The sequence below is a fragment of the Hanamia caeni genome, from assembly GCF_003721595.1.
Taxonomy (GTDB): Bacteria; Bacteroidota; Bacteroidia; order Chitinophagales; family Chitinophagaceae; genus Ginsengibacter; species Ginsengibacter caeni.
In genome coordinates this window covers 346,030-403,700 of sequence record NZ_RJJR01000001.1, presented here as the reverse complement: position 1 = coordinate 403,700, position 57,671 = coordinate 346,030, and the positions used below count along the sequence as shown (strand labels likewise).

At 39.3% G+C, this 57,671-nt stretch carries 56 protein-coding genes (2 of these 56 only partly in view); 36 read left to right on the top strand and 20 right to left on the bottom strand.

The annotated features are described in order from the left end of the window. Positions 1-135, top strand: the final stretch of a protein-coding gene (locus EFY79_RS01870; protein WP_123118962.1) for an SIMPL domain-containing protein. It extends 561 nt beyond the left edge of the window; only the last 135 of its 696 coding nucleotides appear in the window; its start codon lies off the left edge, out of view; it ends in the stop codon at positions 133-135. A 200-nt stretch (positions 136-335) separates the two neighbouring features. Here the strand turns inward: EFY79_RS01870 and EFY79_RS01865 are convergent, their stop codons facing one another. The 8 genes from EFY79_RS01865 to EFY79_RS01830 all read right to left on the bottom strand — a co-directional run bounded on the left by EFY79_RS01865 (position 336) and on the right by EFY79_RS01830 (position 8,246). Next, positions 336-1,064 (bottom strand): LytR/AlgR family response regulator transcription factor, encoded by a 729-nt coding sequence (locus tag EFY79_RS01865; protein ID WP_123118961.1) that lies wholly within the window; start codon positions 1,062-1,064, stop codon positions 336-338. 33 nt (positions 1,065-1,097) lie between these two features. Then, positions 1,098-2,132: a sensor histidine kinase gene (locus EFY79_RS01860; RefSeq protein WP_199727410.1), complete on the bottom strand. Its 1,035-nt coding sequence runs from the start codon at positions 2,130-2,132 to the stop codon at positions 1,098-1,100. 10 nt (positions 2,133-2,142) lie between these two features. After that, positions 2,143-2,502, bottom strand: a complete 360-nt coding sequence (locus tag EFY79_RS01855) for a DUF4288 domain-containing protein (protein WP_123118960.1) — start codon at positions 2,500-2,502, stop codon at positions 2,143-2,145. Between the two features lie 33 nt (positions 2,503-2,535). Then, a complete protein-coding gene (locus EFY79_RS01850; protein WP_123118959.1) occupies positions 2,536-3,363 on the bottom strand; it encodes a LiaF transmembrane domain-containing protein in 828 nt (275 codons plus the stop codon). 368 nt (positions 3,364-3,731) lie between these two features. After that, a complete protein-coding gene (locus EFY79_RS01845; protein ID WP_123118958.1) occupies positions 3,732-4,886 on the bottom strand; it encodes a Gfo/Idh/MocA family protein in 1,155 nt (384 codons plus the stop codon). 65 nt (positions 4,887-4,951) lie between these two features. Next, positions 4,952-5,521 carry a four helix bundle suffix domain-containing protein gene (locus EFY79_RS01840; protein ID WP_123118957.1) on the bottom strand — a complete coding sequence of 190 codons (570 nt, stop codon included), beginning with the start codon at positions 5,519-5,521 and terminating at the stop codon, positions 4,952-4,954. Between the two features lie 364 nt (positions 5,522-5,885). Continuing rightward, positions 5,886-6,662 carry a hypothetical protein gene (locus tag EFY79_RS01835; protein WP_123118956.1) on the bottom strand — a complete coding sequence of 259 codons (777 nt, stop codon included), beginning with the start codon at positions 6,660-6,662 and terminating at the stop codon, positions 5,886-5,888. 627 nt (positions 6,663-7,289) lie between these two features. After that, the gene (locus tag EFY79_RS01830) at positions 7,290-8,246 is read right to left on the bottom strand and encodes an NADP-dependent oxidoreductase (protein WP_233577901.1); all 957 of its coding nucleotides are present in this window, start codon (positions 8,244-8,246) and stop codon (positions 7,290-7,292) included. Between the two features lie 137 nt (positions 8,247-8,383). On the opposite strand from EFY79_RS01830, the gene EFY79_RS01825 reads away from it, so the two are divergent. From EFY79_RS01825 to EFY79_RS21340, 6 genes are all read left to right on the top strand, one after another. Next, positions 8,384-9,793, top strand: a complete 1,410-nt coding sequence (locus EFY79_RS01825; RefSeq protein WP_233577900.1) for a S8 family peptidase — start codon at positions 8,384-8,386, stop codon at positions 9,791-9,793. Positions 9,794-9,891: 98 nt separating this feature from the next. Continuing rightward, positions 9,892-10,146, top strand: a complete 255-nt coding sequence (locus EFY79_RS01820) for a hypothetical protein (protein ID WP_123118955.1) — start codon at positions 9,892-9,894, stop codon at positions 10,144-10,146. Positions 10,147-10,177: 31 nt separating this feature from the next. Beyond that, complete coding sequence (locus tag EFY79_RS01815; RefSeq protein ID WP_123118954.1) at positions 10,178-10,360, top strand: hypothetical protein; 183 nt, start codon at positions 10,178-10,180, stop codon at positions 10,358-10,360. 537 nt (positions 10,361-10,897) lie between these two features. Continuing rightward, positions 10,898-12,259 (top strand): oxygen-independent coproporphyrinogen III oxidase, encoded by a 1,362-nt coding sequence (gene hemN / locus EFY79_RS01810; RefSeq protein ID WP_123119223.1) that lies wholly within the window; start codon positions 10,898-10,900, stop codon positions 12,257-12,259. Positions 12,260-12,364: 105 nt separating this feature from the next. Further along, the gene (locus tag EFY79_RS01805; RefSeq protein ID WP_123118953.1) at positions 12,365-13,117 is read left to right on the top strand and encodes a DUF72 domain-containing protein; all 753 of its coding nucleotides are present in this window, start codon (positions 12,365-12,367) and stop codon (positions 13,115-13,117) included. A 190-nt stretch (positions 13,118-13,307) separates the two neighbouring features. Continuing rightward, positions 13,308-13,448 carry a hypothetical protein gene (locus EFY79_RS21340; RefSeq protein WP_158605119.1) on the top strand — a complete coding sequence of 47 codons (141 nt, stop codon included), beginning with the start codon at positions 13,308-13,310 and terminating at the stop codon, positions 13,446-13,448. A 74-nt stretch (positions 13,449-13,522) separates the two neighbouring features. On the opposite strand, the gene EFY79_RS01800 is transcribed toward EFY79_RS21340, so the two are convergent. From EFY79_RS01800 to EFY79_RS01790, 3 genes are all read right to left on the bottom strand, one after another. Next, positions 13,523-14,899 carry an alpha-amylase family glycosyl hydrolase gene (locus tag EFY79_RS01800; RefSeq protein ID WP_158605118.1) on the bottom strand — a complete coding sequence of 459 codons (1,377 nt, stop codon included), beginning with the start codon at positions 14,897-14,899 and terminating at the stop codon, positions 13,523-13,525. A 134-nt stretch (positions 14,900-15,033) separates the two neighbouring features. Then, a complete protein-coding gene (locus tag EFY79_RS01795; protein WP_123118951.1) occupies positions 15,034-16,326 on the bottom strand; it encodes a hemolysin family protein in 1,293 nt (430 codons plus the stop codon). A gap of 10 nt (positions 16,327-16,336) precedes the next feature. Continuing rightward, entirely contained in the window at positions 16,337-16,945 is a 609-nt protein-coding gene (locus EFY79_RS01790) for a phosphatase PAP2 family protein (RefSeq protein ID WP_123118950.1), read from the bottom strand. Between the two features lie 105 nt (positions 16,946-17,050). Between EFY79_RS01790 and EFY79_RS01785 the strand changes: the two genes are divergently transcribed. Both EFY79_RS01785 and EFY79_RS01780 read left to right on the top strand, forming a co-directional pair. Further along, on the top strand, positions 17,051-19,225 hold the full coding sequence (locus EFY79_RS01785; RefSeq protein ID WP_123118949.1) for an LTA synthase family protein: 2,175 nt from the start codon (positions 17,051-17,053) through the stop codon (positions 19,223-19,225). Positions 19,226-19,265: 40 nt separating this feature from the next. Then, positions 19,266-21,251 carry an LTA synthase family protein gene (locus EFY79_RS01780; protein ID WP_123118948.1) on the top strand — a complete coding sequence of 662 codons (1,986 nt, stop codon included), beginning with the start codon at positions 19,266-19,268 and terminating at the stop codon, positions 21,249-21,251. Positions 21,252-21,381: 130 nt separating this feature from the next. Here the strand turns inward: EFY79_RS01780 and EFY79_RS01775 are convergent, their stop codons facing one another. Further along, positions 21,382-21,765, bottom strand: a complete 384-nt coding sequence (locus EFY79_RS01775) for an SET domain-containing protein (protein ID WP_123118947.1) — start codon at positions 21,763-21,765, stop codon at positions 21,382-21,384. 160 nt (positions 21,766-21,925) lie between these two features. On the opposite strand from EFY79_RS01775, the gene mgtE reads away from it, so the two are divergent. Both mgtE and EFY79_RS01765 read left to right on the top strand, forming a co-directional pair. Next, positions 21,926-23,329 carry a magnesium transporter gene (gene mgtE / locus EFY79_RS01770; RefSeq protein ID WP_123118946.1) on the top strand — a complete coding sequence of 468 codons (1,404 nt, stop codon included), beginning with the start codon at positions 21,926-21,928 and terminating at the stop codon, positions 23,327-23,329. A gap of 247 nt (positions 23,330-23,576) precedes the next feature. After that, the gene (locus EFY79_RS01765; protein ID WP_123118945.1) at positions 23,577-25,319 is read left to right on the top strand and encodes an ABC transporter ATP-binding protein; all 1,743 of its coding nucleotides are present in this window, start codon (positions 23,577-23,579) and stop codon (positions 25,317-25,319) included. A gap of 112 nt (positions 25,320-25,431) precedes the next feature. Here the strand turns inward: EFY79_RS01765 and EFY79_RS01760 are convergent, their stop codons facing one another. The 3 genes from EFY79_RS01760 to EFY79_RS01750 are packed head-to-tail and all read right to left on the bottom strand — an operon-like array spanning position 25,432 to position 26,999. Next, positions 25,432-26,481: an ABC transporter permease gene (locus EFY79_RS01760; protein WP_123118944.1), complete on the bottom strand. Its 1,050-nt coding sequence runs from the start codon at positions 26,479-26,481 to the stop codon at positions 25,432-25,434. Between the two features lie 3 nt (positions 26,482-26,484). Continuing rightward, complete coding sequence (locus tag EFY79_RS01755; RefSeq protein WP_123118943.1) at positions 26,485-26,778, bottom strand: type II toxin-antitoxin system RelE/ParE family toxin; 294 nt, start codon at positions 26,776-26,778, stop codon at positions 26,485-26,487. Further along, positions 26,763-26,999, bottom strand: coding sequence for a hypothetical protein (locus tag EFY79_RS01750; RefSeq protein ID WP_123118942.1), 237 nt, complete (start codon positions 26,997-26,999; stop codon positions 26,763-26,765). Before EFY79_RS01750 ends, EFY79_RS01755 begins: the two co-directional genes overlap by 16 nt. Positions 27,000-27,224: 225 nt before the next feature. On the opposite strand from EFY79_RS01750, the gene EFY79_RS01745 reads away from it, so the two are divergent. The 11 genes from EFY79_RS01745 (at position 27,225) to EFY79_RS01695 (ending at position 37,541) form a co-directional block, all read left to right on the top strand. Beyond that, positions 27,225-27,803, top strand: a complete 579-nt coding sequence (locus EFY79_RS01745) for a hypothetical protein (protein WP_123118941.1) — start codon at positions 27,225-27,227, stop codon at positions 27,801-27,803. A 165-nt stretch (positions 27,804-27,968) separates the two neighbouring features. Continuing rightward, entirely contained in the window at positions 27,969-29,660 is a 1,692-nt protein-coding gene (locus EFY79_RS01740; protein WP_123118940.1) for a PNGase F N-terminal domain-containing protein, read from the top strand. 121 nt (positions 29,661-29,781) lie between these two features. Continuing rightward, entirely contained in the window at positions 29,782-31,215 is a 1,434-nt protein-coding gene (miaB, locus tag EFY79_RS01735) for a tRNA (N6-isopentenyl adenosine(37)-C2)-methylthiotransferase MiaB (protein ID WP_123118939.1), read from the top strand. After that, a complete protein-coding gene (locus tag EFY79_RS01730; protein WP_123118938.1) occupies positions 31,209-31,523 on the top strand; it encodes a nucleotidyltransferase family protein in 315 nt (104 codons plus the stop codon). The genes miaB and EFY79_RS01730 overlap by 7 nt, the downstream gene beginning before the upstream one ends. Next, positions 31,513-31,848, top strand: a complete 336-nt coding sequence (locus tag EFY79_RS01725) for a HepT-like ribonuclease domain-containing protein (protein WP_123118937.1) — start codon at positions 31,513-31,515, stop codon at positions 31,846-31,848. Before EFY79_RS01730 ends, EFY79_RS01725 begins: the two co-directional genes overlap by 11 nt. Then, complete coding sequence (locus EFY79_RS01720; RefSeq protein ID WP_123118936.1) at positions 31,848-33,089, top strand: sigma-54 interaction domain-containing protein; 1,242 nt, start codon at positions 31,848-31,850, stop codon at positions 33,087-33,089. Before EFY79_RS01725 ends, EFY79_RS01720 begins: the two co-directional genes overlap by 1 nt. 144 nt (positions 33,090-33,233) lie before the next feature. Then, positions 33,234-33,728 (top strand): LPS assembly lipoprotein LptE, encoded by a 495-nt coding sequence (gene lptE, locus EFY79_RS01715; RefSeq protein WP_233577899.1) that lies wholly within the window; start codon positions 33,234-33,236, stop codon positions 33,726-33,728. 9 nt (positions 33,729-33,737) lie between these two features. Further along, positions 33,738-35,027, top strand: coding sequence for a hypothetical protein (locus EFY79_RS01710; RefSeq protein ID WP_123118935.1), 1,290 nt, complete (start codon positions 33,738-33,740; stop codon positions 35,025-35,027). A 1-nt stretch (position 35,028) separates the two neighbouring features. Then, entirely contained in the window at positions 35,029-35,394 is a 366-nt protein-coding gene (gene secG / locus EFY79_RS01705) for a preprotein translocase subunit SecG (RefSeq protein WP_123118934.1), read from the top strand. 107 nt (positions 35,395-35,501) lie between these two features. Continuing rightward, on the top strand, positions 35,502-36,533 hold the full coding sequence (mltG, locus tag EFY79_RS01700; RefSeq protein WP_123118933.1) for an endolytic transglycosylase MltG: 1,032 nt from the start codon (positions 35,502-35,504) through the stop codon (positions 36,531-36,533). A gap of 51 nt (positions 36,534-36,584) precedes the next feature. Continuing rightward, the gene (locus EFY79_RS01695) at positions 36,585-37,541 is read left to right on the top strand and encodes a YihY/virulence factor BrkB family protein (RefSeq protein WP_123118932.1); all 957 of its coding nucleotides are present in this window, start codon (positions 36,585-36,587) and stop codon (positions 37,539-37,541) included. 22 nt (positions 37,542-37,563) lie between these two features. Here EFY79_RS01695 and EFY79_RS01690 read toward each other — a convergent pair whose 3' ends face one another. Then, the gene (locus EFY79_RS01690) at positions 37,564-38,151 is read right to left on the bottom strand and encodes a C40 family peptidase (RefSeq protein WP_123118931.1); all 588 of its coding nucleotides are present in this window, start codon (positions 38,149-38,151) and stop codon (positions 37,564-37,566) included. A gap of 153 nt (positions 38,152-38,304) precedes the next feature. Between EFY79_RS01690 and lpdA the strand changes: the two genes are divergently transcribed. After that, on the top strand, positions 38,305-39,693 hold the full coding sequence (gene lpdA / locus EFY79_RS01685) for a dihydrolipoyl dehydrogenase (protein ID WP_123118930.1): 1,389 nt from the start codon (positions 38,305-38,307) through the stop codon (positions 39,691-39,693). A gap of 219 nt (positions 39,694-39,912) precedes the next feature. Here the strand turns inward: lpdA and EFY79_RS21335 are convergent, their stop codons facing one another. Next, positions 39,913-40,083, bottom strand: coding sequence for a DUF6922 domain-containing protein (locus EFY79_RS21335; protein ID WP_158605117.1), 171 nt, complete (start codon positions 40,081-40,083; stop codon positions 39,913-39,915). A 34-nt stretch (positions 40,084-40,117) separates the two neighbouring features. Beyond that, positions 40,118-42,094 (bottom strand): menaquinone biosynthesis decarboxylase, encoded by a 1,977-nt coding sequence (locus EFY79_RS01680; protein ID WP_123118929.1) that lies wholly within the window; start codon positions 42,092-42,094, stop codon positions 40,118-40,120. 517 nt (positions 42,095-42,611) lie between these two features. On the opposite strand from EFY79_RS01680, the gene EFY79_RS01675 reads away from it, so the two are divergent. The 12 genes from EFY79_RS01675 to EFY79_RS01620 all read left to right on the top strand — a co-directional run bounded on the left by EFY79_RS01675 (position 42,612) and on the right by EFY79_RS01620 (position 53,087). Further along, positions 42,612-43,307 (top strand): GNAT family N-acetyltransferase, encoded by a 696-nt coding sequence (locus tag EFY79_RS01675; RefSeq protein WP_123118928.1) that lies wholly within the window; start codon positions 42,612-42,614, stop codon positions 43,305-43,307. Positions 43,308-43,321: 14 nt separating this feature from the next. Continuing rightward, entirely contained in the window at positions 43,322-44,524 is a 1,203-nt protein-coding gene (gene argG, locus EFY79_RS01670; RefSeq protein WP_123118927.1) for an argininosuccinate synthase, read from the top strand. Further along, a complete protein-coding gene (gene argC / locus EFY79_RS01665) occupies positions 44,514-45,500 on the top strand; it encodes an N-acetyl-gamma-glutamyl-phosphate reductase (protein ID WP_123118926.1) in 987 nt (328 codons plus the stop codon). The genes argG and argC overlap by 11 nt, the downstream gene beginning before the upstream one ends. Before the next feature lie 95 nt (positions 45,501-45,595). Further along, entirely contained in the window at positions 45,596-45,952 is a 357-nt protein-coding gene (locus tag EFY79_RS01660) for a four helix bundle protein (protein ID WP_123118925.1), read from the top strand. 75 nt (positions 45,953-46,027) lie between these two features. Continuing rightward, on the top strand, positions 46,028-47,203 hold the full coding sequence (locus EFY79_RS01655) for an aspartate aminotransferase family protein (RefSeq protein WP_123118924.1): 1,176 nt from the start codon (positions 46,028-46,030) through the stop codon (positions 47,201-47,203). Positions 47,204-47,233: 30 nt separating this feature from the next. Next, positions 47,234-48,193: a Rossmann-fold NAD(P)-binding domain-containing protein gene (locus EFY79_RS01650; protein WP_123118923.1), complete on the top strand. Its 960-nt coding sequence runs from the start codon at positions 47,234-47,236 to the stop codon at positions 48,191-48,193. Between the two features lie 61 nt (positions 48,194-48,254). Continuing rightward, the gene (locus EFY79_RS01645; protein ID WP_123118922.1) at positions 48,255-48,470 is read left to right on the top strand and encodes a hypothetical protein; all 216 of its coding nucleotides are present in this window, start codon (positions 48,255-48,257) and stop codon (positions 48,468-48,470) included. Beyond that, on the top strand, positions 48,467-48,823 hold the full coding sequence (locus EFY79_RS01640) for a type II toxin-antitoxin system VapC family toxin (RefSeq protein ID WP_123118921.1): 357 nt from the start codon (positions 48,467-48,469) through the stop codon (positions 48,821-48,823). The genes EFY79_RS01645 and EFY79_RS01640 overlap by 4 nt, the downstream gene beginning before the upstream one ends. Before the next feature lie 45 nt (positions 48,824-48,868). Further along, positions 48,869-49,663 (top strand): acetylglutamate kinase, encoded by a 795-nt coding sequence (argB, locus tag EFY79_RS01635; RefSeq protein WP_123118920.1) that lies wholly within the window; start codon positions 48,869-48,871, stop codon positions 49,661-49,663. After that, complete coding sequence (locus EFY79_RS01630) at positions 49,656-50,738, top strand: M20 family metallo-hydrolase (protein ID WP_123118919.1); 1,083 nt, start codon at positions 49,656-49,658, stop codon at positions 50,736-50,738. Before argB ends, EFY79_RS01630 begins: the two co-directional genes overlap by 8 nt. Before the next feature lie 126 nt (positions 50,739-50,864). Beyond that, entirely contained in the window at positions 50,865-52,466 is a 1,602-nt protein-coding gene (locus EFY79_RS01625; RefSeq protein ID WP_123118918.1) for a peptide chain release factor 3, read from the top strand. A gap of 51 nt (positions 52,467-52,517) precedes the next feature. Beyond that, complete coding sequence (locus EFY79_RS01620) at positions 52,518-53,087, top strand: hypothetical protein (RefSeq protein ID WP_123118917.1); 570 nt, start codon at positions 52,518-52,520, stop codon at positions 53,085-53,087. A gap of 62 nt (positions 53,088-53,149) precedes the next feature. On the opposite strand, the gene EFY79_RS01615 is transcribed toward EFY79_RS01620, so the two are convergent. Next, positions 53,150-54,625: a sugar porter family MFS transporter gene (locus EFY79_RS01615; RefSeq protein WP_123118916.1), complete on the bottom strand. Its 1,476-nt coding sequence runs from the start codon at positions 54,623-54,625 to the stop codon at positions 53,150-53,152. Between the two features lie 125 nt (positions 54,626-54,750). After that, positions 54,751-57,174, bottom strand: coding sequence for a glycoside hydrolase family 2 TIM barrel-domain containing protein (locus EFY79_RS01610; RefSeq protein ID WP_123118915.1), 2,424 nt, complete (start codon positions 57,172-57,174; stop codon positions 54,751-54,753). A 251-nt stretch (positions 57,175-57,425) separates the two neighbouring features. On the opposite strand from EFY79_RS01610, the gene EFY79_RS01605 reads away from it, so the two are divergent. Then, positions 57,426-57,671: the 5' portion of a glycosyltransferase family 39 protein gene (locus EFY79_RS01605; protein WP_123118914.1), read on the top strand. The gene runs 1,287 nt beyond the window's last position; 246 of the gene's 1,533 nt are visible here — the first part of the coding sequence; the start codon lies at positions 57,426-57,428; its stop codon lies off the right edge, out of view.

Sequence of the window (57,671 nt, the reverse complement as noted above, 5' to 3'; positions counted from 1 at the left end):
ATTCGTCCATTGGCAAGAGAAGCAAAATTGAATTTGTATCAAGCCAGCGATTCAGCCGAGGCACTTCCACAAATTGATTTTGAAAAAATAGAAGTTTCTTCTAACGTGAACGCTAAATTTATTTTGAAACCTTAGTTGTAATAGTTTTAATAAACATAGTTTTAATAAACAAATCTGTCTATATTTCGACAAGCTCAATATGACAGATTTGTTTATCCGGCGATTGCCACATTGAGCTTGTCATATTGAGCCCGTCGAAATATTGAGCCTTGTCACATTGAGCTTGTCGAAATGCCAGTAAAGCAACAAATTCCCTTAATTTATTTTTTGAATAATCAGATGCCCAGCATTTCTTTCAGCCGGGAATAACCTGCTTTGCTTACCGGAATTTTTTCTCCTGTTGACAATAACACCAGATGACTGTCTTTTTCATACGCATCAATGCGCGTGATTAATTGCGTATTTACAATATAGGAGCGATGTACGCGCGCAAAACGATGCTGGCTGAGCGATTTTTCAAAGAAGGCCATGGTGCGCTTCTTTAAGAAGTTGCCATCCTTGCTCACAATCTTTACATAATCATCAGCAGCCTCCAAAAAATGAATCTGGTGAACCGGGATGATTTTAATTTTACTACCATCTTTCACCACCACGCGGTCTTGCTGAATGGGCGATTCCGCGGCTGTTTCTATAGCCTTTTCCACGGCAGCATTATTCTGTTGCGATTCAAATTTCTGAACTGCTTTTTCAAACCGTTCTTTGCTGAAGGGTTTTAATAAATAATCAATGGCATTAGATTCAAACGCTTTGATTGCATATTCATCAAATGCAGTCGTGAAGATAACAGAGGGCGGATTTTCGATAAGCTCCAGCATTTCAAAACCATTAATTTTCGGCATCTGGATATCAAGAAAAATTAAATCGGGTTGGTATTGCTGGATCGCTTTTATTCCTTCAAAACCGTCCTTGCATTCTGAAACCAATTCAAGCCCGGTAAACTTTTGAAGATATTCCTTTACTATATTTCTTGCCAGTGGCTCGTCATCTATAATAATTGTTTTCATCGTTTTTATTTTCTATTCTCCCTGGCTAACGGATTACAGTTGGGGAATTATAATAGTGGTGGTAAAAGTATTTTGCTGAGTAGTTGCTTTTAAAAGATCATTTCTTGCAAATAATAAAAACAATCGCCGCTGAATGGAGCGGAGCCCAAATCCTGTGCCCTTTGCGGGGTCTGTAGTTTCGGGGTCAAAAGGATTTTCAACAATCACTTTTAAATTGGACTCGTTCTTTTCTGCTTCAATTTTAATTAGCACTTCGCCTGTGGTGTCGTACAATCCAAATTTAATCGCATTTTCCACCACCGGCTGCAATATCAATGCGGGCAATTGTAAATTTAATGCATCTTCATTTATTTTGGTTTCGGTTTGCAACCTGTGTCCAAAACGCACTTTTTCAATTTCCAGGTATAAGCGCAAATATTGCATTTCCAACTCCAGCGGAATCCATTGATGCTCTTCCTGCCTCAGCGTGCCCCGCAAAAAATCGCTGAGCTGGTAAATCATATTCCTTGCTTTTCCGGGATCTGAACCGATAAGTGCGCTTATAGAATTAAGGCTGTTAAAAAGAAAGTGAGGCTGAAACTGGCTCCTGAGCTTATATAACTCCGCTTCTTTAGATAACTTTTCAGTTTCTGTTTTCCTGTTAATCATTTCCGTGTATTCCTGCTGCCCGTACCACATGAGGCTAAACATGCTGATAGTGCTCAATAACAAAAACCCGGCACCAAATCGTATAAGGCCTGTATCGCGGATAAAGTCATTGTAGGGATCATCGCTCTGCAATACCAGGTATAAAATTCCGCGCTGGGCGAGATACCATAAAAGCCCCACCGTAACACTAATCACAATGATGTACCAATATTTTTCTTTTCTTGGCAAATAGTATTTCAAATTATTGCTGATAAAAATGCTTCCGGCGGCCAGCAAAATAATACACACAATGGTGTCGGTAGCTGCGTGCTTATCGTCTATGTTCAATTGTTTCAATACAAAATATTGGATCACCAGGCAGAGCGACCACCATGCAGCAAAAAATACCCGTAAATTTTTTTCAGATAATATTGACTTCAAGCCTAAAACTTTATATCATTTCAAAAGTATTTTCCAGGCATTTTTCATGAAGATATTTTGCCCGTTTTTTTGTGATTTTCACGTATTCATCTGCGTCCTCATCTTCATTGATGCGTGAATAAATTTCGGCGCCATCTATCAGTTCATTCAGCGGATGTAATTCAGAAACATCAATAAATTTCCAGTGAACAGGCTTTTGTTCATTATTTAAAAAATTATCTTCTTCTGAATCGCCAAGTATTCGTGCCTTTTGAAAAGCGTGCATCTCATTTTCGGCAAAAAGAAGCCGGAGTTGTTCATCAAATTGCGGCGTATGATTTCCTTCGCCGCAGATAATTCTGAAAACGAGTTTTGCAAGGTACCATTTCATAAAATCAGGGTTTAAGGTTGAGAATTGATTGTATTAGTAATTGTTGATTTCCACTCCGCCAAACAGGCAGGAGCCTTTCAGAATAATTTTCTTGTTGCTGTCGGGATTCTGGTTTTGAAAATTGCGTTTGTCTTCCACGCCGCCAAATACCGCAGCTACTTCTGTTTGCACTTCCCAATTTCCCGGAATGATTAATTTGGTACCTCCAAAAACGGTGTTTACTTCCAGAACCACCGGTTGCTGAATATCAGCCTGCATAAAGCTGATTTCCGCGCCTCCCATAAAACATACAATTTCGCCTCCTTTAAAATTTTTTGACTGCACATTTTTCTTGACGCCACCCAATATCGCATTTACATCAAGATATTGCTCGTTGTATTCTGCACCAATATTTTGCGATTCAAAAGGTTTTCCGGGCGCATCAAAAGAAGGAGGCGTATCAAAATTATTTCTTTGCCATTGATTTTTCAGGCGCATTTTTCGCTGGCGCATGCAGGGATGGTGTTTTTGCGGCCTCACGATAAACAACACGCCCAGGCAGATTAAAATTATAGGCGCAATATAATTTTGCAGGTTGATTCCCGGAACGGATTGGTCAATAAAAAAAATGCTGCCTATCAAAATCATGATAAAAGAGCCGGGGTTGTGAAACTTGCTTTTGATGCCTATAAATAAGCCAATGGCTATCAGAAGCACAGGCCATGTAAACACCCAGCCGGGGATGGGCGCACCCATCTTATAAGCGAGTAATAAAACACCTATTAATAATAAGAAAACGCCCCCGCTGATTCTTGATTGATTTATCTTTCTGTCAATTTCTGTATTTCGCTGGTTCTCCGGATTCATCTCATTCTGGTCCATATTTCTTTTTTTAATTGATTAGCAAAATTAATGGTGTGGCGCTTTGCTGTAAAGTGTATTTAGGTTTACCTGAACGTATTATCGGTAAAAGATAAGTTTATGTCGGCAAATGAAAGAGCAATTTTTACCATTGACAGTAAACGGATAAATAAGGAGGATTTTTATTCTGCTGCTGACGTTAGTGTCCTGTTGCTGATGTTAGCGTTCACGCGAACATTTTAAAATATCTTTGTACTGAGTTTAAGGATTTACGGTAGTTGGCGGAGATGCCAGCTACAGCAGGAGTGAAGCAATAAATAAGACTAATTTGTATTCTGCTGGCATGTAAAAATAAGCTGTTCACGGACTGCTGCAATCCTTTACAAAGCCTATTTCTTCAATGCCATCACCCGCGCATTTTTTTGTGCTTTCAATGCTAATTCGGTGGCAAGAAAACAATGTGCCTGCGTCATCGCTGTTTCAGTTCTGTTAACCACATCATCCACAAACAAAGGGCCGAATGGCAATACCACATCGTTACAATCTATGTGTAGCATTTCTTTATTGTTTGCCAGGTACAATTGATTGCCGCCTTTATTTCCGGAAAGGATATCCGTGTTTTTTCTTACCTCGATATAGCCATCCGTTCCCAATATGGTTAACCTTCCGTCACCCCAGGTATCTAAGGCATCCGGTGTAAACCAGTCAACCCGTATATAACCGGTGCCGCCATTTCCGCTTAGCATCACATCGCCAAAATCTTCAAATAAAGGTTTGTCTGGGTGATGAACATTTCCTACCTGCGATAGTAAAACCTGTGCTTCGGTAGTGCCGGTAAAGTGCAGGTACTGATCGAATTGATGAGAACCAATGTCTGTAAGAATGCCACCATATCTTTTTTTATCCCAAAACCAATCGGGCCTCACCTTACCGATTCTATGCGGTGCCAGGTTCACCGTTTGAATTACCGGCCCAATGACGCCCGCCTTTACCAACTGGCTTGCTTTTTCTGTGGCCTTATTTTCAAACCGCTCGCTATACATGATGGAGTAAATTCGCTTGGTTTCTTTTTGAACTTTTTTTACTTCGGCCATTTGTTCTAAAGAGGTGATACCTGGCTTATCGCTTAAATAATCTTTGCCATGCTGCATTACGCGAATGCCTAAGGGCGCTCTTTCGTCCGGTATGCCTGAGCTTAACACCAATTGAATGGCAGGGTCTTCTAAAATTTCATTTTCGCTCTTTGCCAGTTTCGCCTCGGGAAAGGCTTTCAGAAACGCAGCCGTTAGATCGGGTTCTTTGGCATACAACGCTACTAATTCGCCACCGCCTCTTTTAATGGCATTGGCCATTCCATAAATATGCGAATGGTTTATGTTGATTACTGCAAATTTTATGCGGTTGGGCGCAGTAATTATTTGCTTTTGTTTTCCGACGGTTGCCGCGGATGTTATTTTAGGAATCAAAGGCGACATGATCATTAAGCCGGAGGCTTTCACTGAATCTTTTAAAAATTGCCTCCTGGGTTTGTTTTGATTATTCATAGAAATTGAAATTGTATTGGCTAAAGATAATTAAAAGTGACATTTATTGATGACCCGTTCATTCCTTACTTTTTATTTCTTTGCTGAATTCTTGCCTTCGTCATCTTTTCTCTTAATCCGCCTTCTTTGACAAAGATTGTTTCCAGAGCTTTTATTTGCTGCCCCAGCAGGTACATGGTTACATTGATTAGACATCTTAGAAAATTCGCACTAATTTCAGGATTGCTATGTTCAATGGCTTTTTTAAAAGTTTCGTAGGTGGCGTTGGGTGTTTTATTTAATTCATCAAATCTTAAAGAAAGAATGTCATTTCTTTTCCATTGTTTTAATTTTTTGGTTCTTAAATAATCTTCATAATCAATTAGCAGTTCTCCTAAACTTGCACGTGCAACATTGGTGAGTTTGATTTCTGTTTCCTTCGAAGTGCCGGAAGCCAGGCTTGCTTCAGCGATATTTTGCTTACCGGAACGTGCAGCTTGGACCATTTGCCCAATCGTTCTATCATATTTCTGAAAAAAGTGTTCGCAGAAGTAAACAGTACCATCGTATATTATTTCTGATTTCTGATAAGTTATCAAATTACGATAGCCGCCATGAAGCGGGATAAAGCCTTCTTTGTGGTAGTCGGTTGCCATATTGTTTTGTCTTTTGCTTTTGCCGGGTGACTTGGTGACTTTGTGACTTCATTCCGCGATAAAGTCCCCAAGTCCCACAGTCTCCTGAATAATTTTTCTAAGATACTTTTTACTTGCATTCCTTCCAACACTATATCTCTTGCTGTTCTTAGTAAACTTAAAATTTAAAAGCTGTCTTGAGTTTGTACTCCCTGATTTAGTTTAGATTGGTTGGCTATAGCATAACTGGAAGAGAATAGAAACGGAGCGGATTTGTTTGTTTACTGCAATGATAATTTTTAAGTAAGATACGACACAAGCTTATTTAACACTCATTGTTAAACTACAAAGCTTGCGCTAGTGAAGGGCTTGGACGAATATGAAGTCAATGAAAGTTCATCATTGTCTGTCTGCTTATACTCGAGGCATACTTGGAAAGTCCTAAGGTGTATTTTTCAATTCTGTCAGAGTCTAAATTAATTTGGTCGCCAACTTTGTATTTTGAACTTGTATTATTGTCAACAAAAAGTTTATTTACGATTCCTTGATTATGAATAATTATATTTCTAATCGAAAAAATCTCCGTCAATTCAATTAAATTAATATTTGAGGAAAAAAAGATATCAGGTTGTTGTATTTCTGTAAAATCAAGTTCTAGATTAAACATTGAATTCATTTGCCTAATTCTTTCTGAAATGCTTTTGTAAGAAAGTTCATGTATAAACCGTTCTATTGTTGATTGTATCAACTCTTCCTTTGAGTACTTGACCAATTCATGATATTGAATAGTTCTCTTTTCGTTAGAAAGAAGTTGAGGATTGTTGGAGAGAATAAGAAATAGCGTTTGGTTTAGAAAGTAATCAAATACGGAACACGCATGAATAATAAGAGACTTGTTAATCCTATAAATAAATTGTTCTTTTTTTCCTTCCAAATTATGAAGTCCATCTTGAGTTACAGAAAGCTTAATTCTTATCAAGTCCAAAAAAGTACGTTTGCCTGAATTAGACAAGTTGTCTAAAAGGGCTTGATATCGTTCCTTATACTTTTTCTCCATTAACTCATACCCGGCCTCGGTGCTCGTTTTAAAAGAAGAAAGCTCTGTCAATTCTAGAACGGTGTCTAAAAATAGCTCGTCCAGATTTTGTGAAAGTGTCCGCATATACTCAATGCATTACAACTATGGTTATGCTTTAAACTGTTAGAATTAGAATTCTTTCGTAATTGCCCTTTGTCAAATATAGAAATTAAAGATCATTGCCCAATTAAATCGCGATATAATTTCGTCCGTTGGCCCCATGACATCCCGGGAAATTAATAATTCCCAATTGTGCATTGCATCTATCAATTGACGAAAAGTGGAGTAACGCGAATGCACATCTTAGGAGACCTTTCGAAAGGTTAGTAACCCTAAAGATAATTCCTCTCAATCCCGGTTTTATCTTAAAATTGGAATGATTTAAATCGTTTTTTGCCACGGGTTTATCATTCAATTTTGTAACGCCCAATTTATTTTCCTTTCAAAAATTTACAGCTCCTGGCTGGCCCTCGTTTGTAACGATGGTGGCACCAAATAACTTATAATAGGTGCCAGGGATTAGCAGAAGGCACGGAATGGTGAATATCGAATTTGTCAATTAATTGAAGAAAGTCCTCGTACAGTAAACAAACAAATTTTTGCTTTTTATAGTATTATCGCCACCATTTGCTATAGTTAAAAAACCAGCTGAATAAAAATCCAGGTATCGGCTTTTTGTTTCCGTTAATACTGCCCGTTACCCCTTAGTTCTCACAAACGAATGCGGATGATTGGCTTCCCCTTACGTCGCCCGGTCGGATTCAGGGCGGCAATGGCATCATCGAGGGACGAGATATCTCCGATGTTTGTCCGCAGTCGTCCATCACGCACCCGCTGAACGATTTCATTCAGTTGGGCACGGTCGGACTCTACAACAAAATCGATTGCCAGGATGTTAGCGGCCAGCGTTTCTACCGGTCCAACTATAGAGACCAGTGTTCCTCCGGTCCTAACCAGGCCGGCTGATCGCTTACCGGTTTCGCCGCCAATCACATCAAAAACCAGGTCCACGTTGCCAACGTCTTCAAGGGTATCACTCTCCAGGTCGACAAACTCCTGCGCACCGAATTCAAGTACAGCCTGGCGGTCTGCAGCTCGTCCTGTGCCGATCACGTAGGCGCCCGCCTCACGTGCGAGTTGCACCACCATTGAACCAACGGCACCTGCTGCGCCGTGCGCGAGCACAGTCTGTCCCCCCTGGAGGCGGCCGTGTTGGAAGAGTCCCTGCCAGGCGGTCAGGCCGGAGATCGGCAAACTTGCACCAACGACGAAGTCGACGTCACCGGGTAGCGGGGCAAGATTACGTGACTCGAGGGCCACATATTCTGCCAGCGTGCCATCGCGATACCAGTCTGTGAGGCCGAACACCCGCTGTCCTATCGACAATCCCGTTGTTCCATAGCCGAGGGCGATAACCACTCCAGCAAGCTCGTGTCCGGGGATCGAGGGTGTCCGGTCACGACCGAGGCGATCGGTCCAGGTGGAGGGCCACTCCAACTCAGTGGGCACAAATCCCGACGCATGAACCTGAACAACCACGTCATTGATTGCTGCCTGGGACCTGGGCCGCTCCACCAGTGTCATACCAGCCGTTCCCGCAGACTTATCGGTCACAACGATGGCCTTCATCGCCCCGCCGCCGGTTTTGTTGTCTGTTACTGATTCCATATGTTTAGTTTTTAAGCTGTATGATTTAGGCGCAATTTACTCATCCTTCTCAAAAAGAAAATTCCAAAACGATTAACTAATTCAATGAATTTATTCCAAAAGAAATTACATTTAATATAAAATCTAAAACTTAAATTATGAAAAATACCTCACGTGATATTGTAATGTCTTTAGCTATTGTAGCTACTTACTCAATTATCGCAGCCAGTTGCACAAAAGAATTAAAAGAGAATCCTGCATTGAGCCAGAGTGCTCCGCAATTGCCTGGCAGCGCCACTTTAGGCCAGCTAACTGCCGATAAGTACGTGCCAAATGAAATTTTGGTAAAATTCAAAAAAGGTGTTTCGGAGAATAGCCGGGGAAAGGCTTTTGGAAGAATCTCCGGAAAGGTTTCCGAAAAGATCTTAACCAAAACAATGCAACGCTTTGGGGATGACGAAGGATTTTTTGTGGTGCACACACCCCTTGCTGTACTGGATGCGCTTAACAAAATCAAAGGCGTAGACGTTTCTTATGCCGAGCCTAATTTTATTTATCAGCATGAAGTAACTTCCAACGACAACTACTTTACGAATGGTTCGCTGTGGGGAATGTATGGCGATGCGTCCAATCCTTCCAACCAATATGGAAGCCAGGCTGCTGAAGCGTGGGCTGCAGGCCACACAGGCTCTTCAACCGTTTATGTGGGTGTAATTGACGAAGGCGCGATGTACAATCATGAAGATCTCGCAGGAAATTTTGGAAATCCAAAAGAAATTGCCGGAAACGGTGTTGACGATGATCACAACGGTTATGTTGATGATCATTATGGTTGGGATTTTGATAAAAATGACAACACCACTTTCGACGGAACAGACGATGATCATGGAACTCATGTTTCCGGAACCATTGGCGCAAGAGGAGGTAACGCAAAAGGTGTGGCGGGCGTAAACTGGAATGTTACGATCATCTCTGCAAAATTTTTAGGCAGAAGAGGCGGCACCACAGCCAATGCAGTGAAAGCTGTTGATTACCTTACAGATTTGAGAACAAGAGACGGACTAAACCTGGTAGCTACTAACAATTCGTGGGGCGGCGGCGGATATTCGCAAGCGTTGTACGACGCCATAGAAAGAGCCAACACCGCAAATATTTTATTCATAGCTGCAGCAGGGAACGATGGAAGTAATATCGATGCTTCGGCAAGTTATCCGGCAGCTTACACCAACGCCAATATTATTTCTGTAGCCGCAATTGATAAAAATGGCAGCCTGGCCAGCTTCTCAAATTATGGTGCTAAATCAGTGGATTTGGGCGCTCCCGGCGTTGGCATTTATTCCACATTGCCCGGCAAAAGCGGTAGAAATATAGTCTCTTCTTATGGCTCGTATAGCGGAACATCTATGGCAACTCCGCACGTGACAGGTGCTGCAGCTTTATACGCCTCCACACATTCTGGCGCTACTGCAGCGCAAATCAAGTCTGCAATTTTAAGCAGTGTAGTACCAACAAATTCATTAAATAATAAAACCGTTACCGGGGGAAGACTTAATGTAAGCGGATTTTAAAAGCTCTTTTTAGAATACATCCGTAAAGGCCCAACTGCCCTTGCTTGTAACGAGGGAGACACGAAATAATTTGTATATACAATACATGGGTGGAGACCGTGGGAATATGTTTGTATGGAACGATAGCAGACGAACAAATAAGCAACTTTTTTATTCACGGCTATTTCGGCGGTAGCCGTTATACTTTTGCTGGCAGGGATTGTATTGATGATAAAAATGTGAGCAATGCCGGACGGTTATTTCCGGAACATACACGAACCCACTGCTGTCTTGACCTTCCAACGCTTATAAACTCAGGGCAGCCAAAACCAACTAATTTAAAATTTACCTTTGATGTCGGCAATTATTTGTAGATAAGAAAACACTTATAAGATATGTTTACAAATGAGCAATTGTTCCGGATTGTCATTGAAGAAGGCTTCGGCAAGGGTGACGTTCCACCAAATGCAGAAGGCGTCAAAAACCATTCGCAGCTTACATAATGCTTTTCCTGACCTTTCATTTATAGTGGAAGAAATGGTAACACATGATGACAAGGAAAAAACAGTAGCAATCATCTTCATTTAATAATTTCTGCTAAAGAAAATAAGATAAGTGACGTTCCTGGACCTTAAGAAATTTACCAATAGTAGATGAAATTTTAGGAGACTCAAGTGATGTAATTTATCTTGATTATTCTGAATTAATTATAAATACCCGCGAACAATTGCAAATTTGACACTGAACGCCACGTAGGCATACCGGAATTTCCACGGAGAATCGGGATAAGCAGCAGAATAGCTTTCATGTTACAAACATATTTTGAACCAGATTAAATACTTAGGCAAATAATAAATATTGTGAGGAAGAATTAGAATGTTCATTTTTTAATCCTCATTATGAGTGATTAGAGGTGACACCTTTAAAAAGATATCACCCTCTGCCAGCCATTCAATTGCTTCTTCATTTAAACTACCATCTTGGACAAATAAATTATCTATGAAGAATTCTTGAATAGCGGTTAACGAAGGCTCTTAAAGCTGGATGATTGAAATCATTTTTTGCCAGGGTTTTATCCTTCAATTTTGCAGCGCCCGATTTTCTTTCAAAAATTTACAACTCATAGTGAAACAGCTTATCCGAAAATATAACGTTCCAGGCCCGAGATATACGAGTTACCCCACAGTGCCTTACTGGGATTCCGGTACTTTTTCTGCTGATCTCTGGCAGCAGTCATTGATAAAAAGCTTTGCCGAAAGCAATGATAAAGATGGGATCAGTTTATATATTCATTTGCCTTTTTGTGAAAGCCTGTGCACCTTCTGCGCCTGTCATAAAAGAATTACCAAACAACATTCTGTAGAACGTCCTTACCTGGAAGCGGTGATTAAAGAATGGGAAATGTACGTGGGTTTATTAGGCAAAAAGCCCGTCCTCACTGAGCTTCATTTAGGCGGTGGCACACCTACTTTTTTCAGTGCTGCTAATTTAAAACTTTTAATAGAAGCCATTTTTTCAAAAGCTATCATTGGCAATCGGCCTGAATTTAGTTTTGAAGGACATCCGAATAATACAACAAAAGAACATCTTCAAACCTTGTATAACCTCGGATTTAAAAGAGTAAGCTTCGGTGTGCAGGATTATGGTCCAAAGGTGCAAAAAACCATCCACCGTATTCAACCTTTTGAAAATGTAAAAGCCGTAACTCTTGCAGCGCGCGCTACCGGGTATGAAAGCATCAGCCATGACCTGATTTTTGGATTGCCTTTTCAAACATGGAACTCTATGTCGGAAACCATAGAAAAAACAAAATCGTTGAAACCCGACAGAATTGCCTTTTATTCTTATGCACACGTTCCATGGATAAAAGGAGTTGGCCAAAGAGGTTTTGATGAAAACGACCTTCCGACACCGGATCAAAAAAGAGAGTTGTATGAAAAAGGGAAAGAGCTTTTATCAACATTGGGTTATATAGAAATCGGCATGGATCATTTCGCATTACCGACGGACAGTTTATATAAATCGATGGAAAACAAAACCATTCACAGGAATTTTATGGGCTATTCTTCTTCCTCCACTCAATTAATGATTGGCCTCGGTATGTCTGCCATAAGTGATAGCTGGTATGCATTTGCGCAAAACGAAAAGTCTACGGAAGAGTATATAAAAAAAGTAAATGAAGGAAAAATACCTGTTGTTCGTGGCCATGTATTAAACAATGAAGATTTGGTGGTACGTCGCCATATTCTCAACCTGATGTGCCTGTTGGAAACCTCATGGAAAGATGAAAAAATGCAATTAGCAGAAAAAAATGCAATTATTGTTCGTTTGCTGGAAATGGAAAATGATGGCCTGATAATGTTAAATGATTGCCACTTAAAGGTAACTGAAAAGGGCAGAACCTTCGTCCGCAATATAGCCATGGCTTTTGATCTGCGCATGATCCGTCATCAGCCCGAATCAAGAATTTTTTCAATGACGATATGAGAAATGAATTAAAATGTTTGACCAACCCGGTAGCGGTAAATCCCTCTTTGCGAATCCTGGCAGTCACAGCTATTGTGAGGTTTTCACAGTTATCTTTACCATCAAATGCCATCCGTAAAACAACTATATTATTCCGGTACCAGCGGACTGGATCTTCCGGTTCCGAGGTCGGCATATCCGGCTGCGTTCCAGGGAAAGAGCCGGCTGCAGTATTATGGATCGATGTTTAACTCCCTGGAGATAAACAGCATTTTTTATAAACTTCCGCGCAGCCCCACGGTTGCTAACTGGGCAGAAAGTGTTCCTGATCATTTCCGTTTTACCTGTAAGGTTTCTAACACCATAACGCATGTAAAAGGATTGCAGTTTGCCGCAAAAGATGTCGACGATTTTATCAGAACGGTTAACAATATTGGTAAAAAGAAAGGATGCCTGCTGGTGCAGTTTCCACCCTCTTTAAAAATTGAAAAGCTGGATCAGTTACAAAAACTTTTAGAAATGCTGGGTGAGGCAACTTACCAAAGCGATTGGAAGCTGACCGCAGAATTCCGCGACCCATCCTGGTACGAGCGCGAGGTGTATGCATTGCTCGGGGAATATAACGCCACGATGGTGATACATGATATACCCAAATCAGCTACACCAATGAACGAGGTAAGCGGAGACGTTGTGTACCTGCGCTTTCATGGGCCCGAACCAAGATACCGCGGCGATTACAGTGATGAATTTTTAAAACGATACGCAGGCTATATAAAGGGATGGATCAGGGAAAAAAAGACCGTGTATGCCTACTTCAATAATACCGTCGGCGCTGCCTTCGAAAACCTGCAAACTTTAAATAAGTATGTGCAATTGTAAGTAACGAATTGCAGGCGTTCGCCGGTAAAAGGTAACCGCGGTATTTTTACACAGACAAGCCAAAGCGCGTAATAGTGATTTTTTTTCCGCGGAATCTCATGATGAGTCATGGATTTAATTGTGGCATTCCTTCATTAAAAACAGTGTAGTGCCAAAACTGGCACATAATTTAATAAAATAAAACATCCTTATGCTGGTATCCGAAACTGAAAATGAAACTTCTGTTAATGAATTGACCGCAAAAGCAGCAGAAGCAGAAAAAACAGATCCTCCTGCAGCGATAGCGCTCTACAACCAGATTTTGAAAACAGGTCCATTACAAACACCATAGTAGGAAATTGAAATAAGCTCGTCGCGTTCATTCATTTGTTCGACATAAAATACCAAATCCGTTAATTTTAACCTTTAATATTCATACACCAAATATCCCCACGGCTTCATTTCATACACATGATTTTTAAATAATTTTACTTTTTGATGCGTAAATACATTCAGCGGATTTCCATAAATGTCTTTCTCTTTTATAGTAAAATGCTGGGGCTGCGGGGAAAGGTTTAAAACCACGAATACTTTATGAGCGCCTTTTTTTCTTGTATAAGCAAAAATAGCTTCATCGTTTGCCGTAGGTATTTTTTTATAATCCGCATCCGCAGCGAGTGCCGGATTATTTAATCTCAGATGCAACAGCGTGCTGTAAAAAGGTGCCATCGCATATTTGCCCCACGAGATAGGATCGTGAACAAAAAATTTCAACCTTTTTTTATTGGGCTCTTCCTGGCCGGAATAAATTAATGGAATACTTTCATACATCGTTTGGCTGAATACGGCAAAAGCCTTGTAAGCATCGCCATATTTTTCAAACTCGGTACCGTTCCAACTGTTTTCATCATGATTGCTGGTGAAATACATGCGCTGCGCATTCTTAGGGAAAGTAGAAAAATTGCTGTTGAGGACAGAATCAAGATACACCAGGTTATGCTTTCCCTGCGCCACCTCCACAGTCGCCCACATGATATCCCATGCATAGGTGGCATCAAATCCGGCATAATGAAATTCAGGCTTTTCGCTTTCCCCCAGCATGAATACATTTTTTATTTTCCTCAAATCAGTAATGCAGGTTTTCCAAAAATCATCGGGAATAGGATCGATGTGATCGCACCTGAAACCATCAATGCCTGTTTCTGTTATCCAGAATTTCATGGCGCTGATCATGCTGTCGCGGAGTTCCCTATTTGAATAATCAAGATTTCGTGTATCGGTATAATCTGCATCATAAACGGTGTTCCCGTTTTTGTCATGCTGATAAAAACCGGGATGAGATGTAATCCAGGGATTATCAGGCGAAGTATGGTTAGGCACCCAATCGATAATCACTTTAAAGCCCAGGCTGTGTGCCTTTTGAACCAATTGCTTCCAATCCTGCATTGTTCCGAATTCGGGATTTACTTCTTTGTAATTCATTACTGCATAGTAGCTTCCCAAATCAGATGCGCTCATCTTTCTGCCTTCTATGCCAATGGGGTTAATGGGCATAAACCATAAAATTCTGACGCCCATTTTTTGCAGGCGGGGCAGGCTTTTTTCAAAAGCTTTAAATGTTCCTTCTTTCGAATATTGCCTCACATTTACTTCGTAAATATTGCTCTGCGCGCTCCATGAAGGATGCCGAAACGTTGTGGCCGGCGCGCCTATATTTCCATTCTGCGGGGCTATTTGCGCGAATGATAAAGAGTAGATAGCGGTAAGAAACAAAAGGCTTACTGAACGAAGAAAAAATTTCATAACCATGTTTTTACAATAATTTCATTTTATTTATCAACGCTTCTAAAACAAAGGCTTCCTCTTTTTAAGAGTAAAATAAAATAAAAAAGATAATTATTTATCGTTTTACTATAGCAATTAAACGTTTACAGCTACTAATCTTCCATCTCTTTCCTGATTTCATCAGAAATGTTCACCAGCACTTTATCTATCCGCTGGCCATCCATGTCTACGATTTCAAATTCAAATCCACGCCATTCAAATCTTTCACCGGTGGCGGGTATATGCTTTAATTCGTGAAGAATAAATCCTGCCAGAGTATCAAATTCATTTTCGCCTTCGCTGAGCCACACCGTTTTATCGAATTTGGTAAGAAAATCATAAAACTGTATCTGGCCATCAATCAGGAAACTGCCGTCTTTTCGTTCCATAATCACGTATTCATCGTCTTCTTCCTCGGGCATCTCCCCTACTATTGCTTTCAGAATATCTTTAACGGTGATCATGCCCAAAAGGCTGCCATACTCGTCTACAACAAAAGCGTAAGGTATTTTTGTAATTTTTATCTTCTCAAGAACCTGGTAAGCCGAATTATTTTCAGGGATAAATAATGCCTTTCTCATTAAATCTTTCAAAGGCACCTCTGGTTGCAGGTACAAATCTTTTACAGTTACAATACCTTCAATATCGTCGATAGTTTCGGAGCAGATGGGATATACGGAATGTTGAAATTCTTTAATCTTTTGCTTGACAGACGTTCGGTCTTCTTCAATACCAAACCACACTATATCGGTGCGGTGGGTCATTATCGAAGTAATGTTTCTGTCGCCCAGATGGAATACTCTTTCAATAATATCCTTTTCCTCTTCCTCAATAGCACCCAATTCGCTTCCCTCATTTATCATCGCTTTAATTTCTTCTTCCGTCACCTGGCTCTCTGTTCCTTTCCTGATGTTAAACAATTTAAAAAACCCGGAAGACATTTTACTCAGCAGCCAAACCAAAGGATAAGAAACAGTGCTTAAAGTTTTAATCGGGCCCGCCACACTTTTGGCAATCTTTTCCGGGTTCATCAAAGCCAGCCTTTTTGGGATCAGTTCTCCTAAAAGAATGGAAAGAAAGGTGACGATGATAACAATGATGGTGGTGGCAATAGTTTCAGCATACGGTTTAAAAATCTCAATTTTTTCAATATACGGCTGAAGGTATACGCTGAATCTCTCGCCTGAATATACACCCGTTAAGATGGAGATTAAGGTGATATATATCTGGGTAGTTGATAAAAATAAATCCGGGTTTTCTTTTAGCAACAACACATTCTGCGCTTTTTTATCTCCCCTGTTGGCAAACGCTTCAATCCTGCTTTTCTTTGAAGATATGAGCGCCATTTCGCACATCACGATAAATGCATTCAAAAGAATAAGAAATAGTAAAATAATAATTTCCATATTTGTTTTTTCAGTGTGGCAACTCCAATCCAAATTTACGATTGAATATGGTTGCCGGAATATATCCAAGAATCAAGCCTGCTATCATACCGCAAAATACATCAAAAGGAAAATGTACACCCACATACACCTGCGCATAAGAAATAGCGCCGGCCCATATAAACATCAACGCCCAAAATGAGCTCAACGTTTTCCTGAATGTTGTAAATATAAACATTGCCGCGGCAAAGTGATTAACTGCATGGGAGGAAGTAAAGCTGGAACTTACCGGGCAATAGGAAACTAAAAACCTGATATGATCAAACAGCGCAGGATCGCGGCAGGGCCTGAGCCTGAAAAAATTTTCTTTAATAAGATGGCTGCTTACGTAATCGCTTATCCCTGCATTTGCCAAAAAAAATACCACCCAAATCCAGCCTTTTACTTTAAAATTGAGCGTAGCGAATACTATCAAAAAAAAATAAAAAGGCACCCACAAAGTTGGCTCACGAATGAAGGGGAAAAAAACATCAAAAAATGAATTGTGCCATAGGCCGTTCATTCTATAAAACAAATTATAGTCTAATTGTTTTATAGCTTCTGGCAGAAACGATGCATTTTGTATTTCCAGCAAATTCATTACTGCAAAAATAACTATTGCACAAAAACACTAGTTAAATATTTAAATTTGCAGATAGCAGCTTTGAAACCCGATGGTTGATACTTTCGAAAACAACTCTTCATAATGAACAATGGCGCTCGTTTTCCCCGATTGGTTAAATGGATGTTTTTAACGGGCATGGCTTTTTTGATTTTCATGACGGCCATGAGGTTCATTTTCTTCTTTCATTTCGCCCCGCTTAACTATTCATTTTCAGATTATCTGCATCCCTTTCTTCTCGGTCTCAATTTTGACACGAGAATCGTTTGCGGCTTAATCATTTTTCCTTTTTTAATCGGCAACCTTCACCTGGAATATTCTGCGAATAAAAAATTATCAACCGGGAGCATTATCCAATTGCTTATCACCATTGTGCTGATGGCCGTGCTTGTATTTTTTATGAAGAAAGGACATGCAACGGCAGTTACTTTAACCGGCATTATTATCCTCTTCCTTCTTATATTGGTTTGGCTTTTCGCCACAAAGAATTGCAACCCGTTCCAAAATTCATTTTCCAAAAAAGTTTTTAAAATTTACTTTTTTATCATAACCCTTGCCCTCGTTTTTTTGTATGCAGTCGATTTTCAAAACTACGATTACCTGCATGAAAGACTGAACGCTTCCGTGATGAATTACCTGAACGATGCGGCGATTTCCATGAATATGGTTTGGCAAACCTATCCGGTGGTTACCATTTTCATATTAATCATTGTGGTAACGGCGATTATCTTTTGGCTGATAAATCATTGGTTTAACAAAACAGCTAAGTCAGTTTACCGGGGCAATTTCCCAAGCAGGATTATCATAGGAATTGCATTTGCGCTGATACTTGGCCTGGGCGTATTTGGGAAAATCGGTCAATATCCTTTAAGATGGAGCGATGCGTTTGTCTTTGATAATAATTTTAAAGCCAATCTTTCCTTAAACCCTGTTCAAAGTTTCCTTAGTACGCTGAAATTTAAAAATTCCACTTACGACCTGCAACAGGTAAAAAAATATTACCCGCTGATGGTGGCGTACCTTGGTATCAAAAATCCTGACAGTGTTCACCTGAATTACAAAAGAATTCATCTTGCTGATTCGCGGGCCAATAAACCGAATGTAGTAATTGTCATTTGTGAAAGTTTTTCCGCATATAAAAGCAGCATGTGGGGCAATCCTTTAAACACGACGCCCTATTTTAACCAGATGTGTGAAACCGGCATTTTTTTCGACCGGTGCTTTACACCCGCTTATGGCACGGCGCGCGGTGTGTGGGCAACAGTTACCAGCATTCCGGATGTGGAATTTCCAAACACATCAAGCCGCAACCCGGCTTACGTAAACCAGCATACGATTATCAATGATTATAAAGGTTATCAAAAATATTATTTCATCGGTGGAAGCCTTAGCTGGGCAAATATCAGGGGATTACTCACCAACAATATTGATGGCCTTAAATTGTATGAGCAGGAAGATTACCCGGTAAAATCAGTGGATGTGTGGGGTATCAGCGATAAGAATTTATTTTTGCAGGCAAATGAAGTATTCAGGCAACAAAAAAATCCATTTTTTGCAGTAATTCAAACGGCAGATAATCATCGCCCCTACACGATTCCGGAAGAAGACCGGAATTCATTTAAGCCGGAAGATTACCCAACTGATACGCTGAAAAAATATGGTTTTGAAAGCAATGCCGAGCTGAATGCCTTTCGCTATACCGATTTTAGCTTTAAAACATTTATTGAAGCCGCCAAGAAGGAACCTTATTTTAATAATACCATTTTTGTTTTTGTAGGCGACCACGGCATTCGCGGCGATGCAGGAAAAATGCTGCCAGAAGCATGGGAAAAAGATGGGCTTACCACGCAGCATGTGCCTCTGCTTTTTTATGCACCTGCTTTGCTGAAGCCGGAGCGAAGTGGCAGAACCTGCTCGCAAGTAGATATACTGCCATCAGTATCTGCACTTGCGAATATTTCGTATACGAATACTGCTATTGGAAAAAACCTTTTTGATAGCAGCCTGCATGAAAATACGCGTTTCAAAAATTTAGCATTTTTGTTTGACCCACTGATAAAACAAATCGGTATCATTACAGATCAGTATGTTTTTGTAAATGATTTGTCAACAGGAAAAAAGGATTTCAGATCTTCGGCGGATAACAACCCATTACCTGCAAACGCGCAAACAACTGAAGACCGCAATGAGTTGGAAAGACTCGCAGAAGCGTATTATCAGACTTCAAAATATATGTTGCTGAATAATAAGAAGCAGTAAACGAATAAAAAAGCAAAAAATCTATTCCGGGTTTTTCATCATGATTTCAAAACTAAAAATTCCAAACTCTGTTCCGATTACGATAAAATGGATCACAAAGCTATGGCTGATTTACCTGCTTATTTTTACGATTTTGCGCGTGGCAACAGTTGTATTGTTCATCCCTGAAAACACAACTGTATTATCGCTTATTCCTTCGTTCATCCTCGGCTTTAAGTATGATGCCAAATGGATTTCAATTATCTTATTACCGATTGCTGTATTGTCGGCGCTGCCGCGCTTTTCTCCTTTTCATTCTGAAAGAAATAAAAAATGGTGGTCCTTCTATCTTGCTTTCGCCACGCTTTTGGTGTTGTTTCTTTTCGCCGCCGATTTTGGAAATTTCAGCTATAATCATACGCGACTGAATGCAAGCGCGCTGAATTTTGCAGAAGATCCCTCCATCTCTTTTAAAATGCTTTGGCAAAGCTACCCGATGGTTTGGCTGTTGCTTGCGCTGGTAGTAGCGGTTTATTTAATGTCAAAACTTTTCAGGCATACGCATATTCTTACTAAAAGAAAAGAACAGGAAAGCATAATTTACAAAAAGAGATGGCATGCAGGCGCCGTTATTTTTTTGTTATGGTGCCTGTATGGAATTTTTTCTATTCACCCATTGAAGTGGAAGGATGCGTTTGAGCTCAACGATAACTTTAAATCCTATGTTGCATTAAACCCGATGCAGAATTTTTTTACTACGCTTCAATTCCGCAAACCTTCTTTCGATGATGATAAAGCGAAGAATTATTTTCCGTTGATTGCAGATTTTTTGCAATTAGATCAAAAAAACATAAATGATCGAAGCTATTCAAGGCTGGTTTTACCTAACAGTAAAGCGTTGGAAAGCAGGCCCAATATAGTGTTGGTGATTTGTGAAAGCTTCAGCATGTATAAAAGCAGCATGAGCGGCAACCCATTAAACACCACTCCTTATTTTAAGCAGTTATGCGACAGCGGTATTTTTTTTGACCGGTGCTTCACTCCTACTTTCGGAACGGCGCGCGGCGTTTTTGCCATCATCAGCGGAATTCCGGATGTGCAGCTTTCCGTCTTTTCTTCACGCAACCCGCAAGCCGTTCAGCAAAACACCATCATCAATTCATTTGAAGATTATAAAAAATTTTATTTCCTGGGTGGCAGCAGCGATTTTAATAATTTCGATGGACTAGTTAACAACGTAAAAGGCATACAAATTTTCCAGGAAGGGTCTTACACTGAAAAGCCCTTGAATGTGTGGGGCATCAGCGATAAACATCTTTTTCTTGAATCAGAAAAAATTTTATCTCAGCAAACAAAGCCATTCTTTGCCATCATCCAAACGGCCGATAATCATCGACCTTACACCATTCCACCGGAAGACACGGATTTTGAAAGGCGCGTGGTAAATGAAGATACGCTTCACAAATATGGATTTGAATCCTTAAAAGAATTTCAATCTTTTTGCTATACGGATTATTGTTTCAAAACTTTTATCGAAAACGCAAAGCTGAAACCGTGGTTTAATAACACAATTTTCGCTTTCGTTGGCGACCATGGTGTTGAAGGCGAAACATCAGCAATGTATCCCGACGCGTGGGAAAAAGGAAGCCTGAGTGATGAGCATGTGCCGCTGTTATTTTACGCTCCGCAATTACTGGATGAAGCGACAAGGCATGAAGTAGTGTCGCAGATAGACATCCTGCCCACGTTGGCAGGTATGGTCCATCAATCTTATACCAATACGACACTGGGCCGCGACCTGTTAAATTCAAAAAAGAAAATGGATGCAGCTTTTATTATTCATCATGATGAGGGAAATATCGGTATCGTTACAGATGATTACTACTTTGTAAAAAACTTACGGATTACCAAAGAAAAATTATTGCCACTAAAATCAAATGTTTTATCCTTAACCAACGCTCAACAGGATTCAGTAAAACGGCAACTTTCTGAGCTCACGTCAGGGATATATGAAACAGCTAAATGGATGCTGGTGAATAATCATTAATTAGCTAATTAGCTGATTCGATAATTAGCCAATTGTTAATTATTAGATTATTAAATTATTAGATTATTAAAATATTTAGCCATTTCCGCATTGACTAATCAGCACATCAGCACATTGGCTAATTAGCTAATTAACTCACCTCAAACCAAATTTCTTTTTGATTGTTCCAGTCGCCGTTATAATTTATGGTAAGCTCTTCACCTGCTTTTATTTTTCTAACGGCTTTTATTTGAATTGTATTTTTATCAAAATCCATGATATACTCACAATTACTGGAATAGCTATGATTGTAAAGCGATACCAGGCCGAGGGCGAGGCAACATTCTTTTTCTTTGGGGCCCCATGCGAAAATATAATTATTAAGCAATGTTTTTTCAATCATAGCGCGGTCTTCGGCATTCATCACAATTACGGGTGAATGCTCTACCACCGTCCTTGCCTTAATTTCCTCTTTTGTAAAAACTCCTCTTCCTCTTTTGCTGGTTTTTTTTACGTGCAAATAATTCTTTACCATTCTGATATTGATTTTTTGAAAATTACAGTAAAGCAATATATTAATAAGAATTTTATTTTAAACTAAAAATCAATGTTGATGCTGTACGTGCCGGATTTAACACTTTTTCTAAAGATAAAAATAAATTAATTTTGCGCCCTCATTCCTTAAACCGATTCTCATGACTGAAGAGGAAATGCTGGTTCAGGAGCAATTCGAAGATGTTTTAAATACGGGAGACAAGGAAGCGCTTAGTGAATTTTTGAATGAACAAAACATCAGTGATGTTGCTGAATTGATAGATGAAAATGAAGACAGGGAAATAGATATTTTCATGAGCCTTTCCATGCACCGGGCTACAGGCGTTTTCAAAATCCTTGACCATCCCACCCAAAAGAGAATCATAAAAAATTTGCCGCCCACCAAAAGCGCTGAATTGCTCAACAAAATGGAGCCTGACGACAGAACCTCATTTTTTGAAGACCTGCCCAATGAAGTGGTGCGCGAATTGGTAAAAACGCTTGTTCCGGAAGAAAGGAAAATAACGCTTTCGCTCCTGGGGTATCCTGAAAACAGTGTCGGACGTTTGATGACACCGGATTATGTGTACGTGTATGAAGACAACACAGTAGCTGAAGTTTTGGATATTATTCGGGGGGTTGGAAAAAATACTGAAACCATTGATGTAATCTATGTAATAGACAAGCATGGAGAATTATTAGACGACCTCCGCATACGCGAATTCATTCTCGCTTCGCCTGACACAAAGGTGAGCGAGATGATGGATGGCCGCTTCATAGAATTAAATGTAAACGATGACCAGGAAACGGCTAACGAAGTTTTTAAAATGAATAATCGTGTAGCCCTTCCTGTTGTTGACGACAATAATGTGCTACTTGGCATCGTAACTATCGACGACGTTCTTTGGGTTACCAATGAAGAATTCAGTGAAGATATTCAAAAGATAGGTGGTGCGCAGGCGCTGGATACGCCTTACCTTGAGACGCCCATCTTTACCCTGGTTAAAAAGAGAGTGGGTTGGCTTGTGATTCTTTTTTTGGGAGAAATGCTTACTGCCACAGCCATGGCATTTTTTAATGATGAGATGGCGCAGGTAATTATCCTGACCAATTTTATCCCCCTAATCATAAGCACGGGCGGCAACAGTGGCACGCAGGCCTCCACCTTAATCATCCAGGCAATGGCATTGGGCGAAGTTAGCCTGAGAGACTGGTGGCGCGTAATGCGCCGCGAAATAATGTCCGGCCTGATGCTCGGCATCATTCTTGGCATAGTAGGATTTTGCAGAATAGCTATCTGGAGTTTCCTGATGAATCACCATATCATTACCTCTTACAATTACGGGCCTTACTGGGTTCTAATTGGATTAACCGTTTGCTTTTCACTCGTAGGTGTGGTTCTATGGTCGTCTCTTATCGGCAGCATGCTTCCTTTGTTGTTAAAAAGGTTAGGCGCCGACCCGGCTTCTTCCTCTGCTCCGTTTGTAGCCACGCTGGTGGATGTAACCGGATTAATCATTTTTTTCAATGTAGCCCTGTGGACACTGACAGGAACGCTTTTGTAATTTTTTTTTTGGATGGTTGGATGGTTGTATTGTTAAATTATTCCATTATTGAATTATTTAATTATTGGATTATTTAAATTATTGAATTTTCACATTTTCGAATTTTCATATTTGCACATTTTCACATTAACCTTTACCGCCTAAAAATTGCCATTCACCGAAAAGTGATATTTCAGAAAAAATAATTCAGGTTACTTTTGCTCACGACAATTTAGTACAGAGAAATATTTTCTCTAATCAAAGCCAGATGAATCTTAAACGAAAAAAATCAAAAGAAAAAAAACCAGGCATATTCAAAATCCTGAAACCGTATTCAGGGATGATTACGTTGCTATTGCTTTTTGCTTTTTTAAGCAATGGGCTTAATTTGCTGATACCGAAAATTATCCAGTTTGGAATAGATGATTTTTCGAAAGGCCAATTGGATATGGCAAAAATAATTACCTGGTTTTCTGCAGCAGCCATTTTAATTTTTATATTCACTTATCTCCAAAGCATTATTCAAACTTTTGCTTCCGAAAAGGTGGCGCGCGATATGAGGAAAAAACTTGCCTTGAAAATTTCAGAACAGGATTATGCCTATATACAGGATGCTACGCCCGGAAAACTTCTGACGAATCTGACATCAGATGTAGACGCCATAAAAATGTTTGTTTCACAGGCTATAGTGTCTATCGTTTCATCAGTGGTTCTTATCATTGGCGCCAGTATTTTATTGCTGAATATCAATTTGAAGCTGGGGTTGATAGTGCTGTTGATTATCCCAATTATTGCCACTACTTTTTTTATCGTTTTCAAAAAAGTAAAAACGCTTTTCAGAAAAACGCAGGAGGTAATCGACTGGCTTAATAAAGTAATTAACGAAAGTATTTTAGGAGCTGCTTTAATCCGTGTATTAAATGCGCAATTCACAGAGTACAATAAATTTATGGACGCAAATTCAGAGGCTAAAAACCTCGGAATGTCCATTCTTCGCTTATTTGCCACGCTAATACCCATAATTGTTCTTACCTCGAACCTTGCAAGACTTACAGTATTGGCATTAGGTGGCCATTTTGTAATTTCCGGAAGCATGACACTTGGCGAATTCGCAGCTTTTAACAGTTATATCGCCATTCTTATTTTTCCAATAATAATGATTGGATTTATGAGCAATGTAATTGCAAGGGCCACAGCTTCATACCAAAGAATTGTGCATACCCTTGAAACGCCTGATTTTGTTGATAAAGGAACAGTAAACAAACAATTAGAGGGAAATATTATGCTGGAAGGAATCAGTGTTTATTATGGAGAAAATCCGGCGTTAAAAAATATAACTTTTTCAGTGAAAGGTGGCACCAGGACGGCTATCATAGGGCCTACAGCCGCGGGAAAATCTCAGGTATTCAATCTTTTGACCACCCTGATTAAACCCACGGAAGGAAATATATTTTATGATGGCATCGATATTAGTGAATACAAGAGAGACAGCCTTCTGAGCCAGGTGGGCCTTGTATTCCAGGATAGCATCATTTTTAATTTAAGCCTTCGCGAAAACATTGCATTTAATTCTGACGTAAATCCTAACGACCTTCAAAAAGCTATTGAAACTGCTGAACTGGACGAATTTATAAAATCTCTCCCGGACGGATTGGATACGATTGTTTCTGAGCGTGGATCAAGTTTGTCGGGCGGACAGAAGCAACGCATAATGCTCGCCCGCGCGCTTGCCATTAATCCAAAAATATTATTGCTGGATGATTTTACCGCACGGGTGGATGCTTTAACCGAAGCAAGGATTTCTGAAAACGTAAAACAAAATTATAAGGGAATCACGCTGTTATCGGTTACTCAAAAAATTGACCCTGTAAAAGATTATGACCAGATAATCGTGATTATGGAAGGCGAATTGATTGCCAAAGGAACTCATGACTATCTAATGCAACATTCACCTGAATACGTCCAGATTTACCAGTCTCAAAAAAGCACTACTAACCTGGAAGTGGCGTAAACAAAAGAAAATTTTAGTCTGACCAACGAATATGATTCACTGTAAACAATAAAGTTTTCAGTCAACTCTTGCATGCCTTTGATTTAATTAAAAGATTAAAAATTAAAAGCCCTCATTTCATCTTCACCCGGGGATCGATAATTCCATAAAGCAGGTCTGCAAAAATATTCATGAGCACAAAAATAGTAGCAGCAAGAAGCACCGATCCCATCACCACAGGATAGTCTAATTTCTCTAAAGCATCTACGGTTACCTTACCAATTCCTTTCCAGCCAAAAATATATTCAACAAAGAAAGCGCCTGCAAGCAATTCAGCAAACCAGCCTGTGATGGCTGTCAACACCGGGTTGATGGCATTTCTTAGCGCATGATGTACTATCACGTCTCTTTTGCTCAATCCTTTTGCATAAGCCGTCCGGATATAATCCTGGTTAAGCGTATCAAGCATCGAACTCCTCGTAAGCTGCGTGATGATTGAGAGAGGGCGAATTCCCAGCGTAAGCGCAGGAAGAATAAGATTTTGCAACGTCAGGTATTTTTGCCCGGTAACAGAATCGATATTAAACCAGCTTCCCGTCAGCGATAAACCTGTATAGTCATGAAGCACCAGCCCAAACAGATAGGCAATCACAATTGCCATAAAAAAAGATGGAGCAGAAATACCAATTACGCTTGCGAAAACGGAGGAAGTATCCATCCACGTATTTTGCTTCACTGCGGCAATGATACCCAAAAATATGCCGGCAATAATTGCTAGAAACATGGCCGCACATGCCAGCATAATTGTGCCGGGCAACGCTTCCATTAACACGTCGGTCACTTGCTTCTTTGTTTGATAGCTACGCCGGAGATAAGGGATTTTAATTCCTATCTTTTTATCTCCGCCCACAAAAAATCCCCGCAGATTTTTTTCATCTATCTCTTCTTTTGTATAAATGCTCAACGGTGAAATATCATTCACGTAAAGTACAAACTGTTTCCATTTAGGCTGGTCGAGGTGTAGTTCTTTACGGATATTATCCATGGTTTGTTTATCGCCACTTTGGCCAAGCACCATCCGTGCAGGATCGCCAAAAGCCTGGAAAACCAGGAACACAACCACCACTACACCAAATAAAACAAGGACACCGTAAGCAAGTTTTTTTATAAGAAGATGAAACATGAATTAAAATTTCAATTTTGCAGGATTTTGGTGGCTGCTAAATATGGTCAAAACTTCAATTTTATTTTCCAATTCTTTATAAACAATTAGGTAGTCTCGAACGATCTTAATTCTAATATTTTCTCTTTCAGTTATTTTTCCAATTTTTGGATAATCAGAAATAGCTTTTGTCGCTTCTATAAATAACCTATTTAAGCGTATACTGTAATTATTCGATTTATTTCTCTTATTCCAGTAACTGAAGATTTTTTTTCGATCGTTCTGTGCCCTTAAAGACCAACCTACTTTTTCAGCCATTCCTCAATATCTTTTGTAGCTTCTTCATCAGTTAGAAATTCTCCTCTGTTAATTTGATCTTCGGCTTCTTCGATCGCTGCCTTTTGCTCATCGCTAAATTTGTAGATTTCAATATCTGATGTTTCTATTTCAATCAAACGGTTTACTTCGTTTAATAAATCTTCATCATCAATTTTTTTTATTTTATCGATGATTGTATTTCTCAATTCTATGGTCGACATGCCGGTTTATATTTCTCACAATTTACACAAAATTGAAATTGAATAAAAATCGCATCAACATAAGTATGAACCAATGTGTGTTTGATTTTTATAAACATTTTTAATACCTGCGATTGTAATATTTTCTAAGATTAAATAAGGCTTATTGATACTTATTAACTTTAGCATCTATTTACATGTAAAAACAGCTTCTTAGTTACAATCTTTTATTGAAATTAAATTCTTATGGGCTTGTCAATTCATTATTCCGGTTATATTCTCAAAAAAGAGATGCTTGATTCTTTAATTGAAGAAGTATCGGATGTCGCAAAGACACTTGGCTGGACAACTCATTCTTTTAATGATAAAAATATCAAAGGTGTTTCTTTTGCTCCGGAAAAAAGTGAGCCTGTTTTTCTAACTTTTAATCCTGAAGGAAGAATGCTTTCACCCTTTAATATAATGTGTAAAGATATTTATGACAATGTGCAGTTGGATAAAGATTTACTATTTACAGCAAGTACTAAAACTCAGTTTGCAGGAATGGAAGCGCACATTGCTATTATTGATTTTTTGAAACACCTTTCTAAAAAATATTTAAAAGAATTTACGCTCTCAGACGAAGGATATTATTGGGAAACGGGAGACAAAAAAATCTTAATGAAACAATTCAGCAGGTATGAGGTTGCAATGGATATTTTTTCCGAAGCAATAACTGATTTATCGGCTGTTCCAGGAGAAACTGTAGCATCTTTAAGCGAAAGATTAGAAAGGCTTTTAAGAGAAAAGTTTGGAGGAGGTGAAAATGGAAAATCATCTTATTAGTTCGTTTGGAGCGGTTTATGACGAAGCAGAATATTTATCTGCCCGCTTTTACAAAGGAGTTCCAGTAAGAATATACATATTTGTTAGAATAAGGAGAATTCGCTTCTCCACTTCCTTATTTTGCCAATTGTTTTGATTTGCTTTATTTCACCAAAATAATTATATATGCCTGCAAAATATAAATCTCTTCTTTTTGTTGCTTCACTGTTCATTCAATTTACCGCCGTTGCGCAAAATGAGAAAAACCCCAATTCAATTCATGAAGGAGTGGTTTCTTATTCTTTCCGCAGCAATGGAAAAGAAATAAAAGCACCGCCACTACAATTATTTTTTAAAAACCATATTGCCCGCCTGGTTCGTGGAGAAAATCCGGAACAAGTAGAAGGTCAGTATTTTGATTTTAATAAAAAAGCAACTTATCAGATTCTTACTCAGAGGAACGGCAAGCGCGTGGCTGTGAAAACGCCTTTTTCATCTTATGAAAAAGCAACCGTTCTGGCAGACACGGCTCATATACTTGGATATGTTTGCAAAAAAGCAAAAGTGATTATCCGCTCAAACACTATCGAAATTTGGTTTACCAACCAGCTTCCCCTTAAAGGAAGCCCAAGTCTTAGCGTGGCGCCAAACCTGGGATTGATTTTAAAAACCGTGCGCAATGGCAACTTTGAAACTTACGCCACAAAAGTGCAGTTGCAGAATGTAAATGATTCGCTTGCGGCCTTACCAAAAGATTTAGGTGAAATGGTGGATGAAGCAACTTATCGCCGCAAGGAAATTGACAATCGTTTTACGACGATACCAATTTTTTCTCATCAACAAATCAATTTTACGGATTCTATTGTAAATCCAACGGAAGGTAAAGAAAATGTAACGTATCGTTATGCCGGCGGAACGCTGGTTTTGAAAAAAATGAAATTACCGGAAAAAAGGAACAACATTGTGTTTGCGCATCTTTCAGAATATTCCAATGGCGATGCATACGACCGGACCGGCAGTGTTTTTATCATCCCGACAAACAGGTCAATTTCTTTTTTAGATGGATTAAAAAACGTACATGCCTTACCGTTATATAAAGACAAACAGGGCAAGGAATACCAGGGTGTAGTCCAAACAGAAAATTATCTTCCGCCGCTGGAACTGATGCGCTTTTTCACGCCTTTCGGAGTCAGGTATTTTAATGAGCGCTCGAAAATCAAAGGATACAACTGGGCGGATTCTGCTGATTACAAACAGGACATAACGGATTTGTTACCGGCATTTGAAGGAGATGTTTGGGTTGGCGTTTTTATTGGCAATTACGACAAAGGCGGCCATATAGTAAACCTCGATTTGGAATATCATCAGCAAAGAGAAGATACCGCTAAAAACGAAGTTTGGATCGAGCCGGTTTTTAATACGACCAATATTTTAGAAATGGCTGGACAGAATTATGGAACCATGTTTGACAATGATTCTCTTACAGTTTCTGTAGATATTCCTGAAGGATTAAAAAAGTTGAGCTTGAGATATATTGCCACCGGTCATGGCGGCTGGGGCAACGGTGATGAATTTAACCAAAAGCTGAACGAAATATTTGTAGACGGGCAACGGGTTTTCAGTTTTATTCCGTGGCGCACGGATTGTGGAACTTACAGGATGTTGAATCCTTCCTCCGGTAATTTTAGTGACGGCATTTCATCCTCTGATCTCAGCCGTTCCAACTGGTGCCCCGGAACTACCACCAACCCCGTGTACATTCCTTTAAATATAAAACCCGGAAGGCACACTTTTAAAATCGCGATTCCATTGGGCAAAAGCGAAGGCACCAGCTTCAGTGCGTGGAACGTTTCGGGTTGTTTAATTGGCGAGTATTAAAAAGTAAATAAAAAATCGCCTCACTTGTTGCTTTACTATATTCCGGCGTTTTTCTTAGCTCTGCCATAGTGTCGCAATTTTTTAATTTGTTATCTTTGCCGCCCTAGAAATTTAAATTGAAATGTTCGAATTAACTCTTGATAAAAAGCACGACGAAAGCAGGCAGGGAGAAGCTTTTGCGCCAAAACATATTGTCAATAACCCTTTTACAAAAAAATTCTATATAGAAAGTTATGGCTGCGCGATGAACTTTGCCGACAGCGAGGTGGTTGCGTCCATTTTGCAGGAAAAAGGCTTTGGAATTACGCCACAGTTTGAAGAGGCAGACATGATTTTCATCAACACCTGCTCTATCCGCGAAAAAGCCGAAGCGACTGTCAGAAGAAGATTGACCGAATTCAGGAAAATGAAAAAAGACAATCCGGGCTTATTGGTGGGTGTTTTGGGCTGCATGGCAGAAAGATTGAAATCAAAATTTTTAGAAGAAGAAAAACTGGTGGATATCGTTGTTGGCCCCGATGCCTATCGCTCGTTGCCGGCACTGATTGATGAAGCAGAAAGCGGGCAAAAAGGGGTAAACGTTTTATTGAGTCGCGAAGAAACCTATGGCGACATTTCCCCGATAAGATTGAACAGCAATGGAGTTACCGCTTTTGTAAGCATCATGCGTGGCTGCAACAACATGTGTTCTTTTTGCGTGGTTCCTTTTACGCGCGGCAGAGAACGCAGTCGTGATGCGGATTCTGTGATAAAAGAATGTACAGATTTATTTAATGATGGCTATCGCGAAGTGACTTTATTAGGACAAAATGTAGACAGCTATCAATGGGTAAGTTCTGCTGATAATTCGGTAGTTTCATTTGCCAATTTGTTGGAAAAAGTGGCGCAAATTTCTCCGCTGCTACGCGTGAGATTTTCTACTTCTCATCCGAAAGATATTACAGATGAGGTATTATTCACTATGAGGAAATACGACAACATTTGTAAATACATTCATCTGCCTGTTCAAAGCGGCAGCACACGGATTTTGCAAATGATGAACAGAACCTATACCCGTGAATGGTATATTTCGAAAGTAAACCGTATCAGGGAAATCCTTCCCGGTTGTGGATTATCTACAGATTCAATCACGGGATTTTGCGGAGAAACAGAAGAAGATCATAAAGAAACCTTAAGCCTTTTTGAATACTGCGAATATGACTTGGCATATATGTACTTTTATTCTGAGCGGCCGGGCACATTGGCTGAGAGGAGATTTAAAGACGATGTTCCACTGGAGGTAAAAAAAAGAAGGCTGCAGGAAATTGTGGATTTGCACCGCGTTCATTCGCTTAAAAGCATGCAAAAAGATGTGGGGAAAATTTTCAAAGTTTTAATAGAAGGCGACTCCAAAAAAAGCGATCAGCAGTGGGCAGGAAGAAGCGATCACAATAAAATGACGGTATTTCCCAAAACCGGGAATTATAAAAAAGGAGATTACGTGGATGTTTTCGTGGAAAGCTGTACAGCAGGGACTTTGATTGGGAAAATAAAAGAAGATCAATTAACATGGTAAAAGAAGTAAAAAACAATATTGAAGGAATAAAAAAAATTTGTCGCAAAATGCAGCTTCAATCTTTGTATCTTTTTGGATCAGGAAGTACTCAAAAAAATCATACCGTTGAAAGTGACCTTGACTTTATTTTTAAATTTAAAAAAAATGAAAATGGTTTACCGATTTCAGGTTACGACTATTTTGACCTGATGTTTGATCTTGAAGAAATTACTGGAAAAAAAATCGATTTAGTTGCAGAAGAAAAAATAAAAAACAAATATTTTCTTGATAGAGTTAATGAGGAAAAAATAAAAATTTATGAATCCTGAAGCCTTCAAATATATTGGAGACATTTTAGATTCAATTGATATGATTAATTCTCATTTAACAGGAATAAAATCTTTTTCGGAGTATGAATCTAACTTTATGCTGATCGATGCTATTGAACGCCGGTTGGCTATTATAGGAGAAGGCTTGTGGAAATTAACGAAATTGAATAAGGCCATTCAAGTGACTGACCAAAAAAAGATCATTGGATTACGACATATTCTCGTTCATGATTATGACCTGATTGATGATGCTACTATTTGGAAGATAACTCAAAATAATCTGGATATTTTAAAGGAAGAACTTCAAAATTATTTAAAAAACTAATGGATCAGCAGGCAATAAAAAACAGGTTTGGAATTATTGGGAATTCTCCGGGTTTAGTGTATGCGCTTGATGTAGCGATACAAGTGGCCAACACCGATTTGAGTGTTTTGATAAATGGCGAAAGTGGCGTCGGCAAAGAAGTTTTTTCACATATCATTCATTCACTTTCTGCGCGGAAACACAATCCCTTTATTGCCGTAAACTGCGGCGCTATACCGGAAGGAACAATTGATTCAGAACTTTTCGGCCATGAAAAGGGCTCATTTACCGGTGCGGTAGATTCACGAAAAGGATATTTTGAAACGGTGAACAGCGGCACTATTTTTCTTGATGAAATCGGGGAGCTGCCGTTGGGAACCCAGGCCCGGCTGCTTCGTGTTCTTGAAGCGGGAGAATATATTCGCGTAGGCTCATCTAAAGTACAGAAAACGGACGTAAGGGTGATAGCGGCCACCAACAAAGATCTTTTAGAATATACTCATACCGGCAGGTTCAGGGAAGATTTATATTATCGATTGAACACTGTTCCAATAAGGGTTCCGGCTTTGCGCGACCGCCGGGAAGACATCCCATTATTATTCAGGAAATTTGCCGTTGATTTTGCCGAAAAATATAAATCGCCTCCTGTTCAGTTGAGCGATGCTGCGCGCGAAATTCTTATTAATTATCCATGGCCGGGAAATATTCGTGAACTAAAAAATATTGCCGAACAGGTTTCAGTTTTATCGAAAGACAAATTAGTAGATTCAGAAGAACTGCTTCATTTTTTACCGGACACAAATTATAATAGGTTGCCCGTGCTATCTACTCACCACGAAGGAGGCAGCCAAAAGGAATTTGCGAACGAGAGAGAAATTTTATACAAATTGTTTTTTGACGTAAAGAAAGATGTAACCGAACTTAAACGGATGTTTTTTGATGTGTTGCAAAATCCATCTTCTGTGATTGAGCCCCGTTTCAAAAACGAACAACCCATGCTTGGCGATTTTCGCGGCGAGCCGGGCGCTGCGGCAATTTCGTCGGTTCAGCCTATGGTATTGCGAAACAATAACGCCGGCAATAATGGTATTTCGCAACACCAGGAAGTAGAAGAGTCTCTTAGCATTGTAGATGCGGAAAAAGATCTTATTATCAAAGCATTAAAAAAACACAGGGGCAAAAGAAGAGATGCAGCAAGTGATTTAGGCATCAGCGAAAGAACGCTTTACAGAAAACTGAAGGAGTATAATATTAATGAGTGATTTTAACTATTGGATTATTGAATTATTAAATTACTATAGAACAATTCAACAATAAAACAATTGCTTACCTCCGATAATGAATTAATCGACAACGGTAATAACTTAATGATGCACAAAAGCAAATCAGGTATAAAAATTTTCGTATTGCTCAGCTTTATAATGATGACTTTCAGCTTTGCAACCTGTAAATATTCTTTTAAAGATACCTCACCGATTCCTGCAGATATCACCACTTTTCGTGTTAATTTATTTGAAAACAAGGCCAGGTACGTTAATCCATCAATTGCGCCACAGCTAACGGAAAAAGTTCGCCAGAAAATTATCAGCCAGACACGATTGCGCGAAACAAAAAATGATGATGCCAATTACGATATCAGTGGGTATCTTTCTGATTATAGCGTTACTACAAGTGGCGTGTCTAATCAGCAGGCATCAAGTAACCGCCTGAACGTAACATTCCACCTGATTTTTAAAAATACCGTGGATCCGGATCCGGCAAAAAGTTTTGAGACTGATCTTACCAGCAACTTCGACTTCCCCGCAAACCAGACTTTGCAGGCCGCGGAAAGCAGCCTCATGGATAAGATTATCAAAACGGTAACAGACGCAATCTTCAACAAAATATTTTCCAATTGGTAATTAATCCCGATGAATACAGCCATTAATTATGCAGACTTGCTTCTCGCTCAGTTTTCCGACGAACCCGATGATCTGAAAAATAATATACAAGAACATCCTGCGAGTTCGCTGTCGCATGTTTTATTATTGTGCCATCTAAAAAAGAATAATGATCCCTCATTTGATGAAGTTGCTAAACAAACAGGAATCTATTTGCAAAATCCGTATTGGCTCCAGTTTCAATTAGCGTTTTTATCAGTAAAAGAAGAAAAAGATTTAAAAATTAATTTACCCGTAGCGGAATCTTCACCCACTGATAATTTATCAGATTTGAAAATTCCAAATGCAGGCTTACCTGAATCTGATGTTGAAAGTCCAGTGACGATTTCTTATAATTCTGACAGCATCAATGAAAACGACAGGAATGATGAAGAAATGTTGAATGCGGAAAGCGAAAGAATTGAAACAGCAGTGAGTTCCGAAAACCTACCTGATATGTTGAGCGATGATCTCATTTCAGAAAATACCGAATTGGATGATACAATAACTACTGATAAAGATGCCACTGATAAGGAAGAGGAGCTTTCTAAAGAAGAGATTAGAGAAGAATTACCTACTCCTGAAAATGAACTTGCTTTATTAAATGAAGGAACTTCGGATTTAGATTCGGAAAATGACGCTTCTCCAGGTGAACAAAAAAATGACGAAAATCAAACTACCGGTTTTAATACCGAACCCGATGAAGCTTTTACAGATTCTATTCCGGCCTCTGTCGAACCGTCCGCAGATGAACAGCCACAGGCCAATGAAAATACTGAGTCTGAAAAGCACAATTTTGAGGTAACGGAAGAAATAAAAGATGAGGAATACAATGCTGGTAATCCTAAGGAAGAGGATACTTCGGTTTCCGGACAGAATGCTGAATTGGAAATGGATACAGCGGATGATGAGCCTCTCTCTTTCGAACCGCTTCATACGGTGGATTATTTTGCATCGCAGGGTATTAAGCTGAGCGAAGACGCATTAAACAATGACCAGTTAGGAAAGCAGGTTAAAAGTTTCACCGCGTGGCTCAAAACCATGAAGAAATTACATCCCGGCAAGCTACCGGAGCAAAATGAAGTTATCGAAAAGTTGATTCAGACTTCATCTGAAGCATCAAACCAGAGCGTGAACGTGCTTACTGAGGCCATGGCGGAAGTATTGGTAAAGCAGGGAAAAAGTGAAAAAGCGGTTGAAATGTACCAAAAATTAAGTTTGCTTAATCCCTCTAAAAGTGCTTACTTTGCAGCCAAAATCGAAAGTATAAAAAGTATTTAATATGTTATTTCTTTTCGTAACACTTATCATTTTAGCTTCTATTATCTTAGGAGTGATAGTGCTTATTCAAAATCCAAAAGGTGGCGGCCTTTCTTCATCGTTAGGCGGGTTCAGCAACCAGCTAATGGGCGTGAAACAAACCACAGACGTTTTAGAAAAAGGTACCTGGCTTTTTTCAATTATTATAGGCGTATTATGCATCACCTCTACGCTTTTTATTCCGAAGGCAGGCGCTACTAATTCTAACGAAAATTTAATACAGGAAGCACCGGTAGGAACTCCGATGGCGCCTAAAGAGAATAACAACACTGTGCCTATGCCGTCGACCCAGCAAGCTCCGGTACAAGCACCTACTCCGGCAAAATAAAATATCATTAATATTGTATACCCTGTCTTATTTTCAAGGCAGGGTTTTTTTATTGATAGTTTTTTTAGAACAACCTAAATTATGAATTGAACACTAACCGTATTATCATGAAAGGCCGAAACATTATTTTGTTATTAATCCTGCTTGTTCTTATCGCTGGATTATTTTTTGGGTGGGAAGTATTTGGGCCTGTTGTTCATAATCCCGGAAAAAAATTTTTATATATCAGAACAGGTAGCTCTTACCAGGATGTGAAGGATAGCCTTTTAAAAAACAAAATGATTTCCCGGGATTTTTGGTTTGACCAGGTTTCCAAATATGCAGATTATCCTGAAAAAGTAAAAGCAGGGAAGTATAAAATAAATAATGGGATGAGCCTTTATCACCTTGTAAAGATGCTTCGCGCTGGCAGACAGGTTCCTGTCAATTTAATAATTACCAAGCTTAGAACTAAAGAAGATTTGGCAAAAAAGATCGGGACCATTTTCGAAATTGACTCCTCATCCGCAATAAATTTTTTGAACAACGATCAAACACTAAAAGAATTCGGCGTTGATTCCAATACCGTTCTTACGGATGTTATTCCAAATACCTATACTTACCATTGGAACACAACCATGGCAAAGATTTTTGAGAAATTATATGATGAACACGAAAAATTCTGGAACGAGACAAGGCGCGCAAAAGCAAGTCAATTAAATCTTTCACCCGCCCAGGTTTATATCCTGGCTTCTATTGTTGAAGAAGAAACAAACAAGCAGGCAGATAAAGGAAAAATCGCAAGTGTATATATAAACAGGCTCAAAAAAGGAATGAGGCTCGCTGCGGATCCTACCGTAAAATTTGCCATGCGCGATTTTGAATTGAAAAGGATTTATCATAAACATCTGGAGTTTGCGTCGGCCTACAATACATACCAAAATGCAGGTTTGCCTCCGGGGCCAATTTGTACACCTTCAATAAAAACTATTGATGCGGTTTTGGCCGCTCCGCAAACCGACTATCTTTTTTTTGTGGCCCGCCCGGATTTTTCAGGATATTCCAACTTTGCATCTGATTATCAGCAGCACCAGTTATATGCAAGAGCCTACCAGAAGGCGCTGGACAGTTTGCTACAATCAAAACAGGATTCTCAATAGCTCTAAAAAATAAATTAAATATTTTTAGAAGGCAGTTATAAAATATCTATTTTGGGAAAGAAGAAATATTTCATTGTTCACCCGATAAAATTTCTTATCAGAAAAAGTAAAAAATGGTCGCCGGCAGGTTTCCAGGGCATGACTGTTTTTGCGGTGATGAAGCACTTATTAAAAGATTTTAATCTTCCCACTTTCACAGAAAAGGCATCGGCCATATCTTACAACTTCATCATGTCGGTGCCCACTTCATGCCTTTTTTTATTTACCTTGACGCCAAACCTGCCTTTCATTTCAAAACGATCGCTTAAATTTCAGTTACATGGCCTCATTCATGACATTATTCCATCTGCCACTTACAATAAAAATTTAATCGAGTTTGTAGATAGCTTTATTGACGGTTCCAAAATAGGCATGTTGTCATTCACGTTTGTGCTTTCTTTGTTTTTTGCCTCAGGCGCGGTGATGGGCCTGATGCGGTCATTCAATAAAGACCATTTAGGTTTTGAAAAAATGAAAGGACTGAAGACACGATGGGAAGCTATAAAATTGACAATAATGCTTTTCGGATTATTACTGGTCTGCCTCATTTTATTGCTATTGCAACGAAATATCTTAAGCTGGATTGGAGTAACAGATTACCACATTAGAAACCTGATTATATACGGAAAGTGGTTGTTCATTATCGGGTTGATTTTCTATTCTTTTGCTTTCATTTATCGTTACGCACCATCCACAACAAAGCGATGGAACCTTGTTTCACCCGGCTCGGTGATTGCAACCTTCCTGTCTATCCTTGTAACCATCGGCTTTACGACTTTCGTCAACAATTTTGGGAGATATAATATTCTGTATGGATCTATAGGTACGATAATGGTGATTATGATAATGATTTTCCTTAATTCAATGGTTGTGCTGATCGGCTTCGAAATAAATCTTAGCATCAATACTTTAAAGACCATTAGCGAAAATGAACAAGCAAAAGCAGCCAATAAAGCAGTAAACAAATAAATAACAGCAAATTTTATTGTGGTTAAAATGCAGTGTCAGGAAACACCCTGTTCACTTTTACAAATCTTGGAATAAAATAAGAATTCATTCCCGAAATCATCACTCCCCTGCTGCTGGATGCATGAATAAATTTTAAGTCGCCGTTTGTATTGTCCACTATAATTCCCATGTGTCCAACTATACCGCTTCCGGCGTCACTTCCGGTAAATAATATCAAATCTCCAGGCTTGCTTTTCTTTATCTGAATTTCTTTACCAGCGTTTGTAAAATCAACTGTTGTGCGGGGAACGTAAATTTTAAAATGATTAAAAACATAATTGATAAACCCCGAGCAATCGAATCCATTTTCTTTGATCATCGAGCCATATTTATACTTCACTCCAATCAGTGTTTCTGCAAAATCCACCAGTTCCGCGGGAGAAACATTTTTTGTATTCACCACACGCGGCGCAACATATTTCTTAATCTTTACAGTGCTTTTAATATCCCCTGATTTTGCAGTTTCAGCAACTGCGCCTCGCCGCGTTGCGCTGCAACCTGTTAAGATGATTATTAAGATAAATGTTGATAAAAAAAAGAATATTGTGGTATTGAGTTTAAAGATTTTCATAGGCTAAAAAATTCACTAAAATTTGATGTTCAAATATCCCAAAATTAGCTGGCATTGCGAGCGACAGATGTAACGATTTTTGCGCTTTGCACATTCTAAAGTAATTTTGCAAAGTTTGTAAAAACAATTTTAAATCTCAAATTCAAACATAAGATGGCATACGACGTAATAGTTTTAGGCAGTGGCCCCGGCGGTTATCCTGCTGCAATCAGAGCTTCACAACTTGGAAAAAAGGTCGCAATAGTAGAACGCGAAAGTCTTGGTGGCATTTGTCTTAACTGGGGTTGTATACCTACCAAAGCCTTATTGAAAAGCGCCCAGGTGATGGAATACGCAAATCATTCTGCGGATTACGGAGTAGAGGTGAGTGACCCAAAACCAAACTTTGAAAACATTATAAAACGCAGCCGCGGAGTAGCCGACAAAATGAACAAAGGAGTTGCGTTTTTGATGAAAAAAAATAAAATAGATGTGGTGATGGGAAATGGAAAACTCGTTTCTCCTACCAAACTTGAGATCACTTCTGCAGATGGAAAAAAGCAAACCCTTGAAGCAAAAAATATAATTATTGCTACGGGAGCACGCGCAAGAGAATTACCAAATCTGAAATTAGACGGTAAAAAAATAATTGAATATCGCAAAGCGATGAGTTTGGAGAAGCAACCCAAATCGATGATTGTTGTGGGTTCGGGGGCAATAGGAACTGAGTTTGCCTATTTTTATAACAGCATTGGCACTAAAGTAACTCTTATCGAATTTTTGCCCAAAACTGTTCCTGTAGAAGACGATGAAATTTCAAAAGAGCTGGAGAAAAGTTTTAAGAAGCAAGGAATTACAGTGATGACCAACAGTGAAGTGACAAGTGTGGATACTGGTGGCGAAGGCGTAAAAGCAAAAGTAAAAACCCAAAACGGAGAGGTAACTATTGAAGCTGATATTTTATTGAGCGCTGTCGGAATTGCAGCGAATATTGAAAATATCGGATTGGAAGAATTAAAGGTTAAGACAGAAAAAGGCAAAATTGTCGTAGATGCCAATCAGCAAACAAACATTCCGGGCCTGTATGCAATTGGTGATTGCACACCTCACCAGGCGCTGGCGCATAAAGCCACCAAAGAAGGCATCAATGCTGCAGAGCATCTTGCAGGCAAAAAACCAGAGCCCATAGACTATAACAACATCCCCGGCTGCACGTATTGCACCCCTGAAATTTCTTCAGTCGGCTTTACTGAAAAAGCCGCTAAAGATGCCGGCTATGAATTAAAGATTGGAAAATTTCCATTCATCGCCAGCGGCAAGGCAACAGCAGCAGGCGCTACAGAAGGATTTGTAAAAGTAATTTACGACGCAAAATATGGTGAACTTCTGGGGGCTCATGCTATAGGGTATAATGTTACAGAAATCATCGCTGAAATGGTGGTAGCGCGTAAATTAGAAACCACAGGACACGAAATATTAAACGCCATTCATCCGCATCCTACCATTAGTGAGGCTGTGAAAGAAGCTACAGCAGTGGCTTATGGCGAGGCAACAGATATTTAAGTAAAGTTTAGAATGGCTTAGATGGTTTAGAAAGTTTAGCAAGGATTCACCCAAATATTTAAGGAACTATAAATTAAGAATTCAATTTTTTAATTTATGGTTCTTTTTTTTGCTCAAAGAAATAGTAAACGAATAAATATAGAAAGTTTATATTCTGATATTTTGAGAGACGGCAAGCTACATCGTTGCTTCCGGTAAAAATTTTGAGTTTAGCGATGCCTATGCAATTTTTTCTTCTCCATAGTAACGACGGCAATTACGAATGTCCGGCACATCACCGCGTTCAAACACCCATTCAATCACAAAATTTGCTTTTGCATCGTAATCTATTTTTTCAAAATCAACATCCCAAAAAATGCGCTTGTTAAAGACCGGCTTTACTTTTTCCATATTGCAAAGATATTATGGATTTGTTTCGGCTACCTCAAACATTTGCCACAGCCTCTTCTCCATACATTTGGTCTTTATATTTCAAAGATGGAGAAGAAATAAATTTGCCAAGGTCAAGACGCGGCCATTTTTCATCAACCGATGCAATGGTTTTATCATCGGCAATAATAATATTTGGCCAGTCGCGATAAAAATCATCCAATTCTTTTGTTTTAAGCGTGCCGTCAAACCCAATACACGCCACATATTCAGAGGAATTTGATGCTATTTGCCTGCCTGTCGGCGAGATAGGTTTCTTTATTATAAAATTATCTCTGCGTGGATCAAGGTTGTTACAAAAACGCCATAAAGCAACTGGCAAATCATTTGGATCGACCGTATGTTCCACATACAAAATCATTTTTATCCCTTCAATAATTCTTAATTCACAAATCGCTTCGTGCAACTTTTTGATCTGGCCTTTTTTATTTTTTTTGACGGCAATAATTAAACAGGGAATTTCTTTTTCAAGTAAAGAAGAATTTATTGCCTTTATTTCGGGAAAAATATTTTGCAACTCATCTGAAGAGCTTTCAACATAACGGGGAGGCATATTCGAAAAATATTCATCCTTTTCTTCATCAAATTTGAAAGTGCCGTCAATGCACATTTTACCGCCAAAACCCATTTTGCTACAACTATGATCCAGCACATCCATCGGGCCTTGTGAAAAATAAATATCTGTGGAAGGGTTCAGATTTGCAAAAACCTCTTTAGCTACATTCAAATAATCACTGAGATTCAGAGTCTCCAATTCCCCTCCTCTGAAGGGATTAGGGGAGGCAACTACCAGGATTTTATTAAACATCATTTGGCCGGCGCCCCACATCGCATTCATCACTTTTTGAGCCTGGCCCGCATAATCTTTTTGAATTTTTGCCATCACAAGGTTATGAAATACTCCTTCGACAGGCATTTCCATATCCAGAATTTCAGGAACCAGGGTCATTTTGATGGGCGCGAGGAAAATGCGCTCCGTCGCTTTTCCGAGCCATGCATCTTCCTGTGGCGGAATGCCTACGATAGTTGCAGGATAGACAGGATTTTTTTTATGCGTAATGGCTGTAATGTGAAACCTCGGGTACCAATCCGGTAAAGAGTAATATCCTGTATGATCGCCGAATGGGCCTTCCCATATCAGTTCGTCTTCCGGATCTACATAACCTTCTATAATAAAATCTGCATCGCCCGGAACTTCAACATCTGGCTGGGAAATACATTTTACCAGTTCTACTTTTTTCTTCCTTAAAAATCCTGCAAGCATATATTCATCCACGTTTTCGGGCAAGGGCGCAGTTGCGGCATAGGCATACACCGGATCTCCGCCTAAGGCTACGGCAACGGGCATACGTTTTTTTAATTTTTTATATTCATTAAAATGTTTCGCAGAAACTTTATGTTTATGCCAATGCATTCCGGTAAGTTTTGGCCCGAAGATTTGCATGCGGTACATTCCCACATTTCTGGAATATGAGTTCGGATCTTTGGTATGAATCACCGGAAGCGTTACAAAAGGGCCACCGTCTTTTGGCCAGCAGGTGATCACAGGAAGCGTTGTGATATCCGGTTCCTGCATAATTATTTGCTGGCATTCTCCTCTCCCACTAATCACTTTCGGCATCCAACTTGCAAACTGACTCAGCGTTGGCAGCAATTTTAATTTTTCAATGATACCCTCTTTCGGAGACGACAGTAAATGGAATAATTTCTCAATTTCTTTTGCTGTGTCGTTCAAATCTTTTACCCCGAGCGCGAGGCACATCCTTTTTTCACTACCATAAGTATTCATAAGTACAGGAAAATCGTAACCGGTATTTTCAAAAAGCAGCGCTTTTCCTCCACCCTCAGTTTTACTGATCCTGTCAGTAACTTCCGCGATTTCCAGAATCGGATTTACATATTCTTTTATCCGGTGTAACTGGTTTTCCTTTTCCAGAACTGAAATAAATTCCTGCAAATTTTTATAAGCCATAAAACAAAGATACTTGAAGGAATTGCACCACCGATATATAAAACGATCAGCTTTTATAAGCAAATTCAATTTGTGTGAATAATTTAAATATTGGCAAGGCGGCTATCCTTTACTATTTAATAAGTCGCTCATTCCGTTTGAGCGAACAGGATTTTATTTTAAGATTTCTTTAGGTTAAAGCCTTACAACAAAAGCACCCGGAAAATTCAACTTTAAATGCTGGTTAAAACGGCAAATAACCAAGACAGAATCTTTTATGCTGATTTTTTCTGGCTTGCTTTGTTAATAAAAAAATTTGCGATAAAAAATATTGCATTATTTTTGTCCTCTCATTTTAAAAAATAGAACGAGCCTTGAAAAAAAATCGTTTATATCATTTCTTTTCCCCGGCAACGGTATATTTATTGTTTCCACGACGTGGATGCTGATAGGCCTTTGCGATTTACATCGCACCTATCAGTGAAAAAAAATCCCCGGTCTTCTCCTTTACTTTTTTAAAAATTAAATTTCCTGCAAATTGGAACAATCAAACATAATTGTTCGTGTTGCAATTCCTTCAGACGTCATTTACGCATCAACTATTACAGATGAAATGGCCTCCTCTGCACAGGCCCGCGGCACGGGAATTGCAAAACGCTCCCCTGAATACATTTCCCAAAAAATAACAGAAGGGAAAGCTGTAATTGCTGTTACAAAAGAGGGCAAATGGGTGGGCTTTTGTTATATTGAGGCGTGGGGCCATGAAAAATTCGTTGCCAATAGCGGACTTATTGTTGCCCCCGAATTCAGAAAGTCGGGAATTGCAAAAAATATTAAAGGCCGCATCTTTCAACTATCAAGAAAGAAATATCCTGATGCAAAGATTTTCGGACTTACTACAGGTCTGGCCGTCATGAAAATTAACAGCGATCTGGGTTATGAGCCGGTGACATATTCTGAGCTCACGGATGATGAGAACTTTTGGGCGGGTTGCAAAAGTTGTGTCAACTACGACATACTGATGAGCAAGAATAGAAAAAATTGTCTATGCACCGCTATGCTTTACGACCCCAAAGACCATCCTGAGCCTGCTGAAACTGCGAGTGAATTTAGAAAAAAAGCAAAGGTGTATGAAAGATTTATGCGGCTGAAAAAAGCGAAACTGATACGATATTGGAAAAAGAAAAAGGAAGGACATTTTAAGTCACTATTTAGTATCTTCTTTAATTTTTAATAAACAAATTAGTAATGAGCAAAAAAGTGGTTATAGGTTTTAGCGGTGGATTAGACACCTCGTATTGTGTGAAATATTTTACTGACGAAAAGCACTATGAGGTGCACAGCATTATTGTAAATACAGGCGGATTTTCGAATGAAGAATTGAAGCGGATTGAAGAACATGCCTATAAGCTGGGCGTTGCATCTCATATCTGCGTAGACGCAACGAAAAGTTATTACGATTCCATCATTAAATACCTCGTGTTTGGCAATGTTTTAAAAAACAATACCTATCCTTTAAGTGTAAGCGCTGAAAGGGTTTCGCAAGCCTTGCATATTGCGGAGCATGTAAAAAAAATTGGCGCTGATGCAGTAGCTCATGGCAGCACAGGAGCGGGCAATGACCAGGTAAGATTTGATATGATCTTTCATATAATGATCCCGGGAGTGGAAATTATAACGCCTATTCGGGACATGCAATTATCACGGCAGGAAGAAATTGATTACCTGAAATCAAAGGGGGTACAAATGAATTTTGAGAAATCAGTTTATTCAATCAATAAAGGATTGTGGGGTACCAGCGTGGGTGGAAAAGAAACATTAAGTTCAAATGGGATGCTGCCGGAAGACGCCTGGCCTACCCAGCTTAGCAAACATAATCCCGAAGAAATAAAATTACATTTTGAGAAAGGGGAATTAAAAGGCATAAATGATGCTCATTTTGATAACCCTGTTGAAGCCATTCAATATTTGCAAAGCATTGCAGGGCCTTTTGCGGTTGGACGCGATATTCACGTGGGCGATACCATCATCGGAATTAAAGGCAGAGTAGGTTTTGAGGCTGCCGCTCCGGTAATCATTATTAAAGCTCATCATGCGCTGGAAAAAAATGTGCTTACAAAATGGCAACTAACTTTAAAAAGCCAGTTAGCAGATTTTTACGGCAACTGGCTGCATGAAGGGCAACTGTTAGATCCGGTGATGAGAGACATTGAAGCCTTTTTCACATCTTCGCAGCAAAATGTAACAGGTGACGTTTTTATTCAGTTGATGCCGTATCGCTTTCAGATTTATGGTATAGAATCGCCCTATGATTTGATGAGCAGCAAATTTGGAAAATATGGAGAGATGAACACCGGCTGGACGGGAGAAGATGTGAGGGGCTTCAGCAAAATATTTGGTAATCAAACAGCAATTTATCATGCTGTAAAAAATAGTACAGATGGAAAATAAAGTCAGGGTTGGAATAATTGGAGGCGCGGGCTACACCGGAGGCGAATTGATACGGATATTACTCAATCATCCTTCTGCTGAAATTATTTATATACACAGTAAAAGCAATGCAGGTAATAAAGTCAGCAGTGTTCATCATGACTTATTGGGAGAAACTGATTTGGAATTCTCTCACCAGATAGGCCATAATATTGATGTGCTTTTCCTCTGTGTGGGCCATGGAGATTCGAAGATTTTCATGGAAGAAAATGATATTCCCAAAAACATAAAAACAATTTCTTTGTCGCAGGATTTTCGGTTAAAAGAAAATTCAGAAATCAAAGGCCGAAAGTTCATTTATGGCCTTCCGGAAATAAACAGGGAAGCGATCAGAAAATCAGATAATATTTCTAATCCCGGTTGCTTCGCTTCCAGTATTGAATTTGGTTTGTTGCCGCTGGCAAAAAATAAATTATTGTTAGATGTTTACAGCACAGGCATTACAGGCTCTACCGGTGCGGGACAATCGAAAAGTGAAACCACTCATTTCTCCTGGCGCGAAAATAATGTGCAGGCTTATAAATCTTTAAAACACCAACACATAAACGAGATAAATGAAACCTTAAGCAGCGTGTCAGGAGAAAAGGAAATACCGTCGATTCATTTTGTACCGTGGCGCGGCGATTTTACAAGAGGGATTTTTATCACTTCTCAATTAAAATGTTCTGAAACGCTTTCTGAACTGTACAACTTATACGAACAATTTTACGAAGGGCATCCGTTTATAAAAATTAGTCATGAGCCGATTTTTTTAAAACAGGTGGTAAATACAAACAATTGCTTTATCAACCTGGAACAGGTCGGCGAAATTGTTGTAATCCATTCTGCCATCGATAATCTTTTAAAAGGTGCCAGCGGGCAGGCGGTGCAAAATATGAATTTGATGTTTGGCCTTGAAGAAACCGAAGGGCTAAAGCTGAAAGCGAATTACTTTTGAAGCTGAAAGCTGAAAGCTAAAGGCAGAAAGCCGAAAGCAGAGGGCGTAAGGCACAAAGCGTAAGCCGGCATTAAGCATTAGGCGTTAAACATAAAATGAGAGATTATAAGAAATATGATGTTTGGGTTAAAGGACATGAACTGACATTATTTGTTTATAAAAATATTATTCCACAAATGCCAAAATCGGAGCAATACGAATTGTGTAGCCAGATTAAACGTGCGTCTTACTCTATTCCTTTGAGCATAGTGGAAGGTTGTGGAAGAAATACTGAAAAAGATTTTGCTCATTTTTTAGATATTGCATTAGGTTCTGCCCAGGAAGTAGAATACTGTTTTATTTTGATAAACGATTTGTCATATATTTCAGAGTCATCATTTGATGCAGGATTAAAAAAGATAAATGAGATAAAAGCGAAACTTATAAACTTAATAAAATCAATTAGAGGCTGAAAGCGCTAAGCAGCAGGTCGAAAGTGGCTTTTGCCTGCATTAGGCTTTTGGCATTAAGCCTAAAGCAATAAAACTATGAAACTATTCGACGTTTATCCAATTAATGATATTAATATCGTGAAAGGCCTTGGCTCCTACGTTTGGGACGATAAGGGTATTGAATATCTTGATATGTATGGCGGCCATGCGGTAATCAGTATTGGTCATACCCATCCACACTGGGTTAAAAAAATTGAAGACCAATTGGAAAAAATTGCTTTTTATTCCAACTCAATTAAAATCCCGCTGCAACAGGAATTAGCAGATAAATTAGGCAAAGTATCGGGCAAAAATAATTACCAGTTATTTCTGTGCAATTCCGGCGCGGAGGCAAATGAGAATGCTTTGAAGCTCGCTTCATTTCACAATGGAAGAAAAAAAATTATTGCTTTCACAAAATCTTTTCACGGAAGAACATCATTGGCAGTTTCAGCAACAGACAACCCGTCCATTGTTGCTCCTGTAAATGAAACAGAAAATGTCGCCTTTCTACCCTTTAATGATGAAGATGCATTAAAAAAGTATTTTGAAAAAAATGGCAATGAAATTTGTGCCGTTATCGTAGAAGGCATCCAGGGCGTAGGCGGAATAAGGGTGGCGTCAAAAACATTTTTACAATTGGTTCGGAATGTATGCAATCAATATGGTGCAGTTTTTATTGCTGACGAGGTTCAATGTGGGTACGGCAGAACAGGTACATTTTATTCGCAGGACCAGGCAGATGTAGAGGCAGATATTTATTCAATGGCAAAAGGGATGGGCAACGGATTCCCTATTGGTGCTATTTCTATTTCACCGGCCATTGCGGCCAAACATTTCATGCTTGGAACCACCTTTGGCGGCAATCATTTAGCTTGTGCTGCTGCCATTGCAGTTTTGGAGGTAATGGAAAAGGAAAATATTTTGAAGAATGCGGATGAAACTGGGAATTATCTTTTGAATGAGATTGCAAAAATTCCATCGCTGGAAAATGTTCGCGGTAAAGGATTGATGATTGGATTTGATGTACCTTCAGAATTGCAGGAGCTTAGGGCGAACCTATTAAAACGGCATAAAATTTTTACGGGATATGCCAAACCAAATGTGATAAGATTATTGCCTTCTTTGGCATTAGATAAAAAAGATGCAGATAAATTTTTAAATGCCTTAAGGGAAGAAGTAAACTTTCTTCTTTCAGAAAAGCAAAATATTCCTGCATCTGTAAATGCGTAATTTTTTCATCCAACTCAATTTTTTAAAATATTGAAAAACTTTCTTTCAGCAAATGATGCAGGAAATATAGATGACCTCGTACATACTGCATTGCATTTTAAAACAAATCCTTTCTCAAATTCTTCTTTGGGAAAAGGAAAACGTATTGGGCTCCTGTTTTTAAATCCAAGCATGCGAACCCGCCTGAGCACGCAGATTGCAGCTCAAAACCTTGGAATGGAATCGATAGTTTTTAACGCCTCACAGGAGGGCTGGGCATTTGAATTTGAAGAAGGCGCAGTGATGAATGGAACCACCGCCGAACACATTAAAGATGCAGCGCCAATCCTGGGAAAATATTTTGATATCCTGGGAATCAGGACTTTTCCAACATTAAAGGACCGGGAATCGGATTATGCTGAAAAAGTTTTACACCAATTTGTAAAATATTGCGGGATACCTGTAATCAGCCTGGAAAGCGCCACGCTGCATCCGTTGCAAAGCCTGACGGATATCATAACCATTTCATCGCATCTGCCTGTAGAAAACAAAACCAAACCAAAAGTGTTATTAACCTGGGCACCGCACGTGAAAGCTTTACCACAATGTGTTGCCAATAGTTTTGCTCAATGGGTAAACGCATGGGGACATGCGAACTTCGTAATTACAAATCCGGCGGGTTATGATTTGGATGAAAAATTTACCAGCGGCGCAGAGATAATCCATAACCAGGATGAAGCCTTAAAGGATGCTGATTTTGTGTATGTAAAAAACTGGAGCAGCTATCAGGATTATGGAAAAATAATTAACGTAGATGACAACTGGCTGTTGGATAACAAAAAACTGGAGACCACTAATGATGCAAAAGTGATGCATTGCCTTCCTGTGAGAAGAAATGTAGAATTAAGCGACGAAATTTTAGATGGCGGCAACAGCATTATCACTGAAGAGGCTGGAAACCGCGTATGGGCAGCACAGGCAGTTATTCAGGAAATACTTAGAAACGTTTAATACATTCAGTTATTAAATTTCATTAGTATCTTTATAGATAGTCATTCATAAATATAGAAATATGGTTGAAATAATTTTAAAAAATAATCCTGATAAAAATAAAATAAAGGCTTTGATTCTGTTTTTGAAAGCATTAAATATAGAGGCTGAATTAAAAAAAATACCCAAAACAGGTACTACAGGTAAGTCTGAGTTTACCCTGTCAACCGGAATATGGAAGGATTACTCAATAGATGCTGATAAACTTCGTGAACAAGCCTGGAATAGGAATAAATGATACTCTGCGATACAAATATTTTTATAGAAATTTATCGTGATAACAATAAAATTATTGAATCAGTAAAACAAATTGGGCAGCAGAATCTGGCAGTTTCCGATGTTACCCGTGGTGAACTTTTTTTTGGTGCCCGAAATAAAAAAGGATTGCAAGCAATTCATAAAGATATGGATCAACTTGTAGTACTGCCAATTGACACAATCATTTCTGAAATGGCAGTAAAATTAGTAGAAGATTTTAGTCTTTCTCACAAGCTTTCGTTACCCGATGCCCTGATAGGAGCAACAGCAATTTGTTATAAAGTGGAACTATATACATTAAATATTAAGGATTTTAGATTCCTTGAAGAATAAAACTTTTTTCTATTTAAATACTTTTCAATAATTCATAACTCTGTTTTGGAAAAATTATTTGTCATAAAAATTGGAGGCAATGTTATTGATGACGCAAATAAATTGAGCTCCTTTTTGAAAGATTTTTCAAAAATTCCAGATAAAAGAATCTTAGTGCATGGCGGCGGAAAAATTGCAACCTCAATTGGTAATAAATTAGGCATCGTTTCAAAATACATTGACGGCAGAAGAATCACTGATGACGAAACGATTGATTTAGTGACGATGGTTTATGGTGGATTAGTGAATAAAAAAATCGTTGCCAAACTGCAATCTTTTAATTGCAATGCCATTGGAATTACCGGCGCTGATGCCAATTTGATACCGGCAAAAAAGCGCGAAGTAACAGAAATAGATTATGGCTGGGCAGGGGATATTGAAAGCGATAAAATCAATCCCGGCACATGGAAATTATTTCTTGAAAATGACCTAACCCCGGTGGTAGCGCCGCTTACACATGATACAAAAGGCAAAATACTCAACACTAATGCAGATACCATCGCTTCGTCAATTGCCGTGAGACTATCAGATGATTTTGAAGTGAGGCTGATTTTTTGTTTCGAAAAAAACGGTGTATTATCAGACGTAAATGATGAAAATTCAGTCATAGCAAATATTAACCCCGAAAAATTTGCATCGCTGAAAAAAACAAACAAATTATTTGCGGGCATGCTGCCAAAAATTGATAATTCATTTGACGCAATTAATAAAGGAGTAAAGGAAGTGATAATTGGAAATTCATCACAAATTTCTTCTTTAATCAATGGAAGCGGTGGCACCAAACTTTCAATGCATGAGTAAAGCAATAAATATTTCTGATTTATATTTTGATGCAGTTAAATTATTAAAACAATTAATTGCGATTCCATCTTTTAGCCGCGGGGAAGACAAGACGGCAACATGCATTGAAGGTTTTTTTGAAGAAAAAAAAATTGAATGTCATCGTTACTTAAATAATGTGTGGGCAAGGAATAAAAATTTTGACAGTAATAAACCAACTCTGTTACTGAACTCGCATCACGATACGGTAAAACCAAATAAAGGATATACGTTACCTCCCTTTGAGCCAATTGAAAAAGATGGAAAGTTATTTGGCCTGGGTTCCAATGATGCCGGCGGCCCTTTGGTTTCTCTGCTGGCTACCTTCATTTATTTTTTTGAAAAAGACATTCCGTTTAATATTGTTTTTGCTGCAACCGCAGAAGAAGAAGTGTCAGGAACAAACGGCATTGAAATTCTTTTACCCAAATTACCAAAAATAGATTGCGCTATTGTGGGCGAACCCACTTTATTGAATATGGCAATTGCTGAAAAAGGCTTGCTGGTGCTGGATTGTATCGCTCACGGAAAAGCAGGGCATGCAGCGCGTGACGAAGGCATTAATGCCTTATACATTGCGGTTAAGGATATTGGCTGGCTGATACATTTTCAATTCCCAAAAGTTTCTTCTTTGCTTGGCCCGGTTCATATTGCCGTTACCTCAGTGAATACAGAAAACAAAACGCACAACATCGTTCCATCTGAATGCAGCTTTGTTGTGGATATTCGCGTAAATGAATTGTATTCTTTCGAAGAAGTTATTACTGTAATTAACGAAAATATTGAAAGCGAAATTCACCCACGCTCTGTAAGACTACAATCTTCTTTTATCAGCGAGACGCATCCTTTGGTAAAAGCCGGTAAGCAGGCAGGACTTTCTTCTTATGGCTCTCCCACCTGTTCGGATATGGCTTTGATGAATTTTCCGGCGTTGAAAACCGGCCCTGGAGATTCGGCACGCAGCCACACTGCTGATGAATTTATCTTTTTAAATGATATTGAAGAGGGGATAAAAACTTACATTGACCTGCTGAAATTGTATGGTGAAAATTTATAGTATCTTAGGTTTTACAGGCATTACATTTTCAAATTAGCACATTAGCAAATTGGCACATTAGCATTTTTTCACATTTTCACTTTAGCACATTAGCTTACCTTCGCAGCCAAAATTTTTTGAAGCAGCATGCAGGCGGAAGTAAATACAAAATTGGCTAACGAAATAAAAAAACGCAGGACATTCGCTATCATCTCACACCCGGATGCAGGCAAAACCACTTTAACAGAAAAGTTTTTGCTTTTTGGTGGCGCGATACAAACCGCAGGCGCGGTGAAAAGCAATAAAATCAAAAAACACGCAACATCAGATTTTATGGATATCGAGCGGCAGCGCGGCATTTCCGTGGCTACTTCCGTGATGAGCTTTGAATACAAAGATATTTTGATTAACCTTCTCGATACGCCGGGCCACAAAGATTTTGCTGAAGATACTTATCGTACATTGACTGCTGTTGACAGCGTGGTGCTGGTGATTGATTCTGTAAAAGGAGTGGAAGAACAAACAAAAAGGCTGGTGGAAGTATGCCGCATGCGTGATACGCCTGTGATTGTTTTCGTCAATAAACTCGACCGTGATGGAAAAAACCCGTTCGATCTTTTAGATGAAATAGAAGCGGAATTAAATATTCAATTGCATCCGCTAAGCTGGCCTATTGGCATGGGTAAAGAATTTAAAGGCGTTTATAATTTGTATGAAAAAAGCCTTCTTCTTTTTACACCGAATCAAAAAATTACGGAAGAAGATGTTCCTATCGACAATATCAACGATGAAATTGTGGAACAAAAGTTGGGCACTAAAGATGCTGCCCGGTTGCGCGAAGATGTTGAACTTATCGATGGCGTTTATGGAGAACTGGATCAACAAAACTATTTAGACGGCAAGGTGGCTCCTGTTTTTTTTGGAAGCGCTATCAATAATTTCGGCGTAAAAGAATTGCTGGAAACCTTTATTAAAATTGCGCCTTTGCCCCAGGAGCGCGAAGTAACCACAAGAGTAGTTGAACCGTATGAAAATAAATTCAGCGGATTTGTTTTTAAAATTCACGCAAACCTCGATCCGCGGCACCGCGACAGGATTGCATTTTTAAGAGTTTGCGCGGGAAAATTTGAACGCAATAAATACTTTCATCATGTACGGCTGAGCAAAAATGTGAGGTTCAGCAATCCATATTCTTTTTTAGCACGTGATAAAGACATTATAGAATCTGCGTTTCCCGGAGATGTAGTAGGCTTGTTTGACACCGGGAATTTTAAAATCGGCGACACGCTTACAGAGGGAGAAGATTTTTATTTCACCGGCATTCCTTCATTTTCCCCGGAATTATTTAAAGAAGTGGTTAATAAAGATCCGATGAAAACAAAGCAGCTTGAAAAAGGCTTGCTTCAATTAACGGACGAAGGCGTAGCCCAGTTGTTTACCCAATTTGGCGGCAACAAAAAAATTATTGGGTGCGTTGGTGAATTGCAATTTGAGGTAATTCAATATCGCCTTTTGCATGAGTATGGCGCGTCGGTTCAGCTTAATTCGCTCCCCTACTACAAAGCCTGCTGGATTACATCAAAGGATCCAAAAAAGCTGGAAGAATTTATCAAATTTAAATCCTCAAACATCGCCCGCCATAAAGATGGGCTGTTGGTTTATCTTGCACAAAGCGAATGGTTCTTAAATACCGAACGCACCAATAATCCCGACATTGAGTTTCATTTTACCAGCGAGATTCATAAGTAGGTGCTCTTTTGATTATCGGTTAGAAAATATATTTTTGTAAAAAACAACTGTATGAGATTTATAATAAGCTTATCCGGATTTATTTTCGTTATTTGGTCTTTATCTATCACTACTGGTCTAAGTTCCTGCACAAAGGAAAAAATAGTTTTTGATACTGTAACTGTTATCAAAAAAGATACAGTCATTAAAAAAGACACAGTTTTAATTAAAGATTCTTCTTTTTCTAAAGCGTTACTTACAGCCTATCCCTGGAAAACAACTGAGTTACGCGCAGTATTTGGAGGAGACTCTATTTATTTTTCACGGGGTGGAACTAACAACACTGTTGGTTTTGGAGATCGCTCCCTTGAGATTTACACATTTTATCCTGATGGCACCGGCTCTTTATTGGATGGCCTGAACGGTACACACATTATTAAGGATTGGCAGTTTGTAAATTCAGATAATACAAAACTCACTTTTCTCATAACTACCACATCTTCGCCATCATCAAAAAGTTACCTGATAACATGGGAAAACATAAGGTATAAGGCCGGCAATATTTTTACAGATGAGTATTGGTTTGATAATAAAGTTGACAAGTATTATCATGGCCAGGCCATTCGGTACCAGGCAAAATAAGTTTCAGGTTTTCCTGTAAACGTCAATATCCAGCTAAGAAAGTTTGCAGAAAACTTTGCAATTTAATTTTTTAATGCTCTTGGTTTTCCGCCCAAACGCCAGTGAGCTTCGATTTTTTCCAAAGCAATTCCTTTCGTTTCGGGGATGTAAAAATAACCCCAGAAAATTCCAATAATTCCTATGGCAGCATAAAACCAAAAAGCGCCGGCAGGATTGCCATTATTAACCGCTTGTTCAGAAAATGTATTGGTAGCTGCATCATAAACACTCTCATGCGTGATAATACCGCTGCCCGCGGCAGTCAGTAGCTTCACGATTTTGAAAAAAGTAAAGGCAACAATGCCATTAAACAGCCAGTTGGATAACGAGCCGATAGATGAACCGATTCCCCTGACACGAAGCGGAAAAATTTCTGAAATGATCAGCCATCCGAGAGGACCAAGGCTTATCGCAAAAAAAGCGATATAGACCCACACAAAAATAATGGCAAGCCATTTCCCGGTATCTCCAAGGCTGTCATGAAAGGCAAATACAAACCCCAGGGCAATCAGTGAAGCTACAATACCGCTTAAGCCAATGAAATAAAGTTTCCTCCGGCCCAATTTATCAATCATGAATAAAGAAAGAACTGTGAAAGCCACATTCACAACGCCGACACTTACAGCGCCCCAGATTCCTGCGCGTGCGCCTTCAAATCCGGCAATCATAAATATTTTGGGGCTATAATAAATAACAGTATTGATGCCCACAAATTGTTGAAAAAACATAATGCCTGCAGAAATGATTAACGCCTTTCGAAGCCATGGCCTGAACACTTCGCGCAAATTTGGCTTTTCTTTTGACCTCTCTATTTCTTCTTTCATACGCGCCATTGATTCATCTATAAGAGCGGGCTCTTCAATTCTTCTCAAAATGCGCAGGCTTTCTTCTTCACGGCCCTTGCTCATTAGCCACCGCGGTGTTTCGGGCAAAAAGAACATTCCGATTAATAAAATAAATCCGGGAATAATGCCCGCATAAAACATGGGCCGCCACGATTCAACATCATTGTTATTGGCAAAAGCGAGATCGCTCAAATAAGAAACGAGGATGCCAATTGTAATCAGTAATTGAAACAACGATACCAGCCGTCCGCGGATATGTGTGGGAGAAATTTCAGCAATATACAAGGGCACAGAAAAAGAGGAAATCCCGATTGCGAGACCTATAAATAACCGGGAAAGAATCAGTAACGTTGGATTGGGCGCCCATCCAGACCATGCAGCACCCAAAACAAAAATGACAGCCGCAGCCAGGATAGTTTTTTTTCTTCCGAAAATATCCGACAATCTTCCGGTAAACATAGCGCCAATAACGGCGCCCGCTAATCCGGCGGTAGTAATGTTTTCAACCATGCTGTTGCTTAGCTGGAAATCCTGTTGAAAAAACGGAATCGCTCCTGAAATGACGCCTGTGTCAAATCCAAATAAAAGGCCGCCGGTAGCGGCTACTGTTGATATAATGGTAACAAGATTTTTATTGTAACTTTTTTCTTTCATATGATGAAAGTACTGATTATTATAAAAAGAGTTTTATTTCCTTATGTTTTCTAAATACCAAATAACTTCTCCTCTTAACAGTAAAGCAATATTTAGCCGCAATTTTTATTTTTTTATTTAACCCTTTATTGCGCTTGTATCATAAATTGCGCTGGCTGTAGTCCCGGCGAAGATGCTTTTAAGATTATTTTCCCTGCCTGTTTTTTTGATTTGATAATCACCATGCATTTTCCCTGCCAGGCCTTGCGCTGAGGCAGTTGATAGCTTTCAACACTCACAGGATTAGCATTGCCCACACCGGCGATGGTTCCCGGCCCTTCAATTTCGAAATGGACCAGGTTTTCCGCATTAGGGTTGAGCTTTCCTTTTTTATCAACTAACTCAACCGTAACATAACTTAAATCCTGGTTGTCGGCACTTATAACTTTTCTATCTGCAGAAAGATGAATGAGCGATGGCTTTTCTGCTGTATTTAAAATATAAGTATTTACTTTTTTACCATGGTCATATCCAATTGCCTTCAACTGTCCGGGTTCAAAAGGAGTATGATAAACCGCCATAAATTTTGTTGACCGGTTCGTGTTTTTTTTGCCTAATGATTTTCCATTTAAAAATAATTCAACTTCATCGCACGAAGAATAGACATTGATTTCAAAAAGCGCATCCGGGTTCTCTTTCAATGAATCGGCATTTAAATCAAAGCTCCAGTTTGAGATTACATCCTCCCAATTCCATTTGCTCCACTCTGATTTTTTTGTGTTCACGGGAAACGAAGGATGAAGTGGTTTGACAAAAACAGAAAGCTGATTCTTTTTCCAAAGTGCATCCCGGTAAAAAGATTGTGGGCGCTTCCATCCACAAATATCTATATCGCCACACCAGGCAAGGTTCCAGGGATAAAATAAATTTTTGGATTGGGGATATCCGTACCAGCCAATACTTGATTCACCGATGTAATCATATCCCGTCCACACGAAATCGCCAATGATCCAGGGATGATCCACCACATTCATCCAATAATCGAATTGCTCCAACGCATACGATTCCGTTGCTACCATAATACGGCCAGGCTTGCGCTGGTGGTCACTTACATATTTATCCTTCGCATAATTATATCCGGATACGTCAAGGGCAGCAAAAAAGGGATCTTTTTTATCCGAAACACTGTTTGCCGCAGCAGTAACGGGTCTTGTATTATCAAGTGAACGAACGTAATTAGCCAAAAGCTTTGCTGTATCAGCAATTGAAGGCCTGTCCATTCCGGGGATTTCATTGCCGATGCTCCACATAATGATGGAAGGATGATTCCGATCACGAAGCACCATACTTTGCAAATCGCGCTGCCACCAATCTTTAAAATACACATGATAATCGTCAGGATTTTTCCCTTCTGTCCAACAGTCAAACGCTTCGTCAATTACTAACATACCCAAGCTGTCGCACGCCGCTAAAAAGGCCGCAGCGGGAGGATTGTGAGAACAACGAATGGCATTAAATCCACTGGCTTTCAATAAGGCCACACGGCGAATTTCTGCACGGTCGAGCGACTTTGCGCCCAGCGGCCCGTTATCAATATGGAAACATCCACCTCTTAATTTCATCGGCTTATCGTTGAGCATAAAACCATTTGTAGCATCAAAAGAAATCTTGCGGATTCCAAAGGCGGTAGTTTGCTGATCTGTTTGTTTGCCGTCTACGTAAAGTTCGATGATAGCATTATATAAATGCGGAATTTTTGTTGACCATAAATCCGGGGATTTCACTGACATTCTGTTATTGAAATGAGATGAATTATTCGCTGCAATCGTTTGCCTGTTGGATGCCCTTGCTACCTCAACACCTTTTGGATTTACAATCCTGGTGACTACCGTGACGTTTGCTGCAGCGTTCGTTTCGTTCACTACAACGATACCCGCATTTATTTTGGCTGACGCGGGGCTTACCTCAGGCGTGGTTAAAAAAGTTCCCCATTGAGCGACATGAACCGGGCTGGTTTGTATCAGCCATACATGCCTGTTAATTCCGGAACCCGCATACCAACGGCTGTTTGCCCCGACATTCTTTACCTGCACGGCAATCACATTTTTTCCATTCCTGTTGACTTTATCAGTAATGTCATAATAAAAAGAAGTGTATCCATATGGATGATTGCCCAAATGCGCACCGTTAATCCACACATCCGCGTTCATATACACACCATCAAACAAAATAATAATTCTTTCATCGGCGCCAGCTGTTTTAGGTTTACGACCAACTAACGGTAGCGTAAACGTTTTTCGATACCAGCCAATACCGCCCGTGGTGAAACCAACGCTGACACCATTGATGGCATCAGGACTAAAAGGCGATTGAGTGCCTGGCAAATCTTCAATGCTCCAATCGTGAGGAAGATCAATAGTTCTCCAATCGCCATCATTATAATTTATTTGACTGGCATTCTCTACATCACCGCGATGAAACCGCCAGCCGTCATCAAATAAAATTTTTGTTTGTGAAAAACATTGAAAGGATACAACTATACAAACAAGCAAAAGTGATTTCTTTTTCATAAAATAGTTGATGTTTTATTATCGCTTTTCACAAGAAAGTCTTGATTGATTTTATCAGCAATACAATTTTTACTGCGCATAAGAAAGAATTGCATTATAAATTGGAAAAGGTAACGAATTTTATTTTTGAAAATAAAAAATGAAATATTTGTTTATTTACTAAGGAAAAGTAGGCATACACGACCATTGTTTATTAAGTCCTTCTATTTCGATCCATCAGTAAAAAAAAATACGCATAAATTATTTTAAAAATGAAAAAGGAAAAAAGGATTTTATATACACTTGCAGCAATTAAATTTATTCTTCCATTCCTTTTGCAAAGCTCTTATTATTCGCTCCAAAGAGATGAGTTTCTTTATCTTGCTGAAGGCCACCACATGGCCTGGGGCTACATGGAAGTGCCGCCGCTGCTGTCGGTATTCGCATGGATAACCAATATTTTTGGCGCCGGAATGTTTTGGGTTAAGCTCTGGCCATCGCTTTTTGGAGCGTTAACG

Coding starts and splice junctions, on each gene's coding strand:
- EFY79_RS01865 (WP_123118961.1), bottom strand. CDS start 1,064: ATGAAAACAATTATTATAGATGACGAGCCACTGGCAAGAAATATAGTA.
- EFY79_RS01855 (WP_123118960.1), bottom strand. CDS start 2,502: ATGAAATGGTACCTTGCAAAACTCGTTTTCAGAATTATCTGCGGCGAA.
- EFY79_RS01850 (WP_123118959.1), bottom strand. CDS start 3,363: ATGGACCAGAATGAGATGAATCCGGAGAACCAGCGAAATACAGAAATT.
- EFY79_RS01845 (WP_123118958.1), bottom strand. CDS start 4,886: ATGAATAATCAAAACAAACCCAGGAGGCAATTTTTAAAAGATTCAGTG.
- EFY79_RS01840 (WP_123118957.1), bottom strand. CDS start 5,521: ATGGCAACCGACTACCACAAAGAAGGCTTTATCCCGCTTCATGGCGGC.
- EFY79_RS01835 (WP_123118956.1), bottom strand. CDS start 6,662: ATGCGGACACTTTCACAAAATCTGGACGAGCTATTTTTAGACACCGTT.
- EFY79_RS01830 (WP_233577901.1), bottom strand. CDS start 8,246: ATGGAATCAGTAACAGACAACAAAACCGGCGGCGGGGCGATGAAGGCC.
- EFY79_RS01825 (WP_233577900.1), top strand. CDS start 8,384: ATGAAAAATACCTCACGTGATATTGTAATGTCTTTAGCTATTGTAGCT.
- EFY79_RS01815 (WP_123118954.1), top strand. CDS start 10,178: ATGAGCAATTGTTCCGGATTGTCATTGAAGAAGGCTTCGGCAAGGGTG.
- EFY79_RS01805 (WP_123118953.1), top strand. CDS start 12,365: ATGCCATCCGTAAAACAACTATATTATTCCGGTACCAGCGGACTGGAT.
- EFY79_RS21340 (WP_158605119.1), top strand. CDS start 13,308: ATGCTGGTATCCGAAACTGAAAATGAAACTTCTGTTAATGAATTGACC.
- EFY79_RS01800 (WP_158605118.1), bottom strand. CDS start 14,899: ATGAAATTTTTTCTTCGTTCAGTAAGCCTTTTGTTTCTTACCGCTATC.
- EFY79_RS01795 (WP_123118951.1), bottom strand. CDS start 16,326: ATGGAAATTATTATTTTACTATTTCTTATTCTTTTGAATGCATTTATC.
- EFY79_RS01790 (WP_123118950.1), bottom strand. CDS start 16,945: ATGAATTTGCTGGAAATACAAAATGCATCGTTTCTGCCAGAAGCTATA.
- EFY79_RS01785 (WP_123118949.1), top strand. CDS start 17,051: ATGAACAATGGCGCTCGTTTTCCCCGATTGGTTAAATGGATGTTTTTA.
- EFY79_RS01780 (WP_123118948.1), top strand. CDS start 19,266: ATGATTTCAAAACTAAAAATTCCAAACTCTGTTCCGATTACGATAAAA.
- EFY79_RS01775 (WP_123118947.1), bottom strand. CDS start 21,765: ATGGTAAAGAATTATTTGCACGTAAAAAAAACCAGCAAAAGAGGAAGA.
- mgtE (WP_123118946.1), top strand. CDS start 21,926: ATGACTGAAGAGGAAATGCTGGTTCAGGAGCAATTCGAAGATGTTTTA.
- EFY79_RS01765 (WP_123118945.1), top strand. CDS start 23,577: ATGAATCTTAAACGAAAAAAATCAAAAGAAAAAAAACCAGGCATATTC.
- EFY79_RS01760 (WP_123118944.1), bottom strand. CDS start 26,481: ATGTTTCATCTTCTTATAAAAAAACTTGCTTACGGTGTCCTTGTTTTA.
- EFY79_RS01755 (WP_123118943.1), bottom strand. CDS start 26,778: ATGGCTGAAAAAGTAGGTTGGTCTTTAAGGGCACAGAACGATCGAAAA.
- EFY79_RS01750 (WP_123118942.1), bottom strand. CDS start 26,999: ATGTCGACCATAGAATTGAGAAATACAATCATCGATAAAATAAAAAAA.
- EFY79_RS01745 (WP_123118941.1), top strand. CDS start 27,225: ATGGGCTTGTCAATTCATTATTCCGGTTATATTCTCAAAAAAGAGATG.
- EFY79_RS01740 (WP_123118940.1), top strand. CDS start 27,969: ATGCCTGCAAAATATAAATCTCTTCTTTTTGTTGCTTCACTGTTCATT.
- miaB (WP_123118939.1), top strand. CDS start 29,782: ATGTTCGAATTAACTCTTGATAAAAAGCACGACGAAAGCAGGCAGGGA.
- EFY79_RS01730 (WP_123118938.1), top strand. CDS start 31,209: ATGGTAAAAGAAGTAAAAAACAATATTGAAGGAATAAAAAAAATTTGT.
- EFY79_RS01725 (WP_123118937.1), top strand. CDS start 31,513: ATGAATCCTGAAGCCTTCAAATATATTGGAGACATTTTAGATTCAATT.
- EFY79_RS01720 (WP_123118936.1), top strand. CDS start 31,848: ATGGATCAGCAGGCAATAAAAAACAGGTTTGGAATTATTGGGAATTCT.
- EFY79_RS01710 (WP_123118935.1), top strand. CDS start 33,738: ATGAATACAGCCATTAATTATGCAGACTTGCTTCTCGCTCAGTTTTCC.
- secG (WP_123118934.1), top strand. CDS start 35,029: ATGTTATTTCTTTTCGTAACACTTATCATTTTAGCTTCTATTATCTTA.
- mltG (WP_123118933.1), top strand. CDS start 35,502: ATGAAAGGCCGAAACATTATTTTGTTATTAATCCTGCTTGTTCTTATC.
- EFY79_RS01690 (WP_123118931.1), bottom strand. CDS start 38,151: ATGAAAATCTTTAAACTCAATACCACAATATTCTTTTTTTTATCAACA.
- lpdA (WP_123118930.1), top strand. CDS start 38,305: ATGGCATACGACGTAATAGTTTTAGGCAGTGGCCCCGGCGGTTATCCT.
- EFY79_RS21335 (WP_158605117.1), bottom strand. CDS start 40,083: ATGGAAAAAGTAAAGCCGGTCTTTAACAAGCGCATTTTTTGGGATGTT.
- EFY79_RS01680 (WP_123118929.1), bottom strand. CDS start 42,094: ATGGCTTATAAAAATTTGCAGGAATTTATTTCAGTTCTGGAAAAGGAA.
- argG (WP_123118927.1), top strand. CDS start 43,322: ATGAGCAAAAAAGTGGTTATAGGTTTTAGCGGTGGATTAGACACCTCG.
- argC (WP_123118926.1), top strand. CDS start 44,514: ATGGAAAATAAAGTCAGGGTTGGAATAATTGGAGGCGCGGGCTACACC.
- EFY79_RS01660 (WP_123118925.1), top strand. CDS start 45,596: ATGAGAGATTATAAGAAATATGATGTTTGGGTTAAAGGACATGAACTG.
- EFY79_RS01655 (WP_123118924.1), top strand. CDS start 46,028: ATGAAACTATTCGACGTTTATCCAATTAATGATATTAATATCGTGAAA.
- EFY79_RS01645 (WP_123118922.1), top strand. CDS start 48,255: ATGGTTGAAATAATTTTAAAAAATAATCCTGATAAAAATAAAATAAAG.
- EFY79_RS01640 (WP_123118921.1), top strand. CDS start 48,467: ATGATACTCTGCGATACAAATATTTTTATAGAAATTTATCGTGATAAC.
- EFY79_RS01630 (WP_123118919.1), top strand. CDS start 49,656: ATGAGTAAAGCAATAAATATTTCTGATTTATATTTTGATGCAGTTAAA.
- EFY79_RS01625 (WP_123118918.1), top strand. CDS start 50,865: ATGCAGGCGGAAGTAAATACAAAATTGGCTAACGAAATAAAAAAACGC.
- EFY79_RS01620 (WP_123118917.1), top strand. CDS start 52,518: ATGAGATTTATAATAAGCTTATCCGGATTTATTTTCGTTATTTGGTCT.
- EFY79_RS01615 (WP_123118916.1), bottom strand. CDS start 54,625: ATGAAAGAAAAAAGTTACAATAAAAATCTTGTTACCATTATATCAACA.
- EFY79_RS01610 (WP_123118915.1), bottom strand. CDS start 57,174: ATGAAAAAGAAATCACTTTTGCTTGTTTGTATAGTTGTATCCTTTCAA.